The organism is Hafnia alvei (assembly GCF_034424155.1).
GTDB lineage: Bacteria > Pseudomonadota > Gammaproteobacteria > Enterobacterales > Enterobacteriaceae > Hafnia > Hafnia alvei.
In genome coordinates, this window is sequence record NZ_CP139992.1 from 3,396,558 (window position 1) to 3,454,228 (window position 57,671).

Here is a 57,671-nt window from a genome sequence, read left to right on the forward strand (position 1 = left end):
AAATTCTGAAAATAACCCATTTATGCAGAAAGTCGTTCTATTCATCCTACAAACAAATAAAATGATGTGGCCTTCATGGTGAGGGCTTATTTCTATCTATAATTATCAAAGCTTTCTTCTCTGATATCGCATTCGATGTCATCAGAACTAGCGCTAAATATTTGTTTAAGGGAGACGTATCGTGGGCATTATTTCTTGGGTCATTCTTGGTCTTATTGTCGGCATTTTGGCTAAATGGTTCATGCCAGGCAAAGATGGCGGCGGTTTCTTTATGACCGTTATTTTGGGTATTGCTGGTGCATTAGTCGGTGGCTACATCAGCTCATTCTTTGGAATGGGAAGCGTCACCGGTTTTAATTTCGTGAGCCTGATTATTTCAATTCTGGGTGCTATGCTGTTGCTGTTCATCTATCGCAAATTGAAAAACTAAGGAAAGGTTATGTCACTCGAGAAAGCAGCGCCTGAAGTGCAACTTGCCGTCGATCTGATCTATCTACTGGAAAGCAACGATCTCGGTCCTGAAGTCGTGTTAGCCGCCTTAGAAATAGTCAAAAACGACTATGAAACTAAACTATCGCGCAAAAAACACCAGACAACTTCGCCACTCAGCAACGTATAGCCTCTCGAGTCATATCTTAAGGAGCCAAATGGCTCCTTTTTTATTTAAGAATAATTCGCATTGAAATTTCTTATTATAATTAATATATGTCTTGGTTTGTTTTTATAAAAATCCTATTTATTTATACCACTAACACTTATTGGTTATATTATATTTATCATGCTAACCATAGTTAGAAATATCTTATTAAAAATATTTTTTGATATTGGAAATAGAACTTCCCAACTACAGTTATTAACGGGAAAAAAACATTCCAGATAGTTAATTAACGACGGAAGATTTATTTCCTTAATACGTTAAATTGATTTCCCTCAAGATCATTTTATGATCGATGGAATATTATTATCCATCTTGATATATTCATTAATCCTATAAAGTTTATTATAAATAACGTATTATTTATTTTGGTAAAGGAATTACCTCCAGATAGCTATTCTGGTTACTCAATGCAACATAAGCCTCTTAATTTATGATTTCTACTTTGCAAAAACCATGGTCAGTTAAAAAGCAGGTTCACCTAGCGATTCTCACGCTAGCACTTCCACTGATCGTTCTCTATGTCTGGTTCTATCAGCACGTGAAGCAAGAGACGTATCATAATATCGATGAGACACTAGCATTCATCACACACAATACGGCTATGCAGTCAGTTGACCGACAAATTAAAGATATCAAAAATAGTGCCATCGCACTTGCGATCCAAGCATCGCCAAGTGAATCTCGTATGTTCATTGATTCAGATGAGAGCAATCTAAAGAAAATTGTGGCGTATGCCATTAATGCTAATCGCCATTTCACCAATATTCTGGTGTGGATCGATGGCGCGGGTTTTAACAGTATTCCAAAGATAGAATCTCCCTCATACGATCCGAAAGAGCGCCCTTGGTTTCCACGCGATACCCTAAAGAATAACTGGGTACGTTTCTCAATGCCCTATAGCGATGAGTTTACTCATCATAATGTTTTAACTATATCGAAAAACCTGAATGACGATCAGGGTGTTCGCTATGGCGCGTTATCTATGGATTTAGATCTGGCGGCAATGAGTCTACCGTTAAAAGAGATAGCCTTACCATTAAATGGGAAATTAGCCGTAGTCCATCATTCTGGTCAGATTGTCATGCACGCCAATCCTCAAGAAATTACCTTGCCGATTGCTCATCCAGAATGGTTGAAACAAATGACGGATGCCGAAGGCTATTTTTATGATGAAAACTCAGGCATTCATGTTTATTACCATTCGTTTACCAACCCTGATTGGCATCTTATTCTCACCGTCGAGGAGAATAAAATCGAGGCTTTAATTGCTGAGTCAACGCAACCGATGTTGATCTTGGCCATTGTCACGGTAATGCTCTATATCACAGTGGCGGTACTTTGGAACACGAGCCTGCAACGCATGCTAAGCGAGCTACTGGCAACAATACGCAGTGGCAGCATGGATGAAAAAACATCCGATCTCGCCAGCGTCTATTCTGAAATTAAAAAGCAGCACCGAGCTAGAGCAGAAGCGAATAAAGCCGCGATTGAAGATAGCCTGACGGGATTATTCAATCGTCGCTATTTTGATGAGCGCTTGCCCAGCCTAATTGAAAACAGAGTCCCTTTCTTTTTGGCCATGATTGATATTGATAACTTTAAACAAATCAACGATCGTTTTGGCCATCCCGTGGGCGATGAAGTGTTAAAATATATCGGCAAAGTCGGTCAGGAAATTGCAGGGCCTCAAGGATTGTTGTGCCGCTATGGCGGTGAAGAATTAGTGATGCTGATTTTGAACAGCGACACCAGCAGCGTGGTACATCTGCTCGATAAATGGCGTATCGCCGTTGACCAGAAACAGTGGCACGAGGCAGGCTTGCATGTCACCTTCAGCGGTGGACTCACCCAATGGCAGGGTGAAACCGCAGAGGAAATATTAAAAATCGCTGACGACTATTTATATACCGCGAAGCATAACGGGAAGAACAATATCGTCACTAAGGCTTAATTTTGAAGCTGCGAATTCAGTTAACAGCTTCAGTTAACGACGTCAGTTAACAATAGGAAGCTTATAGCGTTAATTAAGCAGGATATTTAATGCTTAAACAAACGCCGTAAGCTTCCGTTAAAACTGGCAGAAGCGAAAATCACATCAAAGCCACAGCGTGATTATGCCAATGACTCATCACCGGCTTTACCGTCCAGATCTTTTTTGATCACCTGAACTTCCTTGCCTTCTTGGTTATGCAGATACACTTCTAACTGGTTAAACGCGATATTAATGTCGTTTTCACGGCAAAGCTGATCGATTCGACGGTTCAGCTCATCAACCGTATAGCTGCGGTCGCGAAGTTCACGTACGTATAAACGCAGCTCATGATCTAATGTGCTCGCTCCAAACGCTAAGAAGAATACCTGCGGTTCGGGATCGGTCATCACGCGTGGGTTTTCTTTAGCCGCTTGCAGGAGAATCTGCTTCACTTTGTCCAGATCCGAACCATAGGCGACCCCCACTTTTATGAGTAAGCGGGTTGTAGTATCGGATAATGACCAGTTGATCAACCGTTCTGTCACAAACGCCTTATTCGGGATAATCACCTCTTTACGATCAAAATCCGTGATCGTGGTGGCGCGAATACGAATTCGACTTACCGTGCCTGAGAACGTCCCGATAGTAATAGTATCGCCAATGCGAATTGGACGCTCAAAGAGGATAATGAGACCAGAGATGAAGTTTCCGAAAATCTCCTGCAAACCAAAACCTAGACCAACCGATAACCCTGCGGCAAGGAACTGTAGCTTGTCCCATGATACCCCCAGCGAACCGAAGAAGATTATCGTCCCCACCACGATAATCAAATAGGTAAGAACCGTGGTGATGGCATAGGAAGAGCCTTGGCGCATTTGAATACGCGAGAGCACCAGCACTTCGAGCAGACCCGGTAAGTTGCGCGTTAAAATATAGGCAATAACCACTGACACTAAAGCAAAGAGCACGCTGCCTAGCGTTACGGCCTGTAAGGTCTGATTTGCACCTGAACCGCTGCTGTAATGCCACAGGGTGATGCTGTCAAGGTAGGAGATCACCGTGACTAAATCGGACCAAATCCAATACAAAACACAGCCAAAGATGAGGAATAGCACCATCGTCGTCAGGCGTAATGACTGGCTATTAATCTGATCAATCGCCAATGGCGGTTCTTCAATCGGCTCTGAACCCTCCGCACCTTCACGTGCGGTATTTTGCTGGCGGCGAGCCAAAGCACGTCGATAGGCTAAGCGCCGTGCGGCAACGCTTAGTCCACGGATAGCCGTCGCATAAATAATGGTCCACAGGATCATTAAATAGAGGCTATCAAGCCAGCGCAGTCCTAGGCTTAGCGTGGTATAGAGGTAGCCAAACGCGGTAAGAACCATCAGCACCAACGGTGTCATAGCTAATAGCGTCACCATGATGAGTCGTACGGTGTGAGAGTTTTTCTCGCGCCATGCATCACGGCAAATTGGGAAAACAAAAGCGGTAATCAGCGCTAAGGTGATAAGCACCGCAACCTGACCAATCACATCCTCACTCAGACGCAACGGTGCTTTTTCACCCAATACACACCAGAAAATCAGCGGGATTAACGTGACCCCAACTCGTCGGGTCACGCGGCGATAGTGCGCGCACAGCAGCGGAGAGAGATTAAAATGTTTCTCCGATACACCTTCCGGCGCTAACAGGCGATATGTGGTGCTGATAACCATCCAGAACATGGCAAACTGCAACGACAGCGACCACATAAAGTTATTAATGCTGATATCCGAGCGATAGCACCAAAAGCCCAGTGCCAATATCAATAGCGTGCCGGGCAATCCTTTCACCATCAGCAGCCCAATGGCTTTTGGTGTATGCAGCTGTGTGTCACGTTTTAATTGGCCGACTTCGTTACCAAGCTTTTCCAGAAGCTCATTAATTCTACAATAGCGCCAACGGAACAGGCCGAAGAGGATCAGCAAAGGAATGAAAACGAACATGGAGCTCAGCGCACCTTCAGCCAACGCTCCCGGCGTAAGGTCAAAGTGCAGAGATTGGGCCTGAACTTTTAACGCATTTGGAAGATCCATAAACCAATTGAGGTTCATTGGCTTATTACTGCTCACCCAGAAAATTTGTTGGGTCAACGTATGTTGCAGGTATTCATTTACGCTCAGCAACTGTTGCTGATTAATCTGCAGGCTAATTGCTAAGGTTAACTGGCTGCCGAGCTGCTTATTGAGCTGATCCAACAGCTCACGGCGAGCATCAACAATATCTTCGAGCGCGCTAACCACATCGTCAGACGGTTTATCCTTATTTTGGCTAAGCAACTGCGTGACGTAATCCGTTCCTTGGAACAGCGCATCACGCTTTTCATTGATGTCGAACTGTTCCAAACGTAAATCAGCAATCTGCGTAGCAACATCGTTAGTCAATTTTTCCGTCGGCAGATTTTGTTGTTGCTGATAGAGAATGCGCGACAGCAGCAAACTGCCCTTCAGCACCGTTATCTGCTCTTTCAAATTGCGCTCTGCCTGTAGAGAGCGATCTAGCCAGTTTTTGATGCGGATATTTTCCTGAACCAGCGTGTTCACGCCTTCGGTCGCTTCAATTAACCGCTTACTCAATTGGCGGTTAATATCGAGCTCACGCCCAATAACAGGATCCTGCTGAATATCTTGCGTGGCATCATCGGGGTTTTGCGCTTCCTGCGCCGTCTTTTCAGACTGCGTTAACCGCTTGCCGTTTTCAACTTCACGAACCAGCTGAACCATGTGCTCTAACTGATTGATTCTGGCATTAGCGTAGTCACGCTGCTTTTGCAGGGAATCTTGTAATGCGGTGTTAGCCGACAAGCTTTGGCGCTGGTAGTCGAGAGACATATTCAGCATCGCCATTTGCGTATTCAACATGTTTTGCTGTGTTGGACGCATATTGCTGGGATCGGATAACGCGTTTCGAATTTGCTGAATCTGCTGTGACGTCGCCATCATGCTGCTTTGCGCACGCTCTGGCTGGGTCTGAAGAGAAATAAGCTGACTATTAAAATTCGCTAAATCTTCCTGCGCGCTTTGTAGGTCATCCAGCGTGCTGCCCATTTTATTTTCTAGCTGGCGCAAAGAAAGCGTCGACAGCGACGAACGCGTGATGGCTTCGCTATCGGCCTGTTGAATAGACTCTAATCCGCTGAGTGCCTGATTTAGCTTGAGTGGAGCTTGTTGAATCTGCTGTTTAAGCTGCTGGCTTTCCTGCTTGATGCGGTCGATACCGTCGAGGTATTCGAGCGTTTTCATCAAATCCTGCTGCGAAAGCTTTTCTCCCGGCGACAGCGATTTCTGCTTACCTAAAGAATCTAACTGATTCTGTACTTCAGCCCGCGTCGATATATCGCCGCTCAGCGCTAAAGCATAATCAGGAACCAATAAAATAAGCACACTAATAATTAATGAAATTAAATAAAACTGTGCGCGCCGAGTTAATTGAACAGAGCGTAACGTAATGCAGCCAGCCATCATGGGAAGAGATCGTTTAACGGGAAGAGTAGATTAGCGTAGCACGAAGATATTAAGACAATGAATAGGCAAAAGCCGAAAATGAAATCTATTTTTTATCCAATAAATAAGGACGATATTTGTGTGGGAATTAATCCCTATCGTCCCAATTACGGTTCAATACTAAATTAGAACGTAAGCACCTTATCTGCGGCTAGCGTCCACTGAGCTAGCTCAACTAACGTTCCAATCTCAACCCCGTCAATCAACGGTAATGTGCTGATTCCACGGCCATCGGCGCAGGTTTTACACAGTTTAAAAGGCACCTGCTGAGCGGTCAGAATTTCAATCATTTGCTGAAGGTTATAGCCCTCATGAGGCTTCTGCCCAGCCAAACCCGATGTGACAGCATCAGACATCATAAAGATTTTCAGTTCAATCTCGCCCTGCTGCTCTTTCATCGCAATAGCCAAGCGCAGTGCGTTAAACAATGATTCTTGGCCATAACCAGCACCATTGGCGATCAAAACAATTTTCTGCATTAGGATTTCCCTCTGTTAAGCGGCGTCATCGCCACCGCGCATGCCGGCGCTTCAAACGGCATGCTAACAGCGCCATGCAGGAGATGTTCGCTGTACTTGATCATGTCGATAAAGCTGTCGACCATAAATGAAGCTTCTTCTTTCAAATCAAAGCTTTCTGGTAAAAATAACCAGCTTTCCATTATACCCGTTATATACGAGCGCATCATTACCGCTGTGCGCCGAGTATTAAGTTCAGCAGGCAACTGTTGACACTCAATACAGTTACGTAGCACATTTTCGATGCGCTCAAAATTTTCGAGGTACAAAATCTTGCGAATATCAACTAAAGAACGCATCTCGCCGACAAATTCGCATTTATGAAATATAATTTCCATCAACGCTTTACGGCGTGGGTCGTCCACGGTTGCGACCAAGATATAAATTAGGATTTCGCGTAAAATCCTAAGTGGATTATCTGGATACTTTGCTTGATACTCTATCTCTAAGTCACTGACTTTTGATTCGGTCAGGTTCCAGACTTCATTAAAAAGGTCTACTTTATTTTTAAAGTGCCAATAAATCGCGCCACGCGTTACACCAGCTGCGTTGGCAATATCCGTTAGAGAGGTAGCGGACACACCGCGTGCGGAAAACTCACATACTGCCGCTTCAAGTATTTGCAGTCGGGTTGCTTGAGCTTGCTCTTTGGTTTTTCGTGCCATGGCGTTATATTTTTAATGTGCTTTGATTTACATACATTCATGAATGTATGTACCATAACATGCAGTTTTAATTAGCGCAGCAATGGGTTTTCACAAATGAATCAATACCCATTTAACAATCGAACTCTTGAGGTTATCTATGAATAAAAACAGAGGGTTAACGCCTCTGGCGGCCGTGCTAATGTTTTCTGGTAGTTTACTTCTTACAGGATGTAACGACGGAAACGAGCAAAAAGGTCAGCAAAGCGCACCTGAGGTGGGTGTTGTCACGCTGAAAGCTGAGCCGTTGAACGTCACCACTGAGCTTCCTGGTCGTACATCTGCATATCGCATCGCAGAAGTTCGCCCACAGGTTGGCGGCATCATCCTTAAGCGTAACTTCGTGGAAGGCAGCGACATTCAGGCCGGTTCTTCACTGTATCAAATCGATCCAGCAACTTATCAGGCCGCTTATGACAGCGCGCGTGGCGATTTGGCCAAAGCTGAAGCCGCTGCAAACATCGCTCACCTGACAGTCAATCGCTATAAGACATTAGTCGGTACTAAGTACATCAGTCAGCAAGAATACGATACCGCCGTTGCCGATGCGCGTCAGGCCGATGCAGCCGTTACCGCGGCAAAAGCCGCAGTAGAAACTGCACGTATCAATCTGGCGTATACCAAAGTCACTTCACCAATCAGCGGTCGTATTGGTAAATCTAGCGTGACCGAGGGTGCTTTGGTGACTTCAAATCAGGCTAATGCGCTGGCAACCGTTCAGCAACTGGACCCGATTTATGTCGACGTGACTCAGTCAAGCAACGACTTCCTGCGTTTAAAAGAAGAGCTGGCTAACGGCACTTTAGAACAGGAAGGCGGTAAGGCTAAGGCTGAGCTTGTGTTGGAAAATGGTCAGGTCTACGCACAGAAAGGCTCTCTAGAGTTTTCTGACGTCACCGTTGATGAAAGCACTGGCTCAATCACTATTCGCGCCGTGTTCCCAAATCCTAAAGGCGATTTGTTGCCTGGCATGTTTGTGCGCGCTCGTCTGGATGAAGGGATCAAAAACAATGCGTTGCTCGTACCGCAGCAAGGCGTCACCCGTAATCCTCGTGGTGAAGCAACCGTCATGTTAGTCGGTGCCGACAACAAAGTTGAAAACCGTACCGTAACCGCAGCGCAAGCCATCGGTGACAAATGGTTGGTGACTGATGGTCTGAAATCCGGTGACAAAGTGATTGTGACTGGCTTGCAGAAAGTTCGTCCAGGTGTGCAAGTGAAAGTAGAAGAAGCTTCTGCAGGGAACGCTTCAACAAAAGATGCAGCGGCTAGCGAACCGAAGAAGTCTTAAGTGATGCTCGTTGCTGATACATTGATAAAAAGGAGCCAGTAATTCATGGCTAAGTTTTTTATAGATCGACCTATATTCGCCTGGGTTATCGCCATCATTATCATGCTGGCCGGTACGCTAGCGATTATGAAACTACCGGTGGCGCAATATCCAACGATTGCCCCACCGGCGGTGTCGATCTCCGCAGTCTACCCTGGTGCTGATGCGCAGACGGTGCAGGACACGGTGACACAGATTATCGAACAGAACATGAACGGTATCGATAATCTGATGTACATGTCCTCAACCAGCGACTCATCGGGTAGCGTGTCGATCACGCTTACCTTCCAGTCTGGTACTGACCCGGATATCGCACAGGTTCAGGTGTAGAACAAATTGCAGCTAGCAACGCCGTTGCTGCCGCAAGAAGTTCAGCAGCAAGGGATCAGCGTTGAGAAATCCAGTAGTAGCTTCCTGATGGTTGCTGGCTTTATTTCTGAAGACGGAAGTATGTCTCAGGATGATATCGCCGACTACGTGGCTTCCAACATTAAAGATCCGATCAGCCGTTCCGAAGGGATTGGTGACGTACAGCTGTTTGGTGCCCAGTACGCGATGCGTATCTGGTTAGACCCAAATAAGCTGAACAACTACCAGATGACCCCTCTGGACGTGATCAACCAGATCAAAATCCAGAACAACCAGATTGCAGCCGGCCAATTAGGTGGTGCTCCTCCGGTTCCTGGCCAGCAGTTGAACGCCTCAATCATTGCGCAAACACGCTTACAGACACCGGAAGAATTCGGCAAGATCCTGATGAAGGTTCAAACCGATGGTTCTCGCGTACTGCTGCGTGATGTTGCCAAGATTGAGCTAGGCGGCGAAAACTATAACGTTATTGCACGCTTTAACGGCAAACCTGCCGCAGGTCTGGGGATTAAACTGGCAACCGGCGCTAACGCATTGGATGCCGCTGAAGGGGTTAAAAAAGAGCTGGCTAAATTGCAGCCCTTCTTCCCTGCCAGCATGAAGGTTGTTTATCCATATGACACCACGCCGTTCGTTAAGATTTCCATCAACGAAGTTGTGAAAACGTTGCTGGAAGCTATCGTGCTGGTGTTCTTGGTTATGTATCTGTTCCTGCAGAACATTCGCGCAACCCTGATCCCAACCATCGCGGTTCCGGTGGTACTGTTAGGGACCTTTGCTGTTCTATCGGCCTTTGGCTATTCGATAAACACCCTAACCATGTTTGGTATGGTGCTTGCGATAGGCCTCTTGGTGGATGACGCCATCGTTGTGGTGGAAAACGTTGAGCGTGTTATGGCCGAAGAGGGCCTACCACCAAAAGAAGCAACGCGTAAATCCATGGAGCAGATTCAGGGCGCCTTGGTGGGGATTGCGATGGTACTGTCCGCAGTATTTATCCCAATGGCATTCTTCGGTGGCTCAACCGGTGCGATTTACCGTCAGTTCTCCATCACTATCGTTTCCGCGATGGTGCTGTCAGTACTGGTGGCGATGATCCTAACACCGGCTCTGTGTGCCACCATGCTCAAACCGATCGAAAAAGGCGGCCACGGTAAAACCACCGGCTTCTTTGGTTGGTTTAACAACATGTTCGATAAGAGCACCGAGCACTATACGAATTCCGTTGCGGGCATTCTGCGTGGTACCGGTCGTTATCTGCTGATTTACCTGATTATCGTTGTCGGTATGGGTCTGTTGTTTGTCCGTATGCCAACGTCATTCTTACCGGATGAAGATCAGGGTATTGCTCTGACCATGGTTCAGTTACCGGCTGGTGCAACGCAAGAACGTACCAACAAGGTTCTAGCAGAAGTCACTGATTACTTCTTGGATAAAGAAAAAGCTAACGTTCAATCCGTCTTTACCGTCAGCGGCTTCGGCTTCAGCGGTCAAGGCCAGAACAACGGCTTGGCCTTCGTCAGCTTGAAACCTTGGGATGAACGTACCGGCGCCGATAATAAGGTTCCGGCCATTATCGCCCGTGCAACTGGCGCATTCAGTAAGATTAAAGATGGCTTGGTGTTCCCATTCAACCTGCCAGCGATTATCGAACTGGGTACGGCAACCGGCTTTGACTTTGAACTTATCGATCAGGCTGGCCTTGGCCATGAAAAACTGACCGAAGCGCGTAATCAGCTGTTAGGCATGGCCGCACAGCATCCAGACACCGTGGTTCGTGTACGTCCAAACGGTTTGGAAGATACGCCGCAGTTCAAGATCATTGTCGATCAGGAAAAAGCACAGGCGTTAGGCGTTTCGATTTCAGACATCAACCAAACGCTGTCTACCGCGCTGGGTGGTACTTATGTGAACGACTTCATCGACCGCGGTCGTGTGAAGAAAGTTTACGTACAGGCTGATGCGCCATATCGTATGCTGCCGAACGATATCAATAACTACTATGTCCGTGGTGATGCAGGACAAATGGTACCGTTCTCAGCGTTCTCATCATCAAAATGGGAATATGGTTCTCCGCGTCTGGAACGTTATAACGGCCTGCCATCCATGGAAATCCTTGGGGAAGCGGCACCGGGTAAAAGTACCGGTGAAGCCATGGCGCTGATGGAAGAGTTGGTGACCAAGTTGCCTACCGGTATCGGTTATGACTGGACAGGAATGTCCTATCAGGAACGTCTATCAGGTAACCAGGCTCCGGCGCTGTATGCCATCTCGCTCATCGTGGTCTTCCTGTGTCTGGCAGCATTGTATGAAAGCTGGTCAATTCCGTTCTCCGTTATGCTCGTGGTTCCATTGGGCGTTATCGGTGCACTGTTGGCAGCAACAATGCGTGGTATGAACAACGACGTTTACTTCCAGGTAGGCTTGTTGACGACCATCGGACTTTCAGCCAAAAACGCCATACTTATCGTCGAGTTTGCTAAAGACTTGATGGATAAAGAAGGTAAAGGGCTGATTGAAGCGACGTTAGAAGCGGTACGCATGCGTCTACGCCCAATTCTGATGACGTCTCTGGCATTTATGCTGGGTGTTCTGCCATTGGCTATCAGCTCCGGTGCTGGCTCTGGCGCACAGAATGCGGTAGGTACAGGCGTAATGGGCGGTATGGTTACAGCAACTATTCTGGCCATCTTCTTCGTACCGATGTTCTTTGTGGTCGTTCGTCGTCGCTTTAATAAAGGCGGTGAAGACATCGAACATAGCCACCCTGTTGACCACCAGGTGAAATAGTTCATTTTCCTCCTAAAAAGGCCGCATATGCGGCCTTTTTTATTGCCCTTCTTGCTCGCTTTTCATCAGTTTAAAAATCCTGATCAACAATCCGCTTGCATCGGCAAAAAATGCGTCGCATAATAATTGTTATGTTATAACATTAATGAAGAGCAAGAAAATGAAAACCAATATCCATCCAAACTATCGCACCGTGGTTTTCCACGACACAACGGCAGACGCCTATTACAAAATCGGTTCAACGATCCAATCCGACCGCTCTATCGAGTTGGATGGGGCAAGTTATCCGTATGTCACGCTAGATGTCTCTTCCGCTTCGCATCCGTATTACACAGGGAAGCAGAAAGAGTTTTCTAAAGAAGGCAGCGCAGCCAAATTCCAGCAACGTTTCGGTCACTTTATGACGAAGAAAAAAACCGCAGAGGCCAACTAATGCAAGTCTTAAGCTCATTACGATCCGCCAAAAAGCGCCACCCAGATTGTAAAATCGTAAAACGCCATGGCCGCATATTCGTTATTTGTAAGTCAAACCCACGCTTCAAAGCCGTGCAAGGAGGAAAGAAAAAACGCTAAATATGACCCTTTTTACTCACCACAGCCCCACATTGTGGGGCTGCTGCTACCTCTTCATCTCGTTATCCTGTTTACTCTGCGTTATGCCCAATCTTACATCCAACATATTGAAAAAAAACAAATCAGCTTTTTAGTACTTCGTTAGCACACCGAGACACATAAACACAGCGTAATAAAAGGTAAAATTCCCTTGGTTAGATGCCTATTTGTGCAATAATCATAAAGAGATAATTATCTTCAAGTCATTACCCTATGCTTAATTAGTTAAACACCTTTAGAACCGCAAGGATGATTTGCTTTAGAGTTTTCTGAAAAGTGTTTAAAAAACACGCGAAGCGTCTTAATTAAATACTTATTAACACAAATTATCGCCAATCTAGATGTGCTTTTGCTATGATGCTGCGGCCTTTAGTAATGCTGATGGTTGTACACTGCTTTTGATGTTTATTGTTGTGCTTCACGACGACATAGACTAATTCGTTGAGACAACGTTGAGCAAGATGGAGGCATGATATGGATGAGTACACGTCTTATCAGCACGATATAACTGAACTGAAATACCTGTGTAATATGCTGTATAATCAGGGAATGGAAGTTCTGAGTGATAGCTATCATGGCTGGGTTAATGACCCAACTGCTGTAGCTAATCTGCAACTCAATGAATTAAACGAACATATCGCAACGTTCGGTTTAACGTTCAAGATTAAGTATCCAAAGAGTTCAGAATTAACTGAAATATTAGATGAGTATCTTGACGAAACTTACAGTCTGTTTAGTAATTACAGCATAAACGAACCAGAACTAAAAAAATGGCTTAAAGTAAAAGGCCGTATTTTGCGTTATTTAGCGGGTGAAAAACCAGCATCCGCGTTGAACTTTTAACCTTAGATCAGGAGTTCCTATGACTAAAATTGATTACCTTATGCGCTTACGAAAGTGTACAACGTTAGAAACTTTAGAGCGCGTAATTGAAAAAAACAAATATGAGCTATCCGACGATGAGCTAGAAACTTTCTACTCAGCCGCTGACCATCGTTTGGCCGAACTCACCATGAACAAACTGTATGATAAGATCCCTGCTGAAGTTTGGAAGTATGTTCGCTAAATAGTTAACCTAAATTATCACCTAAGAAATTACCTTTATTTATTGCTTAACGATTAATAAACACTTTTATCAATTGGATTAATCATCAGTGGTTTTCCATTTGTATTTTTGCATCTTACATTAGATGCTACTGTTTCAGCAGCCAGAAAGAAAAACAGTAAAGGCCAATAACGCTTATATACGCTGGCCTTTGCTTGCTCTATTCACCCGATAAGTTCGTACTACGACGCAATCTATCTAGGTCAATAGCTTTTTCTTTAATCACATTGAGCTTGGTTTCAGCCGCAACCAGACCCCATACGGTCCCCTGCTCTTGTTGGTAAAACGCATTTATCGCTAGAAAGTAATCATCTTTATATTTAACCCACCCTCTTTGCGCAATTTTTAGTTTTTCCTGAGCAGCCACTGATTGATCTTTGAGTAATAACTTATATTGATTATTTAACTCGGCATCCCACGCTTTCATGGCAGTCTGGTAACAGCTAGAAATAGCTTGTGTCGCAGAAGCCACATTTTTACAGCGTGCCAGGGAATCATCGATATCCTTTCCCAAAGGCGCTTTTGCATGTGCTGATACGCTGCATAAAAATAGCACTATTGTCAGTAACCCTTTTTTCATCATGACAACCTCATCAATACATCCAATAGAAAGAATATATACACCTTCTGTCACATTTGCATATTACAGCTGTGATAAAACGATCATAGATAGGGCAATACAACGAATTTGAGAATAGCTGACTAAAGATGAAAAAAACGAATGATTTTACGTTAAGAAAATATGGGGGGCTTAAATGGGTGGAGGCCCTGCCAGCTACATCCCGGCACACACGTCGCCTGCTGCGGCTGCTTCCTTCCGGATCTGACCGAGTTCACAAGTTAGCGTTGCGGGAGAACCAACAGGGCCTCCATTGATGAGCAACTGAATGATTACTGCATAACGTCATGCATCACTTCAGTGCGGGGGCATTATCAGTGATGACTCGGCGAAAAGCAAGGCTAAGGCTGCCGAACGTCGTTTTATTAAACAATCATTTTATCCATCAGCCCCTTATGGCAAACTGCGTTCATACCATGAGCCACTCATTTTGAATTTCAATGCCTTATGCCAAACGATACCCCATCGGTACCTGAAGATAACTTTCGCCAACGTGTTTTGATGTCAATTCACGCTATCCCCTATGGAAAAGTGGCAACATATGGGCAAATAGCTCGCCTTGCGGGGTCTTCACGCGCGGCACGACAGGTCGGTGGTATTTTACGCAAGCTCCCTAAGGGCTCATCAATTCCCTGGTATCGCGTCGTCAATCGTAGCGGCAACATCTCTCTGATTGGCCCTGACTACACGCGCCAACGTACTGCTCTGCAAGATGAAGGCATCACCTTCAACGCGAGCGGCGTTATCGATTTGGCTCTTTACGGATGGGATCCATCGCAGCCATAAAAAAACCTGCCACAGTCGGCAGGTTTTTCATATCGCCTAAACGAATATTAGAAAGGTGATGTTCCTTCAACCTTCTTTTTTTCACTCAGCACGGTGGCAGCACCATCAGCAGAAACAGGCACCAAGACCAGATCTTTCTGCGTACCCGCGTTGTTATTTACCACTTCATTCAACGTATCGGTGATGAACACTAAGCGACCGTCGACTTTGATTGCCGCGCTCAGGTTAATGCGCTGGTTTGGCTGAATATCCTGAGGATTGAACGGCAGAACAAAGTTATAAGGTGGCTGTTTGCCATCGGTGCGGAACACTTTCTGTGACAGCACGCGAGCAGGCGCATCCGCCAGAGAAACATCGGCTAAGGTGACCGTAACTTCCGCATTTGGTGGCAAAGCGATACGCTGACGAATATTCACGCTACCGCGCACCGCTGGGCCGCTAATCTGCGACGCATCTGCAGTCACTTGATTACCTGGAGCAGGCGTTGGGACATCAGCAGCATTTGAAGAGCAGCCAGCAACCGTTGCGGTCATCAGTACACCACCTACAATTTTCCAGAGTTTCATAAGTTCGGTCTCCTTCCTTTTATTTTTGTTGTCGAATGCCTATCTACAAAAGCATATTAAGCAACCGACACGAGCCTCTTAAAATAGTTTCTTAAACTAAGATACTTGATAAGCATGGCACAAAGCGCTGAGTTTTCCAGTTTTATCTACTTTACATTAACATTTTCAGATAATTGAACCCTAGAAACGATGGCGAACCCTTAAATAGTTTTGTGATAAGTTCTGCCATAATTGATAATGCAGTTGGGAGTTTCGCTCCTGTTTTCAACACTGGTTAATTAGGATCTCACTCATGAGTCAGGCATTAAAAAATTTACTCGATCTGTTAGATCTGGAAAAAATTGAAGAAGGGATCTATCGCGGGCAGAGTGAAGATCTTGGCTTACGTCAAGTTTTTGGCGGTCAGGTGGTTGGTCAAGCGCTCTATGCCGCGAAACAAACGGTGCCTTTAGAGCGCAATATTCACTCCTTTCACAGCTATTTCCTCCGCCCCGGCGATAGCAGCCAGCCGATAATCTATGACGTTGAAAATCTGCGTGACGGTAATAGTTTCAGCGCGCGCAGGGTGAAGGCGGTGCAACACGGTAAACCTATTTTCTACATGACGGCATCTTTCCAAACTGCCGAACAGGGTTTCGAACATCAGAACGTGATGCCCGATGTACCAGCGCCTGAATCATTAAAATCTGAATCTGAAATTGCCAGTAGCATGGCACACCTCATCCCAGAATCCGTGCGTGAAAAATTTACCTGCGAAAAACCGTTAGAAATGCGTCCGGTGAGCTTCCATAACCCTTTGATGGGCAAAGTAGAAGAACCTATCCGTAACGTTTGGTTCAAAGCCAATGGCGAAATGCCTGACGACCCACGCATTCATCAGTACTTACTGGGATATGCGTCCGATTTCAATTTCTTGCCAACCGCCTTACAGCCACACGGTAAAGGGTTCTTAGAGCCTGGCATGCAGGTCGCAACGATTGACCATTCGATGTGGTTCCATCGCCCGTTCCGCTTGGATGAGTGGTTGCTTTATGCGGTTGAGAGCACCTCTGCGTCTGGCGCTCGCGGTTTTGTACGAGGACAATTTTACAACCGAGCCGGTGAACTGATTGCCTCTACGGTTCAGGAAGGCGTGATCCGCCAGCGTTCGTAAAATCCAAATATCATCCATATAACAAAAGGGCGGATTTCTCCGCCCTTTTCACATCTGCAATTGCACGATTGAAGAAGAAAACTACTGGTTGTAAGCGTTCTCACCGTGGCTATTGACGTCCAGACCTTCGCGCTCTTGTTCTTCCGGCACACGCAGACCTACACAAACATCGGCAATCTTAAAGGCAATTAACGCAGCCACGCCAGACCAAACGATACAGACCACAACGCTGAGTGCCTGCACGCCGAACTGATGGCCCATGGTCACCCCTTCGGCATAGCCGGTTCCTCCCAAAGACGTTGCGGTTAGGATCCCCGTGGCTAAACATCCCACGATACCGCACACACCATGCACGCCGAATACGTCACAGGTATCATCCACCTTCAGCCAGCGTTTCAGCATCACCACGCCCCACAACCCAGCGACACCCGCAATCAAGCCGAGCAATAGCGCGCCACCCACACCAACGGTGCCCGCGGCAGGCGTCACCGCAACCAGCCCAGCGATGCAGCCTGAACACGCACCCAGCAGAGACGGCTTTCCGCGCGTCATCCACTCCGCTAATACCCAAGACAGAATCGCCCCCGCCGTCGCCACAACCGTATTCACAAAGGCCAGCGCGGCAATTTCATTCGCTGCACTTGCCGAGCCTGCGTTAAAGCCAAACCAGCCGATATACAGAATCGCAGTCCCCATAAAGACCATCGGTAGGTTATGAGGCTTAAAGGCTTCTTTGCCAAATCCTGCACGCTTACCTAGCAGATACGCACCGACCAAACCGGCAATCGCCGCATTAATATGCACGACCGTTCCACCTGCAAAGTCCAGCGCGCCGTCTGCCGCTAAATATCCACCGCCCCACACCATATGAGCCATCGGAATATAAGAGATCGTAAACCACAGTACGGCAAAAATTAGCACCGCCGAAAAACGAATACGTTCTGCAAACGAGCCCACAATCAGACCCACGGTAATACAGGCGAATGAGCCCTGAAACGCAACGTGGATCATCTTGTAGAATGAGCCGGTTAAATCGGTTAGCCCAATGCCTTTCAGCATCACTTCATCTAGATTACCGAAAATGGCGTTACCAGCACCAAACGCCAAAGAGTAGCCATAGACAACCCACAGCACACAGATAGCGGCAAACGTCACCATTACCTGCGTCATCAGCGACAGCACGTTTTTAGAACGTAATAATCCACCGTAAAATAGGCCAATGCCAGGGATGGTCATAAACAGAACGAGCGCAGTACAAATCATCATAAAGGCGTTATCAGCCTTGTCTGCTACGGCTGGCGTTGCGGCCATAGCGGCACTGGGTAGTAATAAAGCACTCCCCAGAGCTAAAGTGGATAAGCGTGTTTTCATCATTAATCCATCCCTATCTGTGTGAGTTATTAATTACAGAGCCGCTTCGTCGGTTTCACCGGTACGAATGCGAATAACGCGCTGTAGTTCGGCAACAAAGATTTTTCCGTCGCCAATTTTTCCGGTGTAGGCTGATTTGCTGATGACATCAATCACCTCATCGAGCTGATCGTCAGCAATCGCCACATCAATTTTCACTTTCGGCAAGAAATTCACGTTGTACTCTGCCCCACGATATAACTCGGCGTGGCCTTTTTGGCGGCCAAATCCCTTTACCTCGGTAACGGTCAATCCCTGGATCCCAACAGAGGAAAGGGCTTCACGTACGTCTTCCAGTTTGAACGGCTTAATCACCACGGTTACAAGCTTCATACGGCCTCTCCTCACATGACTCCGAATAATTTCGTCTACGCATTGATATGAGCAAAGGCTATGCCAACTTTATATAAGGCTAGTTGATGGAAGAAAATGCTGGTTTTAGGGAGGGAGAGACTCGGTTACAGCAGATAAAACGTGAGGTATTTCTCAAAAGCGCACCAATAGCGTGCAACCGGGGAAGTTACGGTGCATTTTTTTTACACAATTCGAAGCGATGATGCACTGCAAATGCACAGCGAGGATTACCGTGATGAACGCTGCAGAAAACAAAAAGCCGGTGCTATGCATTCATGACATAGCAACCGGCTTTGTAGCGATGGACAATATTTAGATCGTCGGTGATTCTTGATGCAATCCAGCCGCCAGCGCCTCTCCCACTAGTTGCAACTGGTGCATTTGGTAGTAACGCCCCTGCTTAGCCAGTAGTTCGTGGTGCGAACCTTGTTCTACCGCCTGTCCTCGGTGCAGAACAAGAATAGAGTCAGCATCTACAATGGTCGACAAGCGATGAGCAATAACAATTAAGGTTGTTTGTTGGCGAATCACATTGAGCGCTTTCTGAATCGCCTGCTCGGTACCGGAGTCTATATTGGCCGTAGCCTCATCCAGAATGAGGATTTGAGGTGCCTGAACCAGCACTCGCGCCATTGCTAACAGCTGTTTTTGCCCCACGGACAGATTATTCCCCTGTTCACCCAACTGAGTTTGTATTCCCTGCGGCCAGCTTCTAACCAGCGGTGCAAGCTGGACATCCTCCAGCGCTTTCCACACCTGTGCCTCGCTGATATCACGGCCAAGCGTCACGTTATGCATAACCGACTCTGCCATCACGACGGGATCCTGCTGAACCATAGCCACGCCTTCGCGCAGAACCTGATGGCTCAGCGTAGGGATCGGACGCCCATCAATACAGATCTCGCCTTGATTTACCGGATAATACCCCATCAGCAAGTTAGCCAATGTCGATTTACCGCTGCCGGTATGCCCGACTAAAGCCACAAATCCGCGAGATGCAATGTGCAGATTGATATCCTGCAAAACTGGGCGGCCTTCCCGATAGGCAAAAGTCACGTTGTTAACATCGACGCGCCCGCTCTGCAAAGGCTGAATGTCACCGCCGTAGTTCTGTTGAGCATCATCCATCAGCTCGAAAATGCGCTCCCCAGCAACTACGGCCTGCTGCATCATGGACTGTTGGCTGGTGAGCTCTATCAAAGGCTCATTCAGACGACCTAAATAGTTAATGAAAGCATAAAGCACGCCCACGCCAATCGAACCTTCGGCGCTGAAGCCAAACATCATTAATAATCCACAAAGGATCATGGCGGAGAAAAGACTCAGCAACGGGCGCAGTAGAAAGCCTTCCAATCGCAATGTTTGCATACGCGCCTGATAATGAGAGCGGCTCACCTCCCCCATTTTTTCACCAAAGCGCGCCTGCTGACGGAACTGTTGGATAACCCCCATGCCATTGATCACTTCGTTAAAACCATCATTGATATCGGCAAGATAGCTACGAACGCGACGTACTACCGGCGTACTGTAGTGCTGGTAAACGGCCATCACCACAAATACGGCGGGGAAAATACAGATAGAGATAAGCGCCATCCGCCAATCAAGGGTAAACATGGCCACCAGCATCGCACCAATCAGCGCCGCACTTTTCAGCACCGTCGCTACCACCGTGACATAAAGATCTTTGATCACTTCGGTGTCGTTGGTCACTCGCGAGATAAGCTGTCCGACAGGCTGATTGTCAAAAGCTGATAAAGGCTGACGTAGCGCAGCATCCATAACGTCGGTACGTAGCTGTTGCACTACCCCAACCGCCGCACGGTTGAACAGTAATGCCTGCGCATACTGCAAACCCGCTGCGGTAAACTCAAGCAGCAGATATAACAGCGCTAAGCCTGTCACCAACCCAAGTCTGAGATCGCCTTTGGCAACCACGTTATCGATGAAGTAGCTGATGATAATCGGGCCACAAACTTCCGCAGCCGCAGCCACCCATAGCATCACCACGGCAATTGCTAACGGTTTTTTATAAGGGCCACCATAGGCAAGCAGGCGTTTCAGGGTCGGCCAGAGTTGTTTGATATTACGCATTATCTGGCTCCTGAATCTGCGAGTCTGGCTCATCGAGCTGAGCTTCAATTTGCTGGAAACGATGCATATCTCGATACCAACCACGCTGTTGACTCAGCTCACTGTGCAAGCCACGCTGAGCGACAGCGCCTTGCTGCAGAACGAGGATCTCGCTGGCTTCTGTCAGCGCAGAAAGGCGATGCGCGCTGATAATCACCGTTCGATTCTCTCCCCATTCACGCAGATTATGCAGAATTTGGTATTCAGTACGGCCATCAACCGCCGACAGCGCATCGTCGAGGATCAAAATCTCCGCGTCCAGTAGCAATGCCCGAGCGATAGAGATGCGCTGCTTTTGCCCCCCAGACAGCATCACGCCGCGCTCTCCCACTTCGGTTTGATAGCCTTCAGGCAAGCGCAGAATATCCTCATGCACGCTGGCCAGCTTAGCCACGCGTTCAATGTCTTCCTGTGTTGCATCAGGTTTACCTAATGCAATATTCATGGCAACAGAATCCGAGAACAGGAAAGGTGTTTGACTCACAACGGCGAGGCGAGCGCGCCATTCATCCAGACGAAGTTCACGTAAAGAGATGCCGTGGAAACACACTTCCCCTTGGTCGGGATCAAAATGTCGCTGAATCAATGAGAGCAAAGCGCTTTTACCCGCCCCCGTTGGCCCACACAGGCCTAGCATCTGGCCCGGCGCGAGATTGAATTGAATGTTATGCAGTACAGGATTAGCCCCTTCGCTATAGGCGAAACGCTCAACATCAACGCTGAGCACACCTCGCCCCTGAGGCAAAGAGCGTTCGCCGTCTTGAACCGTTGACGGCTCAGACAGCATGCTGCGAATACGACTATAAGCCGCACTACCACGCTCCACGATGTTAAACATCCACGCTAATGCCAGCATCGGCCAAATCATTAAGCCCAGATACATCACAAAGCTGGTCAATTGTCCTAACGTTAGGTGACCATGAATCACCATCACCCCACCGCCGCCGATCGCCAATAAGTTGGCACAGCCAATCGCGATAAAAATGGTTGGGTTAAAGCGCGCATCGACTTTAGCCACGTGCATATTACGGGCACCTGCTTCGGCTGCGACATCGGCAAAGCGCTTCGACTGATGATTTTCTAGACCAAAGGATTTGATCATGCGAATGCTGGTCAAGCTCTCTTGAGCCTGATCGTTGAGCATGGAGAAAGCCGCCTGTGCAGACTTAAACCGCGAGTGTAGCTGCGCGCCTTGATGCTTAATCACCATGGCCATAATCGGCATCGGAATAAGAGACAGTAGCGTCAGCTCCCAGCTAATTTGGGTGCTCATCACAAACAGCACCGCCAAGCCCATCACCAGTGAATCCACCAGCGTTAATACACCTTCACCCGCGGCAAAGACAACGCGATCGACGTCGTTGGTCGCTCTGGCAATCAAATCGCCGGTGCGGTGGCGCTGATAAAATGAAGGCGCTTGGTTACTGAGCTGACGATAATATTTTTCACGCAGTTCAACGGCCAGCAAATAGGACGCGCCGAATAGCAGCACTCGCCACACATAGCGCAGCAGATACACCACCACCGCGACGAGCAGTAAAATACCAATCCAAAATGCCAGCGTTGAAGCTGGCATATGCTGTTTTGACACGCCGTCAATCACGATGCCAACAATGCGCGGCGGCACCAGTTGCAGAATAGCGATAACGACTAATAAAAGTACGGCTCCCAGATATCGCCGCCATTCACGACGAAAATACCAGCCTAGTTGGGCAAATAATCTCACGTATTTTTATTCCATAGCCTATAGTGGGCTTTGATTTTAAATGCTGTATATATAAACAGCACTAGGATAACACCGATAGGAAACTTAGGTAACCGCGTGATGGGTAAATTTTGCGTGCTTTATTCACCCACGGGCAAGAACGTGGTGCTTTTGATTTGTTCCATCGCAAAACTGGAAGTGACGTCACTTAAGCCTTTCACCGCATTCACCAATCGCTTATAAAAAGCATCGTAGCTTTTCATGTCCGCAACCTGTACCTGCATTAAATAATCGTACTCTCCAGCCATACGATAAAACGCAAGGATTTCAGGCATGTGCTCAACCTGCTGCACAAAATGATGATACCACTCACTGCTGTGATGCTGGGTTTTGATCATAACAAACGCGGTCAAACCAAGGCCAAGTTTGTCTTTGTCTAACAGCGCCACGCGCCCGACGATATAGCCCTCATCTTCTAGGCGCTTCAGTCGTTTCCAGCAGGGCGTGGAGGTCAAGTTGACCGCATCGGCCAACACCTGCAACGACTGAGTGCAGTCGCGCTGTAAGAGCTCCAACAGTTTTCGGTCTGTTTTATCTAACATATATCACTTATGGAGAAATATTTTCTCTTATTAGGCCAATATGAAGTCTATATAGCAACTTCTTTTTCTGCAAAATCCGATAGTCTTATCCCATACGTTCAGACTGACTCACATAGGCCACTATCATGAACAACGCTTGGGTAAAGCACGCTATCAGCGAGATCGAAGCCGATTTTCAACGCTCGGCAGACACACACCTTATTCGTCTAAATCTGCCTACTTTTCCCGGCATCTATTTGTATCTGAAAGATGAGAGCACGCATCCAACCGGCAGCCTGAAACATCGTCTAGCCCGCTCACTCTTTTTGTATGGGCTATGTAACGGTTGGATTAAAGAAGACACCACGATTATCGAATCGTCTTCAGGCAGTACCGCCGTCTCCGAGGCCTATTTCGCTCGACTGCTGAATTTGCCGTTTATCGCCGTGATGCCTTCATGCACCGCACGTAAAAAAGTCGAACAGATCGAGTTCTATGGTGGACGCTGTCATTTTGTTGACAGCGCCAGCCAGATTTATGCGGCGTCAGAACAGTTAGCCAAAGAGTTGAACGGCCATTATATGGATCAGTTCACCAACGCTGAACGAGCAACAGACTGGCGCGGCAACAATAATATTGCCGATAGCATATTTCGTCAGATGGAACGCGAGCCGCATCCTATTCCTGCTTATATCGTCATGAGCGCAGGCACCGGCGGCACCTCTGCAACCTTGGGTCGCTATATTCGTTACCAAGGACACCCGACTCATCTGATGGTGGTGGATCCTGAAAACTCGGTGTTTATGGATAGCTATCTGCAAAAAGACCGCACCATCACGGGTACCTGTGGCAGCAAAATCGAAGGTATCGGACGACCACGTGCTGAGCCCTCATTTATCCCTGAGGCTATTGACAGCATGACGCGTGTTCCAGATGCCGCCAGCATCGCCACCATCCATTGGTTGCAGAAGATATTAGGCCGCAAAGTCGGCGCTTCGACAGGAACAAACATGTGGGGAGCATTAACGCTGGCACGTCAAATGCGCGATCGCGGCGAACAAGGCGCTATCGTTACCCTGCTCTGCGATAGCGGTGAACGTTATTTAGATACCTACTATGATGCTGATTGGGTGAAAAAGAATATTGGCGACTTAAGCCAATATACCCAACAGTTGGAAGCGATGTAGCTTACCCATTCTGTCTAAAGCAGAAATAAAAAACCGGGCGATACACGCTATGTGTAGGCCCGGCGGCTGTAAAAGAATCCTCGTTATTCGGGGGAATGGTGAGGTTTTTTTGGTGAACTCAGCCAATTGTTTAACTGCTGTGCCACCGCCTGTTGCTGGCAATGACCAATAATCTCTAAGTGCGGCAGGCTGGCTTTGAGCTGCGGCAACGCATTACCCATGATGTAACCTTTTCCGACCATGCCCAGCATTTCTCTGTCATTCATCGCATCACCAAACGCCATACAATCAGCAAGATCGATATCTAGGTGGTCGCATAAATGACTCAGCGCAGAGCCTTTGTTCGTTCCCGCGGGCAAAACTTCTAAGCAATCGTAGGCCGAAAAACACAGATCAACAGCCTGGCCAAAATGCAGGCGCAGGCGTGTTTGTAAACTCGTTAAGGCATCGTGATCGCCACAGAAACAAATTTTACTTATGCCATAAGCCGGTAAAGAACGCAGCGGCGTAATGTGATAGCCAAAACCATTTTCCACATGTGGGGCTAAGAGCTCTGGATACTCAACCGAGGTCAACCAGCCATCATCTCTAAAAACGTGAACCGAGGCGGGCGTTTCCCAATGCGAATGCAAAACCTCAAGCGCAATTTCTGGCACCAAGTCGCTGGAAAATAAATTATTACCCTCGCGATCGTGTATCCGAGTGCCATTGCCGGTAATCATATAGCCCTGCAGACCTAATCGACGCGCAATAGTACGCACTTCGAGAAAATGCCGCCCCGTTGCAAACGTCAGCGCAATCTGATTTTCAGACAAGCGATGCAGCGCATCCAAGGTTTCAGCCCCAACCTGATGGTTAGGCATCAACAGAGTGCCATCCATATCAAAGGCCGCTAAACGAACCATACCGAAACCTCTTTTGGTGACGAATAATTTTGTGACGAATACAGTGAGATAAACAGTATGGCGTGGCATTTACGGAACTAATAGTGAACAATTAAAGAAAATTGTTCAGGATTTAGCAATGCGCCTGCTACAGAGGCTTAGCCAATACCAACGTTTAAACCAGTTTGCTGGTGACGATCCAATTCAAACAACCGTTGCTGAACTGGCAGGGGTTTTCTGCTGTAGTGAACGCCATGTGCGTACGTTGTTAGCCCAACTTCAGGCGCTGAAATGGTTGGAATGGCATGCCACAGCAGGACGTGGGAAACGCGCGCGCTTGCACTGCGTCATTCCAGAACAGCAGCTGCGTGCTAACCTAATGCAACAACTGCTCAACGCAGGCGATCATCAAAACGCGTTAAAGCTGGCTGAACGAGATCCCATTCATCTCAATGAACTGCTTATGCCACATCTGGGTGGGCAATGGGATTCGGACCTTCCTACGCTGCGTATTCCGTACTATCGAACGCTTGAACCTATCGCGCCGTTAGCACTAACCGGACGTGCCGAACAGCACCTTGCGCATACCATCCATGCAGGGCTCACTCGCTTTGAAACCGGTAATCCACACCCACAGCCCGATTTAGCGCATCATTGGCAAATCAGCGCCGATGGTCTTAAGTGGCAGTTTTTACTGCGCAGCGATTTACGCTGGCACAATGGGCAGCCAATCACTGCCGAACAGTTGGTCCAGCAGCTAAAACAGCTGTGCCATCATCCTCGCTGCGGTAGTTTTCTGAGCAGCATCGCGGATATTTCTCTGCCTCATGCGCTGTGCATTCGTTTTACCTTAAAGTGTGCTGACTATTGGCTTGCTCACCGTCTGGCTGATTTACTCTGTCTTTTACCTCATCCTGATTATCCTGAAATCGGCGCAGGGCCTTTCCGTCAGATCAGCTCCTCAGACATGCTCATTAGGCTTGAGCAGCACAGCAGCTATCATCTGCACCGCCCTTACCTGCATGCGATTGAATATTGGATCACATCCAATCCAGAGCAAGCATCAGCAGCGCCCAGCAGCCAGCATCCGGTAAAAATAACTATCGGACAGTACGAAGAGTTAGACAGCGTTCGTCCGGTACAACGCAGCACCAGCGTTGGTTTTTGCTATATCGCTCTCAACCAGAAGCGCGGAAAACTCACAGTAGCTCAGAGGCGTTACCTCACGACGCTGATTCGAGAAGAAAATACGCTCAATCATCTCCCAATTGAAAATGGTTTGATTGCGCGCAGCAGCGCAATGTTGTCTGGCTGGCCGCTGCCAGACCCTACCCCTGAGCCGATTTTGTTGCCCCCAAAACTCACGCTGCTTTATCACCCACCGGCAGAGCTCACCGCGCTTTCCGACCGGCTACAGGAACGCCTCGCCCAGGCTGGATGTGAGTTAGAAGTGCGTTTCTATGACGGTAAACGTTGGGAGTCTAACGAGCAGTTTGCCGAAGTCGATATTATTTTAGGCGACAGATTAATCGGTGAATCACCGGAAGTGGCCTTGGAGAATTGGCTGCGTATTGATGTGCTCTGGCAGGCAATTTTGAACGATAAAGAGCAGCAGCAATGCCGCATGGTGCTTGATAGCGTGCAACAGTTAGCGGACGAAACGAACCGCCATCATGCCCTGCGCGATTATTACACCCACCTTATGCAGCAGGGCATCATCATGCCGCTGTTTAATTACCAGTATCAAATCAGTGCACCTCCTCGTGTAGAAGGCGTAACGCTTACCGCCTATGGGTGGTTCGACTTCTGTCGGGCATGGGTTCCCGCCCCCACGGATGAATAGTCAGGCTGTTCATCTCCTCCCATAGCCGTTACCATAGACCGCGTTATGGCAGACAATTTTATTGTCTGCCTCTCTTTTTTTAGATTGATATAGAGGTAAGGCAATGAAACGCGCGGTGGTAGTATTCAGTGGTGGTCAAGACTCCACAACTTGTCTAATTCAAGCTTTGGAACGTTATGACGAAGTGCATTGCATCACTTTTGATTATGGCCAACGCCATCGTGCTGAAATTGACGTCGCACGCGATCTCGCCATTAAACTCGGCGCATCAGCGCATAAAGTACTCGACGTTGGTTTGCTTAACGAACTAGCAATAAGCAGTCTTACCCGCGACAACATTCCGGTTCCAACCGAAAGCGAAGACGGTATCCCAAATACCTTTGTGCCTGGCCGCAATATTCTATTCCTGACCTTAGCGGCTATTTATGCTTACCAAGTACAGGCTGAGGCCGTGATTACCGGTGTATGCGAAACTGATTTTTCCGGCTACCCAGACTGCCGTGACGAATTTGTGAAAGCGTTAAACAAAGCGATTGTCTTAGGCATGGCGCGCGACGTTCGTTTCGAAACCCCGTTGATGTGGCTGAATAAAGCAGAAACTTGGGCGTTAGCCGATCATTACCAAAAACTTGATCTGGTTCGTCAGGAAACGCTCACCTGCTACAACGGTATTCAAGGTGACGGCTGCGGCGAATGCGCTGCCTGCCATTTGCGTTCGCACGGGCTCAATGATTATTTAGCAAACCGCGCGGCGGTTTCTGCAAGCCTGAAAGAAAAAACCGGTCTGTAAGATCAATGTTGGTCACTTAAGCCTGATTTTAGGGGAAGTACACCGATGGGGTCGTAGCAGCTTTAGCTACCGGAGCGCCCCGCGGTGTGCTAGCCCCGTGTATCTCGATCTCTCAAACGGTCATCACGTTTCAATGAGCCGCTATATTCTCGCATTGGCGGCTCATTTTATGATTTTCACTTATCTCCGCTCAATTCCAGCAGACGATCGCGTAATGCGCCTTCCAAAGGCAATGCTTTTTGCGTTCTCAGATCGGTGCAAACAAACGTTAAAGCAGCATCAATGATAATTTCATTATCCGAAGTGCGAGTGATGATTTGATTTAACACGCCGCTACGGCCATTAAGCTGATGCAGTTTACTTTCCACCACCAGCTCATCATTTAGCACCGCGCCGCGACGATAGTTGATGTTGAGATTCACCACCATAAACGCGATGGCCTCCTTCATCATCCAATCAAAAGCACCATGGTCTTCAAGCCACTGCCAGCGCGCCTCCTCAAGGAACTCAAGGTAACGGGCGTTATTGACATGCTGATAGACATCTAAATGGTATCCTCGAACCTTAATAATGGTTGCATTGCTCATCGTTCATGTGGCCTTTTCCAGTATTTGACTGAAGCGACTGCAAACATGCAGTCGCCTGCTCAGCTATTTTTAATTCTTAGCGCACTATTGAAAGTAGCAGAGCGCTAAAAAACCAAACTGGTTAGACCACTGAATTTTGTGCTCGATCACAATTTTAAACGATCGCGGTTGCGTGCGATTAATGCTGCGCCAATTCCCTTCACCTCTTCCAACTGCTCTATCTGGGTAAAGGCCCCGTTTTTCTCACGATATTCCACGATCGCCTGTGCTTTCTTCAGGCCAACACCGTTGAGCACCGTTGCTATTTCTTCCGCACTGGCCGTATTGATATTGATACTGGTTCCCACAATGCCCGGTGAGGCATCTTTAGTTACCGGTTGAAGATCAGTGGCTTTTTGAGTTTGTTCAACGCTTGGGGCTGTTGGTCTAGCCGTCGTCGCTGCTTGAGCCTGTAACGGTAATAGTAAGGCCCCTGTAAGCAAGGCCCATACACCAATTAATTGCGCCATCATTTTTTGCTTTTTCATGCTGAAATTCTCCTGTTGTGTGTCAGCGAACACAGAGTGCAGCAGGATAAAAAACATGACAAACACCATTCTCTAGATATGGAAAAGGCCGCATAAGCGGCCTTTTGTGATTGCATCAGGATGCAAATTTATTGCGATGCTTACTGCATTTCGCTCGCTGCGCTGCCTAATTTAATTTTGGCATTTGAACGCAGATTATCCATCAGTGAATCGAAGGTAATGCCGGTTGCACCAGTCAACATCTGAGAAGAGAAGGCTTTAAGCTCTTCATTACTCAAATGACCCGACTTAACCGCGTCCAATTGGATCAGCACGATGTTGTCTTGACGATCCTGAGCCAAGCCATAAACCGGCTTGTTGTCTTTTGGCTGCGCCATGGCAAACACGGTATCTGCTAACTGACGATCCTCAGAGGCACGCGTTAAGGTCTGTTCTGCACCAAAGCTAATCCCCGCTGCTTTCAGCGCTTCATCACCTTTGCCAGACTGCAAGGCGCTCAGTAACTTGTCGCCTTCATTACGTGCCTGCTGGATGGCTTTCTGACGCTTCACCATATTGGTGATTTGATCTTTAACCTGATCCATCGGCTTAACGCCTTCCGGCTTATGACCAGAAATACGGATCACGAAAGCACGGTCGCCTTCAGCGCTGATCACATCAGAGTTGCTTCCTGGTGCGCCATTCTCACCGATCAGAGAACCATCGAAGATTGCCTGAGTAACCGGTTTGAAGTTCAGCGCAGCAGGAACGCTGTCGCGCGTAAACCAGCCAGTTTCAGTCGCCTTCACGCCAGCGGCTTCTTCTGCACCGGCCAGTGATTCATTATCGCTGGTTGCAGAGTCGCTCACTTTTTGCTGTAACGCGTAGTAAGCATCCAGTGCTTTCTGCTGTTTAACCTGAGTGGCAATATCCGCACGGACTTCGGCCAGCGGTTTTACCTGCTCTGGTTTCACGTCATTCAGGCGAATAACGAGATAGCCAACGCTTGATTTTACTGCGCCTGATAGCTGACCTTTGGTGGTTAACTTAGCACCCAGAATTTCATCTGGCGTAGTGCCCGGTTCTAACCATCCCAACTCACCGCCGTTTTTACGCGAGATGATGTCAGTGGATTTCTCAGCAGCGACTTTGGCGAAATCGGCACCGCCGTTCAGTTCATCCAATACCGCTTTAGCATCGGCTTCAGTTTTTACCTGAATAACGCTGTAATCTTTGCGCTCCGGCTGGGTGTAGCTGGATTTATGCTGATCGTAATAAGCTGCGATATCCTCATCAGAAACGGTAATTTTGTCCTGAATCGCCGCGGCATCCATTTCGATATAGCTAACCTTCACTTCTTCCGGCGCAATAAAACTATTTCTATTTTGCTCGTAGTAGGATTTCAGCTCTTCATCAGTAACCTGCTGAGCTTTTTCCAACGCTTTGATATCAATCGTTGCCAAACGCACATCGCGCTGCTGCATGGTTAACGCAGCCATAGCTTCCACTTCTACCGGCAGCGTGAAGCCCGTTGCGGTGTAAGCCTGAATCAGCTGTTGGCTGGTGAGCTGCTGGCGAACCAACTGCGCATAGTTATCTGGACTTAATCCCATATTGGCAATGATGTTCAGATATTTAGCATTATCGAACTGGTTGTTAGTCTGGAAGTAAGGCATGGCCCAGATAGCTTCTTTCACCTGCTCATCGCTAATTCCCAGACCCAATTTCTTGGCGTACTGATCAAGCAGAGTGTCATCAATTAGGCGGTTAAGAGCCTGCTTACGCAGCTCTTTCATATAGCCTTCGTTACCTGCCAACACTGAAAATTGGTCGCCCAATTGCTGCTGTAAGCGACTACGTTCGCTTTGAACCGCTTGCTCAAGCTGACCACGGCTAATTTCCTGACCATCGACTTTCGCCGCATAGTCACCGGAACCGCCGGTCAAATAACCCCCTACCCCGGTCAAAACAAATGACACGATGATTAGGCCCAGGATGATTTTGAGCACGACGTGATTAGCGGCCGCGCGTAAATTGTCCATCATAGTGTGGCAACACTCCGCTGTGATTGTGGGTAATACAGTAATTTTTGTCGGCTCAGTCTATCTGATTCGTAGCCAACACTGCACACGTAATACGATAAAATTGGGCTATAAGATCAAAAACCTATCCCATTAACCGAATCGACCTACTGGGAAAGGCTCTGTTTCCATGAAACTTTAGCCATAAAAAAAGCGCATCGGTTACGATGCGCCTTGTATTTTACCCTAGCAACTCAGCCACGTCAGTCTAATGTTTCATTGTTTCCACTCACGTGGGTTCATAACATACAAACAAATTCAGACGGTTGAGTCGGACGCGTTATTAATTAACAGCGTCTTTCAGTGCCTTGCCAGCACGGAAGCCAGGTACTTTGGCAGCAGGAATGCTGATTTCTTTACCTGTCTGAGGGTTACGGCCAGTACGTGCTGAACGTTCGCGCACGTCAAAAGTACCAAAACCGACCAGAGCAACAGAATCACCGCTCTGCAAAGACTCAGTAACAGACGCAATAATCGCATCTAATGCACGGCCAGCTGCTGCTTTAGAAATATCTGCGCCTTCGGCAATCTTATCGACCAGTTGTGACTTATTCACTCTTTCATCCCCTTTAGAAATCTTATGCCGTACTGGAATATTGTCCTTAGGGTACGGCTGCGCTGCTGTTATATCAATCCTGTCAGTTCATGGCAAGACACATGAGATGCGGCTTTTCCTAATTTGACAGGGCTCTAAGTTAGCTGCACAAAAAAATGCTGGCAAGTCCGAAATCGACTGCCAGCATAGGTTTTATCAGCGGTTTATGCGATATATCACTATTTCGCGGTAACCACTTCCATTCCGAATGGTGAATTTTGCAGCGCCAAGGCTAAAACTTCATCAATTCGTTTCACCGGATGGATATCCAGATCGGCCAATACGTTGTCTGGAATCTCTTCCAAATCGCGTTTGTTTTCGTCTGGGATCAGCACGGTTTTAATTCCACCGCGGTGAGCCGCCAGCAGTTTTTCTTTCAAACCACCGATAGGCAACACTAAACCACGCAGCGTAATTTCACCGGTCATAGCCACATCGGCACGCACAGGATTACCGGTTAAGCATGAAACCAACGCGGTACACATCGCAATACCCGCGCTTGGGCCATCTTTCGGCGTTGCACCTTCAGGCACATGGACGTGAATATCGCGTTTTTCGTAGAAATCAGGGTTGATACCCAATTTCTCAGCGCGAGCACGAACCACGGTTAACGCAGCCTGAATGGACTCCTGCATGACTTCACCTAAAGAACCGGTATAAGTCAGCTTGCCTTTACCTGGTACGCATGCGGTTTCAATCGTCAGCAGATCGCCGCCCACTTCAGTCCATGCCAAGCCAGTAACCTGACCCACGCGGTTTTCACTGTCCGCACGGCCATAGTCGTAGCGCTGCACACCTAAGAAGTCTTTCAGGTTGTCGCCGTTGATCTCAATATGCTTAACGGATTTATCCATCAGCAGGTTTTTTACCGCCTTACGGCACAGTTTTGAGATTTCACGTTCCAGACTACGCACGCCCGCTTCGCGAGTGTAATAGCGAATAATGCCGCTGATTGCGCTGTCATCAACCGTCAACTCACCTTTTTTCAGTGCGTTGCGTTCCAACTGTTTTGGCAGCAGATGCTGTTTCGCAATGTTGAGTTTTTCATCTTCGGTATAACCCGACAGACGAATCACTTCCATACGATCCAACAACGGCGCAGGAATGTTCATCGAGTTCGATGTTGCCACAAACATAACGTCAGACAGATCGTAATCAACTTCCAGATAATGGTCGTTGAACGCGATATTCTGTTCTGGATCCAGAACTTCCAGCAGCGCTGAAGCCGGATCGCCACGCATGTCCGAAGACATTTTGTCGATCTCATCGAGCAGGAACAGTGGGTTTTTCACCCCAACCTTTGCCATCTTCTGGATCAGTTTGCCCGGCATAGAACCGATATAGGTACGACGATGGCCACGAATTTCGGCTTCATCACGCACGCCACCCAGCGCCATACGCACATACTGGCGCCCCGTAGCACGAGCAATAGACTGACCCAAAGAGGTCTTACCGACCCCTGGAGGCCCTACCAGACAGAGGATAGGCCCTTTAATTTTGCTAACGCGACTCTGAACCGCTAAATATTCCAGAATACGGTCTTTGACGCGCTCAAGGCCGTAATGATCGGTATCTAGAATTTCCTGCGCTTTATTCAGATCTTTTTTGACCTTGCTGCGCGCATTCCACGGAACCTGAATCATCCAATCGATATAGCCACGCACTACGGTTGCTTCAGCAGACATCGGCGACATCATCTTCAGCTTTTGCAGCTCAGCTTCCGTTTTCTCGCGCGCATCTTTCGGCATTTTTGCCGCTTCGATTTTGCGTTTCAGCGCTTCGAATTCGTCTGGCGTATCGTCCATTTCGCCCAGTTCTTTCTGAATCGCTTTCATTTGCTCATTCAGATAGTACTCGCGCTGGCTCTTTTCCATCTGCTTTTTAACGCGGTTACGAATGCGTTTTTCAACCTGCAGCAGATCGATTTCAGACTCCATCATCGCCATCAGATATTCCAGACGTTCAGTCACGTCTGACATTTCCAACACGGCCTGCTTGTCGTTTAACTTCAACGGCATGTGTGCAGCAATGGTATCTGCCAGCTTAGCCGCATCGTCAATACTGTTGAGCGAGGTCAGCACTTCTGGTGGGATCTTTTTGTTCAGTTTGATGTAGCCTTCAAACTGATTAATGGCGGTACGAACCAATACTTCTTGTTCGCGCTCGTCCATTTCTGGAATGTCTAAATATTCAGCCTGTGCAGCAAAATGCTCACCACTGTCAGATAACGTAGTGATTTTCGCACGCTGAAGCCCCTCGACCAGCACTTTGACGGTGCCATCGGGTAATTTCAGCATCTGTAAAATAGAGGCAACGGTACCTACAGAGAAAAGGTCATTTACCCCTGGTTCATCCGTTGAGGCTTCCTTTTGCGCGACCAGCAGGATCTTCTTGTCGTGATCCATTGCGGCTTCTAGGCACCGGATTGACTTTTCCCGGCCTACGAACAATGGAATCACCATGTGCGGATAAACCACCACATCGCGCAGAGGCAATACGGGGATTTCTATGCGTTCGGAACGCTCAGGATTCATAGAGCTCTCTCTTAGTTTAGCTTCCGCCAGGTTATGGGAATCTTACAACCCGTTTTACGTTGTTGCTTCACCCAGTTTGTATCTGAGTATATGGGGATGTTTACCAGGGATTCAACGCAAACAACAACAGAAAAAAAAATGGGAGATAAAATCCCCCATTTTATTGATAACCCATCAGTTTACTGGCTAATTATTCGCCAGAAGCTTGTGCTTCTGGTTTACCATAAATCAGCATTGGCTCCGCCTGACCTTCAATGACATTTTCGTCGACAACCACTTTTTCGACGTTTTCCATTGATGGCAAGTCGTACATCGTTTCCAGCAGCGCGCCTTCAACGATAGAACGCAGACCACGAGCACCTGTTTTACGCGCCATCGCTTTTTTCGCGATAGCCGTCAGGGCTTCGTCACGGAACTCCAGATCGACACCTTCCAGATTAAATAATGCCTGATATTGTTTGGTCAGGGCATTTTTTGGCTCTTTCAGGATCTGAATCAGCGCGTCTTCGCTCAGTTCACGCAGAGTAGCGACAACCGGCAAACGACCAATGAACTCAGGGATTAGACCAAATTTGATCAAATCTTCTGGTTCTGCCTGAGCCAGCAACTCGCCTTCGGTTGCTTTTTCAGACAACGCTTTAACCGTTGCACCAAAACCAATACCGGTGCCGGTATTCACACGCTGGCCAATGACTTTATCCAAGCCCGCAAACGCACCGCCACAGATAAACAGGATCTTAGAGGTATCAACCTGTAGGAATTCCTGCTGTGGATGCTTACGGCCGCCCTGAGGTGGAACCGCAGCGATGGTACCTTCAATCAGCTTCAGCAATGCCTGCTGTACGCCTTCACCTGAAACATCACGGGTGATAGACGGGTTGTCAGACTTACGAGAAATCTTATCGATTTCGTCGATGTACACGATACCGCGCTGTGCTTTCTGAACGTCGTAATCACACTTCTGCAACAGCTTCTGAATGATATTTTCAACGTCTTCGCCCACATAACCCGCTTCGGTTAGGGTCGTTGCATCAGCCATGGTAAATGGCACATCAAGGAAACGTGCTAGCGTTTCAGCCAGCAAAGTTTTACCACTACCGGTTGGACCGATCAGCAAAATATTACTTTTGCCCAGTTCTACACCGTTGCTGCTGTCGCCGTTACGCAGGCGTTTGTAGTGGTTATACACCGCTACCGCCAAGACTTTTTTCGCCTGTTCTTGACCAATGACGTAATCATCTAAATGGTTACGAATTTCATGCGGCGTTGGCAGAGAGCTGCGCTCGCGATGCGGAGCAACTTCTTTAATCTCTTCGCGAATGATGTCATTACACAGATCGACACACTCGTCGCAGATATACACTGACGGCCCGGCGATCAGCTTACGAACTTCATGCTGGCTTTTGCCGCAAAAAGAACAGTACAGCAGCTTGCCTGAACCGTCTTTGCGCTTATCTGTCATCAGTAAACCTCTTTCATTAAGTATCTGTCCCGTCGAATCAGCCTATTACGGCTAAGACCGCTCAACGGCAGTGCGACCAATCTGCGCAAAACGGCCTATCAGCGTAGTCTATGCAACCCATTAGCGCGATGCGAGCATCGCTCCGCGCTTTATATTCACTATAGTATATCGGCAACCCGCCGTAACATGATAGTCACGCTATCGGCGGTTGGACGAGATAATAGCGTATGCGTTTGGTTCCACAGACGTCCTGAATCTAGGCCTTAGTCTGACACAATCAGCCGCGGTGAGTCATTACCGAATCAACCAAGCCGTATTCTACAGCTTCGTCCGCTGACAAGAAGCGGTCACGTTCGGTATCACGCTCGATCTCTTCGAGCGATTTACCTGAATGTTTTGCCATCAGCTCATTCATACGAGCTTTAACCTTCAGGATTTCTTTGGCGTGGATTTCGATATCCGTCGCCTGCCCTTGGAAACCACCCAACGGCTGGTGAATCATCACGCGTGAATTTGGCAGGCAGAAACGCTTACCTTTCGCCCCTGCCGTCAGCAGAAACGCGCCCATGGAACACGCTTGTCCCATACAGATGGTGCTCACATCCGGTTTGATAAACTGCATGGTGTCATAAATTGACATACCCGCAGTAATGACGCCGCCCGGTGAGTTGATATAAAGATGGATATCTTTCTCTGGGTTTTCTGCTTCGAGGAACAGCATCTGAGCCACGATCAGATTTGCCATGTGATCTTCAACCTGACCAGTCAGGAAGATAATTCGTTCTTTCAACAGACGGGAAAAAATATCGTATGAACGTTCGCCACGCGAAGTCTGTTCAACAACCATTGGCACTAAGGCCATGTGCGGTGCTAAATCACGCTCGCCACTGTATGACATTAACCGTCTCCTATAGAAATCACTTTGGCATTATTTGCTTTGATTCTACTGTAGATAAACTATGTTGACCATCGTTGACCATGCCCAACTGTCTGTGTCTGTTGTTATAGGTTAGACACTTAGCCAATATTTGGGGACAGTAATCAAAGAAATAAACCTTTTCCCATAAAAAAACCTTCGCCCAAGAGCGAAGGTTTTTATTACTTCGGAACGAATAAGCCGTTCAGAGCAACATTACGCAGCCTGAGTCTGGTTCATCAGTTCGCTGAAGTTGGTCGCTTTTTCAGACACTTTAGCGCTAGCCAGCAGTGCTTCAACAGCTTGTTCTTCCAGAGCAACATTACGCATGTTGTTCATCAGCTCTTTGTTTTTGCTGTAGAACTCAACCACTTCTTTTGGATCTTCGTAAGCAGAAGCCATTTCTTCGATCAGCGCTTTAACGCGATCTTCATCAGCTTTCAGCTCTTTCTTGGTGATAACTTCACCCAGCAACAGACCTACAACAACACGACGTTTAGCCTGTTCTTCGAACAGTTCGCGTGGCAGTTCCAGAGCTTGTTTCTCGTTGCCACCGAAACGCTGTGCAGCCTGACGACGCAGAACGTCAACTTCACCGTCAATCAGTGCAGCTGGAACGTCGATGTCGTTTGCTTTAACCAGACCGTCGATAACCTGAGACTTGATACGGTTACGTACCGCGCCTTTCAGTTCGCGTTCCATGTTTTTACGCACTTCGGCTTTCAGACCATCCAGAGAACCATCAGCAACGCCGAAACGTTTGATGAATTCTTCGGTGAATTCTGGCAATTCACGTTCTTCAACTTTCTTCAGAACGATATCGAATTTAGCCGCTTTACCTTTCAGGTTTTCAGCGTGGTAATCTTCTGGGAAGGTCACTTCGATAGCGAATTCTTCACCCGCTTTGTGGCCCAGAATGCCTTCTTCGAAACCTGGGATCATACGACCCTGGCCCATTGCCAGAACGAAATCAGAGGCTTTGCCGCCTTCGAAAACTTCGCCGTCGATAGAGCCGGTGAAATCTACGGTGACGCGGTCTTCAGCTTCAACTGCACGTTCGGTTGCAGTCCAAGTCGCCTGCTGCTTACGCAGGGTGTCCAGCATCGCGTCAACGTCAGCATCAGTGACTTCAACAACTGGTTTTTCAACTTCGATGCTTTCCAGATCTTTCAGTTCGATCTCTGGGTAAACTTCGAATTCAACTGCGAAAGAGAAGTCTTCGCCCAGTTTGTATTCGCCTGGTACATAGTTAGGCGCGCCAGCTGGGTTCAGTTTTTCTTTGATGATCGCATCAACGAAGTTACGCTGCATCAGATCGCCCAGAACGTCCTGGCGAACAGAAGCGCCATAACGCTGAGAGATAATGTGCATTGGCACTTTACCTTTACGGAAGCCGTCGATACGTGCTTTTTTAGCCACGTTGACCAGCTCACTGTTTACTGCTTTTTCAATGCTGTCGGCTGCAACAGTAATATTTACGCGGCGGCCAAGGCCTTCGGTGGTTTCAACAGAAACTTGCATCTTATACCTCAAAAAATCACAGTGCTCGGTCAACTCCAGAAGTCATTTTCAACGAAGAAAACCAGACTCCACAGAACCGGGACGGCCGCTTTCAGCAGAACCGTGTTCCCTGTTTATCCCTTCTTACTTGAAGCCGCTACGGTGCTAGCTGCGGTTATTCACCCTAATCGCTTACCGGTGTAAGCTCATCGGGATTCACTCGCTGGCCGCCTAGCAACAACATCAAGTACTTTGGGCGTAGAAGCGTCCCGAATACATTCAGGAAAAAATAGACGCGACATTATAGCGATGCATGAGCAATGAGTCGAGAACCGCACGCCAACTGTCCGCGGCGTGATTCACAGTTTCGAGCGATACCTCAGCAACTCGGGTACAAAATTAGAGCGTTGTAGCACCAAGTCCACGGGCCAAAGTCACGAAATCGCGTGCGCACCTAAGTCATAAAGTTGCTACGCAAAAAGAAACGGCCACTCGGGCCGTTTCTCGTCAAACACGCTATTAATACAGCAAAAACGGCTAAGAGTTCCACCTTCGTGGTAATTTACTTGCCTTTTCGCCGCCTATTTAAGCAAGTTAGCTTAGGCTAGGGTGCCAGCCCCGCGACAGGGCGGTGATGCAGGAACCGTATCTTGCAACGCCTCCCACTCTTTATGGGTGTAGGTATGTAGGGCTAACGCATGTACGCCGTCGGCCAGTTCCTCTGACAAAACGCCATATATAGAACGATGACGCGTCAAGAAGCGCTCACCTTGGAAACGATCGCTAACCATGACAACTTTAAAGTGACTTTCAGAACCTGCCGGTACGTTATGGCGATAGCTTTCATCAACCACCTCAAGATAGAAAGGTTCAAACGCGGCGCGTAACTTTGCTTCTATCTGTTCTCTCATCATAAGATATCCCCTCATACTGCATCGGCAGAAAGAGCGCTGCTCTTAATGGAATGTATTTCCCTCTCGGAACCGCTCAGCTATCACCTTTATTTTCAGTGACAGCCCACATCAGGCGCGGACAAGCGCCCAATCGAAAAACACATCTTAACGTTAAGCGTAGCTGTTTTTTGCAACTAACGCCGCTGCGAAACATTTTTATCGTGTTTTGCGTAGCGTAACTTATAAAAAATTTCTGTCTATCATTCAAATGGGTGGCTTGGAAAGTCAGTTTAATGTTTAAGCAGATAGGCAAAACGCCACCACGATAGTGATTTAACTATCCTTAAGATAAAAATATTTATTGGGGGCTTCAACATCCTAATGGCAATGCTATGATGGCGGATATTTTGTCCGTAAAGTCCGTTGATTCATCATAGTCATACTCAGTCTTAACTCGGTCATAGATGAAGGATGAGCACGGCATCTTCCCACGTAAAAATGGTTATTAACTCGATGAATATGATCACAAAACTGTTTTTCCCGCTTTTGGCCGTTTTCGCTTTGGCCGGATGCGCAACCAGCTCGAATACGATAGACGTTAACCCTAAGATGACGTTGCCGCAGCAGGATCCAACCTTGCAAGGCATTACGATCAGCATTAACGGTGCCGACGTTCGCCAGGATAAAGCGCTGGCAAAAGTGAATCGCGATGGCGAGTTAGTTACGCTGACGCCTTCACGCGATCTGCGTTTCTTGCTGCAGGAAGTGCTGGAAAACCAAATGACCCAGCGCGGTTATATGGTGGGTCCAAGCGGTGCCGTTGATTTGCAGATCGTAGTCAACCAGCTGTATGCCGATGTAAAAGAAGGCAACCTGCGCTACAACATCACCACCAATGCTGATATTTCCATTATCGCACAGGCGAAAAATGGCAATAAGCAGGTGAAAAACTATCGCTCTGTTTACAACGAGCAAGGTGCATTTACCGCGTCAAACAGCAAAATCACTAATGCCGTCAACAATACTATGTCGGATATCGTGTCTAACATGGCGCAAGACACTAGCATCAGCGACTTCATCAAAGCCAACGCACGTTAATCTCTATGCTCAGAGTCATTCGGACCGTTGGATAAAAGCGCAATCGAATGATAATGGGCATACACCGTTTTCACCCCGCACTGCCCGACCTTGGGCAGTGCATGGGAATCAATTGAATGTCTAATTCAAACTTAGCTATTTTCACCCAACGTAACACGGTCATTTTATTACTGTTGGGTTTTGCCTCAGGCCTTCCTCTCGCATTAACCTCCGGTACACTTCAGGCTTGGATGACCGTTGCCAACGTCGATCTCAAAACGATTGGCTTCTTTTCACTGGTTGGCCAGGCCTACGTGTTTAAATTCCTTTGGTCACCGATGATGGATCGCTATACGCCTTCTTTCCTTGGTCGCCGCCGTGGCTGGCTTTTAGTCACGCAAATCCTGCTGCTAATCACTATCTTTGCCATGGGATTACTCAATCCTATCCAGCATCTGTGGTGGCTCGCTGGTTTGGCCGTCATTGTCGCATTCTGCTCAGCCTCCCAAGATATTGTCTTCGACGCCTATAAAACCGATTTGCTTAGCGCCGAAGAACGCGGAACCGGCGCAGCTGTTTCCGTTTTGGGTTATCGACTTGCCATGCTGGTTTCCGGTGGGTTAGCGCTGTGGTTAGCCGATCGCTATTTTGGCTGGCAGGGTACCTATTGGCTGATGGCTGGCTTAATGCTGATCGGTATATTGGCTACATTATTTGCACCAGAACCTCAGGTATCAGCGCCTGCGCCACGCACGCTTGAACAGGCCGTGATTGAACCGCTTAAGGATTTCTTTGGCCGAAACAATGCATGGTTAATTTTATTACTCATTGTGATGTACAAGATGGGTGATGCTTTCGCCGGTAGTTTGAGCACAACGTTTCTGATCCGCGGTGTCGGATTCGACGCGGGTGAAGTTGGTATCGTCAACAAGACACTAGGGTTGTTTGCCACCATCGTCGGCGCTTTGTTTGGCGGCGTACTGATGCAGCGCTTGTCCCTTTTCCGCGCATTAATGCTGTTTGGTATCTTGCAAGGGGTATCCAATTTTGGCTACTGGCTGCTGGCGGTAACCGATAAAAACCTGCTTACCATGGGCAGCGCTATTTTTCTCGAGAACCTCTGCGGGGGAATGGGCACCGCGGCGTTTGTCGCCTTGTTAATGACGCTGTGTAACAAGTCATTCTCAGCAACCCAATTCGCCCTGCTCTCGGCACTTTCAGCGGTAGGTCGTGTCTATGTAGGGCCGGTTGCGGGTTGGTTTGTTGAATTACATGGCTGGCCGTTGTTCTATCTTTTCTCAATCGTCGCCGCCGTTCCTGGACTCTTGCTGCTGGTCGCCTGCCGCAAAACCTTGGAGTACACGCAAACCACCGGTGAATTCTCGCGCCGAACCCGTTTTGCTCGGGCCTATAAGCTGGCCTCTCAATCACTGTTGGTCGGATGCATTCTGATCGCATTGTGGCTACTGGGGCTAGCCGCAGAAAGCCTCTCTGGTTTCAGTGCTGACGTCATCATGGCTTGGCTGTTAAATATTGGCTTATTGCTGAGTTTATTTGGCATTTTACTTGGCGCAGGTTTAGATTATCGCAGCCAACGCGATCTACAGCAGGTCATTTAATTCCGTTGCTAAATTAATTTAAGCCTTAAAATAATAAAAAAAACGCTGTCTATATTTTAGACAGCGTTTTTTTATTCTTCACATTTACCGCTTAATTATTCCCTAAATAATTTTTTACTGATATTCCGCTGTATTTTCGCCCTCAAATAACTGCTTATTTTTCACGCTAAATTAAATTTAGCGTCGGAAAAACGAAGAACAAAAAATTAACAAATAGAGATCTCTTTCACGTTTCGTGCCTTCTAAGGGAAGAAATAAGCCTAAATGTAACGAGTTACATGTCCCTACGATCTGTGTCACATATTCCTATTTTAAGCTGGTAATACATGGGCTAACCGCAGATTAGGGGCTAGGCTAAAAGTGACAAAACGTGATTTTCAGAGGCAGAGAAATATCTTTTGTTACATTTACTTTGTTACAACAAAGTGAAAATAAGCCTCTGATTTGATAGCTACATTTCGCCTAAAAGACACCATGAAATGCGACATTTTGAACAAACCAACTGGACTTTTTAAACAATAGAGTGACAGACCTTTAAGAATGTTTACAGATCTGCAACCTTCCCGTAAAATGCCCCTACATTTGGGACGACAGAGAGCCTTCGATTGAGGTCGTTAGATGAGACTCAGTAAATTAAATAAAAGCTTTGGGATATTATCTTTAATCGCAGCCTCAGCCTTGCTGAGCGGTTGTGATATGGCGCTTCTGGATCCTAAAGGACAAATAGGTCTAGAGCAGAGATCCCTGATACTGACTGCCCTTGGGCTGATGTTAATCGTGGTGATTCCAGTAATCGTAATGACAATTGTATTTACGCGTAAATTCCGCGCGTCAAATACCGATGCCAAATACACTCCCAACTGGTCTCACTCTAATAAAATTGAAGCTGTCGTTTGGACAGTGCCAATTATCATTATCGCTATCCTCGCAACATTAACGTGGAAAACGACTCACGAACTGGATCCGTATAAACCACTGGTCTCCGACGTTAAACCGATCCGTGTCGATGTAATTTCACTCGACTGGAAATGGTTGTTCGTTTATCCAGATCTGGGGATTGCAACCGTTAATGAACTGGCTTTCCCAGCTAATACTCCGGTTAATTTCCGCATCACGTCAAACTCGGTAATGAACTCATTCTTCATTCCGCGTTTAGGTGGGCAGATTTACGCGATGGCAGGCATGCAGACCCAACTGCATTTGATTGCCAACGAACCGGGTAAATATAACGGGATTTCCAGCAGCTACAGCGGTCCAGGATTCTCTGGAATGAAATTCACCGCTATCGCAACGCCCGATAATGCCACCTTTGATCAGTGGGTTGCCAACGTTAAGAAAGCACCTAATCAGCTGACCACCATGGCAGAGTTCGACGCATTAGCGAAGCCAAGTGAATATCATCCGGTTGAGTACTTCTCTAGCGCTAATCCTGAATTGTTTGTCGATGTGATTAACAAATTCATGGGTAGCAAGAAGATGGACATGAAGAAAGACGAGCATATGGATATGGACATGGGTGAGCACGCTCACGCAGGAGCCGAGGAATAACAGATGTTTGGAAAACTAACACTCGACGCCGTCCCGTACCATGAACCGATTGTTATGGTTACGGTTGCCGGCATTATCTTAGGCGGTCTGGCCCTTCTGGCTTTGATTACCTATTTTGGAAAATGGAAATACCTATGGACGGAGTGGCTAACCTCGGTTGACCATAAACGTCTGGGTATCATGTATATCATCGTGGCGTTTGTCATGCTGCTGCGCGGCTTTGCCGATGCCATCATGATGCGTAGCCAGCAGGCGCTTGCGTCCGCCGGTGAAGCCGGATTCCTCCCACCGCACCACTACGATCAGATCTTCACCGCTCACGGCGTAATCATGATCTTCTTCGTGGCGATGCCGTTCGTGGTAGGTCTGATGAACGTCGTTGTACCGCTGCAAATCGGTGCTCGCGACGTTGCATTCCCATTCCTGAACAACCTCAGCTTCTGGTTCACCGTTGCCGGTGTGGTTCTGATCAACCTGTCGCTGGGTGTGGGTGAATTTGCTCAAACCGGTTGGTTGGCCTATCCACCGCTATCAGGTAAGGAGTACAGCCCTGGCGTAGGGGTCGATTACTGGATATGGAGTCTACAGATATCCGGCTTAGGTACCTTGCTGACGGGTGTTAACTTCTTTGCCACTATCATCAAAATGCGTGCCCCTGGCATGTCGCTGATGAAAATGCCGGTCTTCACATGGACCGCATTGTGCACCAACGTTCTGATCATTGCTGCCTTCCCGATTTTAACCGTTACCGTTGCTTTACTGACGGCTGACCGCTACCTCGGCACCCATTTCTTCACCAACGATATGGGCGGCAACATGATGATGTACATCAACCTGATTTGGGCCTGGGGCCATCCGGAAGTGTACATCTTGGTTCTGCCAGTCTTCGGTGTGTTCTCCGAAGTGGTGGCAACCTTCTGTAAGAAACGTCTGTTTGGCTACACCTCGCTGGTATGGGCGACCGTGTGTATCACCATCCTGTCGTTCATCGTTTGGCTGCATCACTTCTTCACCATGGGGTCAGGCGCAAACGTCAATGCGTTCTTCGGTATAGCCACGATGATTATCTCGATTCCGACCGGGGTAAAAATCTTCAACTGGCTGTTCACCATGTACCAAGGCCGCATCGTGTTTAACTCTGCGATGCTGTGGACTATCGGCTTTATTATCACCTTTACCGTAGGTGGTATGACCGGGGTTCTGCTAGCGGTTCCAGGTGCAAACTTTGTTCTGCATAACAGCCTGTTCCTGATTGCACACTTCCATAACGTGATCATCGGTGGTGTGGTATTCGGTTGCTTCGCCGGTATGACTTACTGGTTCCCGAAAGCATTTGGCTTCACGCTGAACGAAACTTGGGGCAAACGCGCATTCTGGTTCTGGATCATCGGCTTCTTCGTTGCCTTCATGCCGCTGTACGGCTTGGGCTTCATGGGCATGACTCGTCGTCTGAGCCAGCAAATTGACCCTGCATTCCATCCTCTGCTGATGGTTGCTGCGGGCGGCGCTGCGCTGATTGCATGTGGTATTGCCTGCCAGCTGATTCAGATTTTCGTGTCTGTTCGCGACCGCGATCAGAACCGCGACCTGACTGGCGATCCATGGGGCGGCCGTACGCTGGAGTGGTCAACTTCTTCTCCACCGCCGTTCTATAACTTCGCTATCGAACCACAGGTTCATTCGCGTGATGCATTCTGGGAGCTGAAAGAAGAAGGTATCGCTTATAAGAAACCAGAGAAATATGCACCCATTCATATGCCACGTAACACGGGCGCAGGCGTCATCATTGCAGGCTTTAGCCTCGTCTTTGGTTTTGCCATGATTTGGGACATCTGGTGGCTGGCGATTGTCTGCTTCCTGGGCATGATTGCCACGTGGATCGTGCACAGCTTCAACGATGATGTTGATTACTACGTTCAAGTTCCTGAAATTGAACGTATTGAGAACCAACACTTTGAACAAATTAGCAAAGCAGGCGTGAAATATGACAACTGATACTTTACATCATACTCACGGTCAGGAGGCCCATGCGGAGCATGGGCACCACGACGCCGGTGACACGAAAGTGTTCGGCTTCTGGGTCTACCTGATGAGCGACTGTATTCTGTTTGCGAGCTTGTTCGCAACCTATGCAGTCTTGGTCAACGGCACCGCTGACGGCCCATCCGGCAAAGATATTTTTGAACTGCCGTTTGTGTTGGTTGAAACCTTCCTGCTGTTATTTAGCAGCATCACCTATGGCTTCGCCATGCTGGCGATGAACAAAGGTAAAGTAGGCACCGTAAATACATGGTTAGGTTTGACCTTCCTGTTCGGCGCTGGCTTCATCGCGATGGAAATCTACGAATTCCATCACCTGATTGCCGAAGGTTTTGGCCCTGACAAAAGTGCATTCCTGTCTGCCTTCTTTACCTTGGTTGGCACGCACGGTATCCACGTTACCAGCGGCCTGATCTGGATTATCGTGATGATGATTCAGGTAGGCAAAAAAGGCCTGACCGCGCGTAACCGTACTCGCCTGATGTGTCTGAGCCTGTTCTGGCACTTCTTGGACGTGGTGTGGATCTGCGTATTCACCGTAGTTTATCTGATGGGGGCAATGTAATGAGTCACTCACCTACAACGGGTCACCATTCTACAGACAACAACGGTGCTAGCCACGGCAGCGCAAAGTCTTACATGATTGGCTTTATTCTGTCGGTCATCCTCACGGTTATCCCGTTCTGGATGGTGATGGAAGGTACCGCGTCGCACCAAACGATTTTGATTACCGTGGTTGCGATGGCTGTGATTCAGATTTTTGTTCATCTGGTGTACTTCCTGCACATGAACACCTCGTCTGAAGAGCGTTGGAACCTGATAGCTCTGGCATTTACCGCCTTGATTATCGCCATTGTTGTCGTTGGCTCACTTTGGATTATGTACAACCTCAACATCAATATGATGGTCCACTAAAGAGCTGCCTGTGATGATGAAGCAATACCTGCAAGTAACAAAACCGGGCATTATCTTCGGTAACCTGATTTCGGTTATCGGTGGATTCTTCCTGGCCTCGAAGGGGAGCTTAGATGTTCCCCTGTTCATCGCGACCATGGTTGGCGTGTCGCTGGTTGTCGCCTCGGGCTGTGTATTTAATAACTACATTGACCGAGACATTGATAAAATTATGGAGCGAACCAAAAACCGCGTTTTGGTGAAAGGGTTAATCGCACCTAAAGTGACATTGACCTACGCTACGCTGTTGGGCCTTGCCGGTGTTGCATTGTTATATGTTGCGGCTAATCCATTAGCCGCGCTGTTAGCAGTGATTGGCTTCATCGTCTACGTTGGCGTGTACAGCCTGTATATGAAGCGTCATTCCGTATACGGCACGCTGATTGGCAGCCTGTCTGGCGCAGCTCCTCCTGTTATTGGCTACTGCGCCGTCAGCAACGAATTCGACGCTGGCGCGCTAATCCTACTGGCTATTTTCAGCCTGTGGCAGATGCCGCACTCCTATGCGATTGCCATCTTCCGCTTCAAGGATTACCAAGCCGCCAATATTCCCGTATTGCCGGTGGTTAAAGGGATTTCGGTAGCGAAAAACCACATTACGCTATATATCGTGGCGTTTATGGTTGCTACGCTGATGCTGTCTCTTGGCGGGTATGCGGGCTATAAATATCTGGTTGTTGCAGCGGCGGTAAGCGTGTGGTGGTTAGGTATGGCGCTCTCTGGCTATAAAAAAGCGGTGGACGATCGCGTATGGGCACGCAAACTGTTTGTGTTCTCCATCGTGACCATCACTTGCCTGAGCGTCATGATGTCGGTTGACTTCCAGTCTCCGGCAACAGAAAGCCTGCTTACAATGCTGCGTTGATCATTGAGCCTTAATGATTAATCGTGAAAAGCCGGATATCTCATCCGGCTTTCTTTTTTCCCCTCCCCCACTTCGTCCTGAGTCTGTTCAAAACGGGTCAGGTCAAGTAATCTAGCTCGGCTGTAATAACAATAGATACTATTCCTCGGGAATGCTTACCACCAATTGCCATCAGAGCAATGTTCATTAGAAAGCACCAATAACAAGAATAATTTCAACGCAGTGATAACGCTGGGTTGTTCCCGCACTAAAAGAAACTGAGGTTGTAATGAATGATTTTCAGATGACACCAGAGGAACGGAAAGCCACCTGGGGTCTAGGAACCGTATTCTCATTGCGTATGCTTGGGATGTTTATGGTTTTGCCGGTGCTCACCACCTATGGCATGTCTTTAGCGGGCGCTTCCGAAACGTTAATCGGGATCGCGATTGGGATTTATGGCTTAACACAGGCCGTCTTCCAAATCCCATTCGGCCTATTCTCTGACAGAATTGGTCGTAAACCGCTCATCGTCGGCGGGCTACTCATATTTGCTCTCGGCAGCGCTATTGCGGCCATGACAGACTCAATATGGGGCGTGATCCTTGGCCGTGCATTACAAGGCTCGGGGGCGATTGCCGCCGCTGTTATGGCGCTACTATCCGATTTAACCCGCGAGCAAAATCGCACTAAGGCGATGGCATTTATCGGCGTCAGTTTTGGTGTCACTTTTGCCATTGCAATGGTCGCAGGCCCAATTATTACCCATGCCGTTGGCCTCTCTGGCCTTTTCTGGATGATCGCGCTGTTAGCATTAGGTGGCGTTATCATCACACTGTTTTGCATCCCAACGCCGCGCCATCACGTGCTGAACCGTGAATCCAGCATGGTGAAGGGAAGCTTTAGCAAAGTGCTGGCAAACGGCCGGTTGCTTAAGCTTAACTTCGGCATTATGTGCGTGCATATCTTACTGATGTCGAGCTTTGTGGCACTGCCACCGCTGATGGAAGAAGCCGGTCTAGCACGAGATAATCAGTGGAAAGTCTATTTAGTTACCATGCTGATCGCGTTTGTCTGCGTTATCCCTTTCATCATCTATGCAGAAAAACAACGCCGTATGAAGCAGGTGTTTCAGGTATGCGTTATTTTAATGCTCGCCGCTGAGGTGATCCTTTGGTACGCCGATTTACATCTGTGGGGCATCATCTTTGGCGTCCAAGTCTTCTTTATAGCCTTCAACGTGATGGAGGCGTTATTGCCTTCGCTGATCAGCAAAGAGTCACCCGCGGGCTATAAAGGCACAGCGATGGGAATTTATTCCACCAGCCAATTTCTCGGCGTGGCCATCGGCGGAAGCTTAGGTGGATTCTTGTATTCGCATAACGGCGCTGCAACCGTGTTTACCGGGTGCGCAGTGTTAGCCGTGATCTGGCTTGCGGTCAGCATGACGATGAAAGAGCCGCCCTACGTCAGTAGCCTGCGCATTGTTATTCCCGATGCGATCCCTGCAACGCCGGAATTAGAGCAGGCGCTTAAGCAACTGCACGGCGTGGCTGATGTGGTACTGATTCCTGAAGAGAAAACGGCGTATGTGAAGATTGATTCTAAGCTCACAAACCGTGGAGACATTGAGTTGTTTGTGGCGGGGCAGACAGTCTAGCTCTGGTATTGTTCCCTTCCATGACCCCCACCCAGCCTCCCCCTTCGCAGGGGGAGGAGCAGATCGAATATCTGATTCAAAACCCAGCGTTAATCGCGGAAGTTATTAAACTGGAACGGTTGTCCCAAATCTGCACCACGAATAAGCGCCATCACGCCCTGCAAATCATCGCGTGATTTACCCGTTACACGCACTTGTTCACCCTGAACCTGCGCCTGCACTTTCAGCTTGCTGTCTTTAATCAGCTTGATGACTTTTTTCGCCATCGCGCTATCAATGCCTTTTTTCAGCGTGGCTTCAATGCTGTACGTCTTGCCGCTATGTTCAATCTGCTCAGGGATCTCTAATGCAGCACCATCGATGCCACGTTTCGCCAGTTTTTCGCGCATAATATCCACGAGCTGGTTGACTTGAAAATCAGAGACGCTGGAGATTTTGATACTTTCATTTTTCTCATTCAGCTCAAAGCTGGCTTCAACGTTGCGAAAATCCCAACGAGTTCCTAGCTCACGTGAAGCGTTCTCTACGGCGTTACGAACTTCTTGAATATCAATTTCAGAAACGATATCGAATGAAGGCATGTTAAATCTCCTCTCGGTTGAATGCCGAGCATAATAGCGGCTTCCTCCGGCGATGCAAGACCAGCCACAGTCCTTACACCATAACCGATGCTTCTCACTGCGATCTGCGTCATAAAAGTTTATACTGCTTAGATTGAATATTTCTGCTTTGCGCGCAAATCGCCTGATGTATCGGGAAGGAGGCCAAATGAAAATAACAGTTCTTGGTTGCGGGGCGCTAGGGCAGCTATGGTTATCGGCATTAGAACAAGCTGGGCACGATGTTCAAGGCTGGTTACGCGTACCTCAGCCCTATTGTCCGGTTAACATCATCCAACTTAACGGACAGTCATACAATAAAAACCTAGCGGCGAACGACCCTCTACATTTAGCGGAAAGCCAAATCTTATTAGTGACGCTAAAAGCTTGGCAGGTTTATAACGGTTTGGTTCCATTACTGGCGAAAATTCCCCCTCACTGCCGAATTATCCTGCTACATAATGGGATGGGCAGCCAGGATGAGTTTCCAAACCTGATTGAACAGCCCCTATTTCAAGGGGTCACCACCCACGCGGCGCGCCGTGATGGCAATACGATTATCCACGTTGCCGCGGGCACGACACATATCGGTCCAACGAATTCAGCGGCTATTGGGCAAAGCAACATTGCAGAAGTCTTGCATCAGGCACTTCCTGATGTGGCCTGGCATGACAATATCATGCCCGCTATCTGGAAAAAATTAGCCGTTAACTGCGTCATTAATCCATTGTCAGTTATCTATAACTGCCGCAACGGCGATTTGCAAAAATACATGCCGCACGTAGAAGCCATTGTAAAAGAAATCTCCGAGGTAATGGAGGCTGAAGGGTATCGAACGTCTCCCGAAAGCTTGCTGCATTACGTGACCAACGTGATGTGCATGACCGCCGATAATTACTCTTCAATGTACCAAGACGTGCAGGCTCAGCGACATACTGAAATTGATTACATCACTGGCTATCTGCTCAGGGCAGCGCGCAAGCATGGACTTAGCGTCACTGAGAATGCCCATATTTTTGAAACCATTAAACGAAAGGAACAAACCTATGAGCGCATCGGCTCTGGTGTGTCTGGCTCCTGGTAGCGAAGAAACCGAAGCAGTAACGACCATTGACTTGCTTGTTCGCGCGGGCATTAAAGTCACTACGGCAAGTGCTGCCAGCGATGGCGAATTAGTCATAACCTGCTCACGCGGCGTAAAACTGTTAGCGGATAAACCGCTGGTTCAGGTTGCCGATGAGTCTTATGACGTCATTGTTTTGCCCGGTGGAATGCAAGGCGCTGAGTGTTTTCGAGACAGTGAACTGGTCGTTGAGAAGGTGCGCCAAATGCATCTTGAGGGAAAACTGGTCGCCGCAATCTGCGCCGCTCCCGCATTAGTATTAGCTCACCACAAGCTATTCCCAATAGGAAATATCACCTGTTTCCCAACGCTAAAAGATCAGATCCCCGAGAATCAGTGGATCGACAAACGCGCTTATTTCGATGAGCGCGTTAACCTGCTGACCAGCCAAGGGCCAGGAACCAGTATCGACTTTGCGCTAAAAATTATCGACGTACTTTTAGGCAAAGAAAAAGCCGCCGAAGTGGCAGCCCAGTTAATTCCCGCATCGGGGATCTATGACTATCAGGAGTGGTAGCACGCAATCCCCACCCCAACCCTCCCCTTCTCAGGGGAGGGAGCCGAACCTAGCTCTACTTTAAGTGCTCGGTCTGCCCCTCCCCCTGCGAAGGGGGAGGCTGGGAGGGGGTTCAATTACGGGCGATACACCTTAACGTTGTTATATCCCTGCTCTTTCAGATACAGCGCCTGCAAGCGGCTCATCACGCCACGATCGCAGTACAACACATAGTTGCGGTTCTGATCGAGATCGCCAAACTGGGTCGCCAGTTTGTAGAATGGCAGGCTTTTCACTTCTAGCCCTTCAATCTTCAGCGGTTTGTCTTCTTGTTCGTCGTTAGAACGGATATCCAGAACCACTTCATCGCCGCTTAATGCATCAACGGTTTCAACTTCAATAACCTGCTCGCTGGTTTGCTCGGCAATTTCACGGATATCCATGTTTTGCGCTTCGGCCACCACACGTTCAAGAATGTCGAAATCGAAGTTTTCTTCTTCGGCTTCAATCTTGGACTTCACGGCTTTTACGGTTGGGCTTTTTGAAATCACACCGCAGAATTCAGGCATGGTTTTGGCAAAATCTTCAGTCCCAATTTCACGAGCCATATCAATGATATGTTCTTTATCGTGTGAAATCAGCGGGCGCAGGATCAGCGTGTCAGTCACGCCGTCAATCAAACGCAGGTTGGTTAGCGTTTGGCTTGAAACTTGTCCCAGTGCTTCACCGGTGACCAAAGCCTGAACGCCATAACGCTCTGCAACTTTCGACGCCGCACGCATCATCATACGCTTGAGGATAACGCCCATCTGGCCATCATCGACTTTTTCCAAAATCTCACCCACCACCGGGGCAAAATCGATGGCAACAAAGCGCACACGATGGGAGCTGCCAAAACGATTCCACAGATAATGAGCGACTTGTTTGACGCCAATTTCATGCGCGGAACCGCCCAGATTGAAGAAGCAGTAATGTACGCGACAACCACGGCGCATCAGCATATAGCTGGAAACACCCGAATCGAAGCCGCCGGAAATCAGCGACAGCACATCTTCCTGCGTACCGATTGGGTAGCCACCTAAGCCTTCATAGCGGCCTTTAATCAGCAGCAGGCGGTCGTCTTCAATTTCCAGATGAACGGTCACCTGAGGATGGGACAGTTTGACCTTCGCACTTTCAATATGCTGATTCAGACCGCCACCGACGTAGCGTTCAACTTCGATCGACGTAAAATCATGCTTACCACGACGTTTAACACGCACGCAGAAGGTTTTGCCTTCCAGCTTGTCACGGTACATTTCGAGCGTTTGCTCAAAGATGTTGTGCATATCGGTGTAAGGGCAGTCATCAACTTCTAAAATGTGATGGATCCCAGGGATTCGCGTTAAAGCGTCACGAACCTGTTCGGTGCGGCTTTCATCTTTAGCGCGAACTTCGATATGATCCCAATGGCGTACGATAGCCACTTCATCAATTTGTTTTTTCAGAACGTTGCGAATGTTCCCGGTCAGGATCTTAATAAAGCGCAAACGCACTGATTGGCTTTTGATAGTAATTTCTGGGAATAATTTAATGATAAACTTCATGATGGCAGTGGCTATTTCGTCGTGATTTACGTTAAAAGGGCTTACACTGCATGCTTAGAAATTGAGGACGCAATGTACAAGGCGCGCAGTATAGCACTAACTTGCTCACTGGCGCACTGAACCTCATCTCACGAGTTTAAAATCCGTAATTTGCCAAGTCCTACAGACTCCGGTAACGTGGCAAAAAATTCTGTCACTCCATCGCAGAACCGCTATTTATTGCAGAACACCATTACAGAACAGCGAAGATAAGACGACTATGGCAAAAAAAGCACCCGCCGCGCCTAGCTTTGAACAAGCTCTGAGCGAACTAGAACAGATTGTGACTCATTTAGAATCTGGCGAACTGCCATTAGAAGACGCGCTCAATGAGTTTGAACGTGGCGTTCAGCTTGCTCGTCTTGGGCAACAGACGCTGCAACAGGCTGAACAGCGCGTACAGATCCTACTCAATGACGATAAGGACGCCCCTTTATCCCCTTTTAACGCGGATCAAGAATAAAACATGGTTGTTTTTGAACAGTTACTCAAAACCTATCATCAACGCGCCGATGCCGCGTTAATACACTATATTGACCCACTGCCCTTTTCTGATGGGCAGCTGGTTGCTGCGATGCGCTATGGCGCGCTGCTCGGCGGAAAACGTCTTCGTCCTTTCTTGGTGTATGCCACCGGCGAAATGTTCGGCCTTTCATTAGATAATCTAGACGCCCCCGCTGCGGCCGTTGAATGCATTCACGCCTATTCGCTGATGCATGACGATTTACCCGCAATGGACGACGATAATCTCCGCCGTGGCCAGCCTACAAGTCATATTAAATTTGGCGAAGCCCACGCGATTTTGGCCGGCGATGCGCTGCAAACGCTGGCGTTCTCCATTTTGGCTGATAGCCCAATGCCTGCGGTTGCCGTGACCGATAGATTGGCGATGCTTAGCGAACTGGCACAGGCCAGCGGCGTGGCAGGCATGTGCGGTGGACAAGCGTTAGATTTAGAAGCCGAAGGCAAACACGTTGATTTGCAGGCGCTTGAGCAAATTCACAGCCACAAAACGGGTGCATTAATTCGCTGTGCGATTCGAATGGGGGCTTTGGCCGCTGGTGATGCCGGACGCGCTGCGCTACCGTTGTTAGATCGCTATGCTCAGGCCATCGGGCTTGCATTCCAAGTCCAAGACGACATTTTAGATGTGATCGGCGATAGCGCTAAAACGGGTAAACCTCAGGGTTCAGATCAAGAATTAGAGAAAAGTACTTACCCTGCATTGCTCGGCCTCGAACAGGCCCAAAATAAAGCGCTCGATCTGTACAAAGATGCAATACATGTTCTTGAAGAGCTTGAGCAACACCACAGCATTGATACGCTGGCGTTAAAATCCTTAGCCAGTTTCATCATTGAGCGCGATAATTAAGCCAATAAAAATAGAAACCGCCCTTCGCGCACGTTAAACGCCGATGAGTTGGAGTCTATACCCGAAATAATCCGAGTTGCAGTCAGGCCAACGCCTTAGACAACGATATGCAGCTTGGCATATGACGGGTATATATTGAAAAATGTAATTCAGACATGAGCCGCTAATGAGTTTTGATATCGCCAAATACCCGACACTCGCACTGGTTGAAGATCCTAACGATCTTCGCCTACTGCCGAAAGAAAGCCTGCCAAAGCTGTGCGACGAACTTCGTCAGTATCTGCTCAATAGCGTTAGCCGCTCTAGCGGACACTTTGCCTCAGGGCTAGGCACCGTAGAACTCACGGTCGCGCTGCACTATATCTACAACACCCCATTTGATTCACTGGTTTGGGATGTCGGCCATCAGGCATATCCGCATAAGATCCTGACCGGGCGCCGCGATCGCATTGCAACCATCCGCCAAAAAGGCGGTTTACATCCATTCCCATGGCGCGATGAAAGCGAGTACGACGTGCTCAGCGTAGGCCACTCTTCAACATCCATCAGTGCTGGATTGGGGATGGCCGTTGCCGCCGAGCGTGAAGGCAAAAATCGTCGCACGGTTTGTGTTATTGGCGATGGAGCTATCACAGCGGGTATGGCTTTTGAAGCCATGAACCACGCAGGTGATATCAAGGCAGACATGCTCGTTATTCTGAATGATAACGAAATGTCGATCTCCGAGAACGTGGGCGCGTTGAATAATCATCTGGCCCAATTGCTCTCCGGCAAACTCTATTCCAGCCTGCGTGAAGGCGGGAAAAAGGTACTCTCCGGCTTGCCACCCATTAAAGAGCTGGTTAAACGTACCGAAGAACACCTTAAAGGCATGGTTGTTCCTGGAACCTTATTCGAAGAGCTCGGTTTCAACTACATTGGCCCCGTTGATGGGCATGATGTGCAAGGCTTGGCCGCCACGCTAAAAAATATGCGTGATTTAAAAGGCCCACAGCTGCTGCATATTATGACCAAAAAAGGCAAAGGCTATGCCCCTGCCGAAAAGGATCCGATCAGCTGGCATGCGGTACCTAAATTCGATCCAGCCAGCGGAACCTTGCCCAAAAATGCCGGTGGCTTACCCACTTATTCCAAAATTTTTGGCGATTGGCTGTGTGAAACAGCGCTTGATGACAGCAAATTGATGGCGGTCACGCCAGCCATGCGCGAAGGTTCTGGCATGGTGCGATTCTCTAAAGAATACCCGCAGCAATATTTTGACGTTGCGATTGCCGAGCAGCACGCCGTGACATTCGCCGCTGGTTTAGCCATCGGTGGCTATAAACCGGTTGTTGCCATTTACTCCACGTTCCTGCAACGTGCCTATGACCAAGTCATTCACGATGTGGCACTGCAAAAACTTCCGGTTATGTTTGCTATCGATCGCAGCGGCATCGTAGGTGCGGACGGCCAAACGCATCAGGGTGCCTTTGATATCTCATTCCTGCGCTGCATCCCTAACATGGTCATCATGACGCCAAGTGATGAAAATGAATGCCGCCAAATGCTGCATACCGGACATCAATATCAGGATGGCCCAACGGCAGTACGCTACCCACGCGGCTCAGGCACCGGCGCTACGCTAGAGCCTTTAGCCTGTCTGCCGATTGGCAAAGGCATTGTTCGTCGTCAGGGCGAGAAGATCGCCATATTAAACTTCGGCACGCTGATGCCAGATGCCTTAGTCGCCGCAGAACAGTTAAATGCCACCGTTGCTGACATGCGCTTTGTTAAGCCACTCGATGAAGCATTGGTGTTGGAACTAGCCGCCACGCACGACGTACTGGTGACGCTAGAAGAAAATGCTATTATGGGCGGTGCTGGCAGCGGCGTGAATGAACTGCTGATGGCGAAACGTAAGCTCGTTCCTGTACTAAACCTTGGTTTACCGGATAAATTTATCCCACAGGGGACTCAGGCTGAAGCCTTGCATGAAATTGAGTTAGATTCAGCAGGCATCGTTAGCCAGATCTCGCGCTGGTTACAAGATTAAACTTCTTTCCAAATAACAAAGCTACCAATAACAAAGCTACCTTTCGGTAGCTTTGATTTTTTATGCTTACCACACAAGCTAAGCCAATATTAAGACTCGCTTGGTGCACGCCAGTCATCGGCACCAGAAGTACCGGAAACGGTATGTTCCCAAGTAATTTTACGGTATGCCAAAGACACTTTGACTAGCTGAGTGAATTCAGCTTTAACGGCATCTTGGCAATGTGGCATATGGCAATCAATATCAACGATAGTGGCATCATCCAGAATGGTTGAGAAGAAGTGCTCTTGTTTCCCTTCAATGGAGGTGCGATACCATTTCAGCTCAACTTTCGGCAACATCTCACCTGAAGCTAATGCGTTATATAACAAAGGCACGGCTTTGTTCAACGCAACGGTGAAACGAAATGGCTTATGAACACGTTGACCAGAAGGCTGACCTGATTGCGGATCGGTTGGTACAGTCACAATATGTTCAAATTCCTGCACCAACATTTGGTCTTCATGGCCCTGAACGTAAATATTACCCACAGAATCAGAAGTGAATGCGCCAGACGTAATATTTCCCTGAGTTTTACCTTGGATGGCGATATAACATGGAGTAGGCATTGCAATATCCTTATAAATAAACCGAGCTAAGTTAAAAGAGATGTTCCTTAAAAGAAAAAGAGAAGTACGTCTTTTTCTATCTCCATGCTATCTGTCTCTCTGAGAAATTTGTTGCCAATCATCAAAACGAATGTAAGCAGATATAAATCGCACCATTCATAAACTAGAAAAAAGCTTCCGTTCTGGAAATTTTAATTGGGAAAGGCCAAATAATCAGATTAATCATCCACAAAATCCGTGCACTAAGTTTTTTCTATACCGGAGATAAAAAACATCCTTCCATCGATAGATGGAATTACATGACCAAAGAATTTTGCCTTTTGAATACAGCATGCGCTCGCCCTTTACAGAGCGAGGCTTCATTGAAATAAGGTATTAAGAGACTGCATTCCGAACCACTTAATTAAAACCATCTATTCGGATGAGTAAAGGTAGCCCGTGCAGAAACAGCGAGGCAAGGTATTATGCCTTCGGAGGGGTACCTTCCTCATTGGCTACCACAACTTCTATCTGGATTAGCGCATCTTTAGGCAAATCAGCCACGCCAATAATTCTTCGAGCAGGAATACCGCCAGGGAAGAATGTTGCGTAAACGCTGTCTACTGCGGAAATATCTGCGATATTTTTAAGGGCGATATTAACTTTAACCACATCCCTCATGCTGTGTTCGATGCTCTCTATAATTGCCTTAATATTTTTAAGGCACTGCTCAGCCTGTTCCTTTACCCCACCAGCCACCAATTTACCGGATTTAGGTTCGATAGGTAACTGGGCTGACAAATGATTGTAATGAGAAAAAGCGACAGTCTGTGTAGATAGAGAACATTTTGGCGCATTATCCGTATTGTGCGGTTCTATAATGAGCCCATGTCTGTCTTCAACGGCCTGCGGCGGTGTACCATCACCGTGTGACACCACGGCTTCTATTTGTACCAAAGCCCCCATTGGCAAGCCTGATGCAATAATCACTGTCCGTGCAGGAACATAAGCGATGGTTCGGGCAATCGCTGAATCAGGGAAAAATGTGGCGTAAACTTCGTTGACGGCTTCAAGATCCGCAAGGTTGGTTAGAAAAACACTTATCTTCACAATGTCATCAAAGGGCACGTCAATACTGTCGACAATGGCCTTAATATTTTTTAAACACTGCTTAGTTTGCTCTTTTATCCCCCCTTCCACGACTCTGCCAGTTATCGGATTAATAGGTAATTGGGCTGAAAGATTATTATAATGAGAAAAAGCGACAGTTTGTGAAGACAGGGAACAGATTGGCGCATTTACCGTGTTATTTATAAGTTTTATAAGATCACCAGATTGTGGTGCATTTGGAATTGTTCCTTCACCGTTTGAGAGTAGCACTTCAATTTGCACTAGCGCTCCCATTGGCAA

At 48.0% G+C, this 57,671-nt stretch carries 51 protein-coding genes, 1 other RNA gene and 1 pseudogene (2 of these 53 cut by a window edge); 28 read left to right on the plus strand and 25 right to left on the minus strand.

The features are described 5' to 3' along the window. The 4 genes from priC to U0008_RS15900 all read left to right on the plus strand — a co-directional run. Nucleotide 1 carries a 1-nt sliver of a primosomal replication protein PriC gene (priC, locus tag U0008_RS15885; protein ID WP_043494980.1) on the plus strand. Its footprint begins 542 nt before the window's first position, so just 1 of its 543 coding nucleotides falls inside the window; its start codon lies off the left edge, out of view; the stop codon is cut by the window's left edge — 1 of its three bases falls inside, at nucleotide 1. 180 nt (nucleotides 2-181) lie between these two features. Continuing rightward, entirely contained in the window at nucleotides 182-430 is a 249-nt protein-coding gene (locus U0008_RS15890; protein ID WP_025799936.1) for a GlsB/YeaQ/YmgE family stress response membrane protein, read from the plus strand. A 9-nt stretch (nucleotides 431-439) separates the two neighbouring features. Further along, nucleotides 440-619 (plus strand): pleiotropic regulatory protein RsmS, encoded by a 180-nt coding sequence (gene rsmS / locus U0008_RS15895; protein ID WP_040045695.1) that lies wholly within the window; start codon nucleotides 440-442, stop codon nucleotides 617-619. A 469-nt stretch (nucleotides 620-1,088) separates the two neighbouring features. Continuing rightward, nucleotides 1,089-2,609 (plus strand): sensor domain-containing diguanylate cyclase, encoded by a 1,521-nt coding sequence (locus tag U0008_RS15900; protein ID WP_043494983.1) that lies wholly within the window; start codon nucleotides 1,089-1,091, stop codon nucleotides 2,607-2,609. Nucleotides 2,610-2,770: 161 nt separating this feature from the next. Here U0008_RS15900 and mscK read toward each other — a convergent pair whose 3' ends face one another. The 3 genes from mscK to acrR all read right to left on the minus strand — a co-directional run bounded on the left by mscK (nucleotide 2,771) and on the right by acrR (nucleotide 7,358). Next, nucleotides 2,771-6,136 carry a mechanosensitive channel MscK gene (gene mscK / locus U0008_RS15905; RefSeq protein WP_043494985.1) on the minus strand — a complete coding sequence of 1,122 codons (3,366 nt, stop codon included), beginning with the start codon at nucleotides 6,134-6,136 and terminating at the stop codon, nucleotides 2,771-2,773. A gap of 164 nt (nucleotides 6,137-6,300) precedes the next feature. Then, on the minus strand, nucleotides 6,301-6,654 hold the full coding sequence (locus U0008_RS15910; protein ID WP_043494987.1) for a DsrE/DsrF/TusD sulfur relay family protein: 354 nt from the start codon (nucleotides 6,652-6,654) through the stop codon (nucleotides 6,301-6,303). Beyond that, nucleotides 6,654-7,358 (minus strand): multidrug efflux transporter transcriptional repressor AcrR, encoded by a 705-nt coding sequence (acrR, locus tag U0008_RS15915; RefSeq protein ID WP_025799945.1) that lies wholly within the window; start codon nucleotides 7,356-7,358, stop codon nucleotides 6,654-6,656. Before acrR ends, U0008_RS15910 begins: the two co-directional genes overlap by 1 nt. A gap of 139 nt (nucleotides 7,359-7,497) precedes the next feature. Between acrR and U0008_RS15920 the strand changes: the two genes are divergently transcribed. From U0008_RS15920 to U0008_RS15945, 6 genes and pseudogenes are all read left to right on the plus strand, one after another. Then, complete coding sequence (locus U0008_RS15920; RefSeq protein ID WP_025799947.1) at nucleotides 7,498-8,688, plus strand: efflux RND transporter periplasmic adaptor subunit; 1,191 nt, start codon at nucleotides 7,498-7,500, stop codon at nucleotides 8,686-8,688. Between the two features lie 45 nt (nucleotides 8,689-8,733). Then, a pseudogene (locus U0008_RS15925) lies at nucleotides 8,734-11,886 on the plus strand (efflux RND transporter permease subunit). A 160-nt stretch (nucleotides 11,887-12,046) separates the two neighbouring features. After that, nucleotides 12,047-12,319 (plus strand): type B 50S ribosomal protein L31, encoded by a 273-nt coding sequence (locus tag U0008_RS15930; RefSeq protein ID WP_043494989.1) that lies wholly within the window; start codon nucleotides 12,047-12,049, stop codon nucleotides 12,317-12,319. Next, the gene (gene ykgO / locus U0008_RS15935) at nucleotides 12,319-12,459 is read left to right on the plus strand and encodes a type B 50S ribosomal protein L36 (RefSeq protein WP_004091741.1); all 141 of its coding nucleotides are present in this window, start codon (nucleotides 12,319-12,321) and stop codon (nucleotides 12,457-12,459) included. Before U0008_RS15930 ends, ykgO begins: the two co-directional genes overlap by 1 nt. A 513-nt stretch (nucleotides 12,460-12,972) precedes the next feature. Then, nucleotides 12,973-13,341 (plus strand): Hha toxicity modulator TomB, encoded by a 369-nt coding sequence (tomB, locus tag U0008_RS15940; protein ID WP_043494991.1) that lies wholly within the window; start codon nucleotides 12,973-12,975, stop codon nucleotides 13,339-13,341. A gap of 19 nt (nucleotides 13,342-13,360) precedes the next feature. Beyond that, complete coding sequence (locus tag U0008_RS15945) at nucleotides 13,361-13,564, plus strand: HHA domain-containing protein (RefSeq protein WP_025799954.1); 204 nt, start codon at nucleotides 13,361-13,363, stop codon at nucleotides 13,562-13,564. 199 nt (nucleotides 13,565-13,763) lie between these two features. On the opposite strand, the gene U0008_RS15950 is transcribed toward U0008_RS15945, so the two are convergent. Further along, a complete protein-coding gene (locus U0008_RS15950; RefSeq protein WP_226929814.1) occupies nucleotides 13,764-14,186 on the minus strand; it encodes a lysozyme inhibitor LprI family protein in 423 nt (140 codons plus the stop codon). A 183-nt stretch (nucleotides 14,187-14,369) separates the two neighbouring features. Further along, nucleotides 14,370-14,466: signal recognition particle sRNA small type (ffs, locus tag U0008_RS15955), an RNA gene on the minus strand. Between the two features lie 203 nt (nucleotides 14,467-14,669). Between ffs and U0008_RS15960 the strand changes: the two genes are divergently transcribed. Further along, nucleotides 14,670-15,008, plus strand: coding sequence for an MGMT family protein (locus U0008_RS15960; RefSeq protein ID WP_043494994.1), 339 nt, complete (start codon nucleotides 14,670-14,672; stop codon nucleotides 15,006-15,008). Nucleotides 15,009-15,055: 47 nt separating this feature from the next. Here U0008_RS15960 and U0008_RS15965 read toward each other — a convergent pair whose 3' ends face one another. Continuing rightward, nucleotides 15,056-15,574 carry a YbaY family lipoprotein gene (locus U0008_RS15965; protein WP_025799960.1) on the minus strand — a complete coding sequence of 173 codons (519 nt, stop codon included), beginning with the start codon at nucleotides 15,572-15,574 and terminating at the stop codon, nucleotides 15,056-15,058. Nucleotides 15,575-15,866: 292 nt separating this feature from the next. Between U0008_RS15965 and tesB the strand changes: the two genes are divergently transcribed. Next, complete coding sequence (gene tesB / locus U0008_RS15970) at nucleotides 15,867-16,727, plus strand: acyl-CoA thioesterase II (protein WP_043494996.1); 861 nt, start codon at nucleotides 15,867-15,869, stop codon at nucleotides 16,725-16,727. 81 nt (nucleotides 16,728-16,808) lie between these two features. On the opposite strand, the gene amtB is transcribed toward tesB, so the two are convergent. The 5 genes from amtB to U0008_RS15995 form a co-directional block, all read right to left on the minus strand. Next, the gene (gene amtB, locus U0008_RS15975) at nucleotides 16,809-18,098 is read right to left on the minus strand and encodes an ammonium transporter AmtB (protein ID WP_043495009.1); all 1,290 of its coding nucleotides are present in this window, start codon (nucleotides 18,096-18,098) and stop codon (nucleotides 16,809-16,811) included. Nucleotides 18,099-18,131: 33 nt separating this feature from the next. Further along, nucleotides 18,132-18,470: a P-II family nitrogen regulator gene (gene glnK, locus U0008_RS15980; protein ID WP_004091732.1), complete on the minus strand. Its 339-nt coding sequence runs from the start codon at nucleotides 18,468-18,470 to the stop codon at nucleotides 18,132-18,134. A 333-nt stretch (nucleotides 18,471-18,803) separates the two neighbouring features. After that, nucleotides 18,804-20,582: a SmdB family multidrug efflux ABC transporter permease/ATP-binding protein gene (locus tag U0008_RS15985; RefSeq protein WP_043494997.1), complete on the minus strand. Its 1,779-nt coding sequence runs from the start codon at nucleotides 20,580-20,582 to the stop codon at nucleotides 18,804-18,806. Continuing rightward, nucleotides 20,575-22,347, minus strand: a complete 1,773-nt coding sequence (locus tag U0008_RS15990; RefSeq protein ID WP_043495000.1) for a SmdA family multidrug ABC transporter permease/ATP-binding protein — start codon at nucleotides 22,345-22,347, stop codon at nucleotides 20,575-20,577. The genes U0008_RS15985 and U0008_RS15990 overlap by 8 nt, the downstream gene beginning before the upstream one ends. Nucleotides 22,348-22,466: 119 nt before the next feature. After that, complete coding sequence (locus U0008_RS15995; protein ID WP_025799970.1) at nucleotides 22,467-22,928, minus strand: Lrp/AsnC family transcriptional regulator; 462 nt, start codon at nucleotides 22,926-22,928, stop codon at nucleotides 22,467-22,469. Between the two features lie 125 nt (nucleotides 22,929-23,053). Between U0008_RS15995 and U0008_RS16000 the strand changes: the two genes are divergently transcribed. After that, a complete protein-coding gene (locus U0008_RS16000; protein WP_043495002.1) occupies nucleotides 23,054-24,094 on the plus strand; it encodes a PLP-dependent cysteine synthase family protein in 1,041 nt (346 codons plus the stop codon). 83 nt (nucleotides 24,095-24,177) lie between these two features. Here U0008_RS16000 and cof read toward each other — a convergent pair whose 3' ends face one another. Then, nucleotides 24,178-24,999, minus strand: a complete 822-nt coding sequence (gene cof, locus U0008_RS16005) for an HMP-PP phosphatase (RefSeq protein WP_025799974.1) — start codon at nucleotides 24,997-24,999, stop codon at nucleotides 24,178-24,180. 118 nt (nucleotides 25,000-25,117) lie between these two features. On the opposite strand from cof, the gene U0008_RS16010 reads away from it, so the two are divergent. Continuing rightward, the gene (locus U0008_RS16010) at nucleotides 25,118-26,821 is read left to right on the plus strand and encodes an SgrR family transcriptional regulator (protein ID WP_043495004.1); all 1,704 of its coding nucleotides are present in this window, start codon (nucleotides 25,118-25,120) and stop codon (nucleotides 26,819-26,821) included. A gap of 103 nt (nucleotides 26,822-26,924) precedes the next feature. Then, nucleotides 26,925-27,611 (plus strand): 7-cyano-7-deazaguanine synthase QueC, encoded by a 687-nt coding sequence (queC, locus tag U0008_RS16015; RefSeq protein WP_025799977.1) that lies wholly within the window; start codon nucleotides 26,925-26,927, stop codon nucleotides 27,609-27,611. A 176-nt stretch (nucleotides 27,612-27,787) separates the two neighbouring features. On the opposite strand, the gene U0008_RS16020 is transcribed toward queC, so the two are convergent. From U0008_RS16020 to bolA, 9 genes are all read right to left on the minus strand, one after another. Further along, on the minus strand, nucleotides 27,788-28,198 hold the full coding sequence (locus U0008_RS16020; RefSeq protein WP_025799978.1) for a YbgC/FadM family acyl-CoA thioesterase: 411 nt from the start codon (nucleotides 28,196-28,198) through the stop codon (nucleotides 27,788-27,790). A 146-nt stretch (nucleotides 28,199-28,344) separates the two neighbouring features. After that, nucleotides 28,345-28,725, minus strand: coding sequence for a ComEA family DNA-binding protein (locus U0008_RS16025; protein WP_043495011.1), 381 nt, complete (start codon nucleotides 28,723-28,725; stop codon nucleotides 28,345-28,347). Nucleotides 28,726-28,865: 140 nt separating this feature from the next. Beyond that, a complete protein-coding gene (gene ppiD / locus U0008_RS16030; RefSeq protein WP_043495006.1) occupies nucleotides 28,866-30,749 on the minus strand; it encodes a peptidylprolyl isomerase in 1,884 nt (627 codons plus the stop codon). Between the two features lie 319 nt (nucleotides 30,750-31,068). Further along, complete coding sequence (gene hupB / locus U0008_RS16035; RefSeq protein WP_008814266.1) at nucleotides 31,069-31,341, minus strand: nucleoid-associated protein HU-beta; 273 nt, start codon at nucleotides 31,339-31,341, stop codon at nucleotides 31,069-31,071. A 218-nt stretch (nucleotides 31,342-31,559) separates the two neighbouring features. Next, nucleotides 31,560-33,914, minus strand: coding sequence for an endopeptidase La (gene lon, locus U0008_RS16040; protein WP_025799985.1), 2,355 nt, complete (start codon nucleotides 33,912-33,914; stop codon nucleotides 31,560-31,562). 190 nt (nucleotides 33,915-34,104) lie between these two features. Beyond that, on the minus strand, nucleotides 34,105-35,376 hold the full coding sequence (gene clpX / locus U0008_RS16045) for an ATP-dependent protease ATP-binding subunit ClpX (protein WP_025799987.1): 1,272 nt from the start codon (nucleotides 35,374-35,376) through the stop codon (nucleotides 34,105-34,107). 277 nt (nucleotides 35,377-35,653) lie between these two features. Further along, the gene (clpP, locus tag U0008_RS16050) at nucleotides 35,654-36,274 is read right to left on the minus strand and encodes an ATP-dependent Clp endopeptidase proteolytic subunit ClpP (protein ID WP_025799989.1); all 621 of its coding nucleotides are present in this window, start codon (nucleotides 36,272-36,274) and stop codon (nucleotides 35,654-35,656) included. 234 nt (nucleotides 36,275-36,508) lie between these two features. Continuing rightward, on the minus strand, nucleotides 36,509-37,813 hold the full coding sequence (gene tig, locus U0008_RS16055; protein ID WP_025799991.1) for a trigger factor: 1,305 nt from the start codon (nucleotides 37,811-37,813) through the stop codon (nucleotides 36,509-36,511). Between the two features lie 578 nt (nucleotides 37,814-38,391). Beyond that, entirely contained in the window at nucleotides 38,392-38,721 is a 330-nt protein-coding gene (gene bolA / locus U0008_RS16060; protein WP_172625154.1) for a transcriptional regulator BolA, read from the minus strand. A 483-nt stretch (nucleotides 38,722-39,204) separates the two neighbouring features. On the opposite strand from bolA, the gene U0008_RS16065 reads away from it, so the two are divergent. The 8 genes from U0008_RS16065 to U0008_RS16100 all read left to right on the plus strand — a co-directional run bounded on the left by U0008_RS16065 (nucleotide 39,205) and on the right by U0008_RS16100 (nucleotide 48,427). Further along, nucleotides 39,205-39,783 carry a lipoprotein gene (locus U0008_RS16065; protein WP_043495013.1) on the plus strand — a complete coding sequence of 193 codons (579 nt, stop codon included), beginning with the start codon at nucleotides 39,205-39,207 and terminating at the stop codon, nucleotides 39,781-39,783. A gap of 116 nt (nucleotides 39,784-39,899) precedes the next feature. Next, nucleotides 39,900-41,381, plus strand: coding sequence for a muropeptide MFS transporter AmpG (gene ampG / locus U0008_RS16070; protein ID WP_025799996.1), 1,482 nt, complete (start codon nucleotides 39,900-39,902; stop codon nucleotides 41,379-41,381). Nucleotides 41,382-41,999: 618 nt separating this feature from the next. Beyond that, entirely contained in the window at nucleotides 42,000-42,929 is a 930-nt protein-coding gene (gene cyoA, locus U0008_RS16075) for a cytochrome o ubiquinol oxidase subunit II (protein WP_025799998.1), read from the plus strand. A 3-nt stretch (nucleotides 42,930-42,932) separates the two neighbouring features. After that, a complete protein-coding gene (gene cyoB, locus U0008_RS16080) occupies nucleotides 42,933-44,924 on the plus strand; it encodes a cytochrome o ubiquinol oxidase subunit I (RefSeq protein ID WP_040044358.1) in 1,992 nt (663 codons plus the stop codon). Continuing rightward, on the plus strand, nucleotides 44,914-45,534 hold the full coding sequence (locus U0008_RS16085; RefSeq protein WP_025800001.1) for a cytochrome o ubiquinol oxidase subunit III: 621 nt from the start codon (nucleotides 44,914-44,916) through the stop codon (nucleotides 45,532-45,534). The genes cyoB and U0008_RS16085 overlap by 11 nt, the downstream gene beginning before the upstream one ends. Then, the gene (locus U0008_RS16090; RefSeq protein ID WP_004091690.1) at nucleotides 45,534-45,884 is read left to right on the plus strand and encodes a cytochrome o ubiquinol oxidase subunit IV; all 351 of its coding nucleotides are present in this window, start codon (nucleotides 45,534-45,536) and stop codon (nucleotides 45,882-45,884) included. The genes U0008_RS16085 and U0008_RS16090 overlap by 1 nt, the downstream gene beginning before the upstream one ends. Before the next feature lie 13 nt (nucleotides 45,885-45,897). Further along, nucleotides 45,898-46,788: a heme o synthase gene (cyoE, locus tag U0008_RS16095; RefSeq protein WP_025800005.1), complete on the plus strand. Its 891-nt coding sequence runs from the start codon at nucleotides 45,898-45,900 to the stop codon at nucleotides 46,786-46,788. 268 nt (nucleotides 46,789-47,056) lie between these two features. Then, nucleotides 47,057-48,427, plus strand: coding sequence for an MFS transporter (locus U0008_RS16100; protein WP_043495019.1), 1,371 nt, complete (start codon nucleotides 47,057-47,059; stop codon nucleotides 48,425-48,427). 89 nt (nucleotides 48,428-48,516) lie between these two features. Here the strand turns inward: U0008_RS16100 and U0008_RS16105 are convergent, their stop codons facing one another. Next, nucleotides 48,517-49,008: a YajQ family cyclic di-GMP-binding protein gene (locus U0008_RS16105; RefSeq protein ID WP_025800008.1), complete on the minus strand. Its 492-nt coding sequence runs from the start codon at nucleotides 49,006-49,008 to the stop codon at nucleotides 48,517-48,519. 187 nt (nucleotides 49,009-49,195) lie between these two features. On the opposite strand from U0008_RS16105, the gene panE reads away from it, so the two are divergent. Continuing rightward, the gene (panE, locus tag U0008_RS16110) at nucleotides 49,196-50,110 is read left to right on the plus strand and encodes a 2-dehydropantoate 2-reductase (protein ID WP_025800010.1); all 915 of its coding nucleotides are present in this window, start codon (nucleotides 49,196-49,198) and stop codon (nucleotides 50,108-50,110) included. Then, nucleotides 50,073-50,666 (plus strand): protein deglycase YajL, encoded by a 594-nt coding sequence (gene yajL, locus U0008_RS16115; protein WP_025800012.1) that lies wholly within the window; start codon nucleotides 50,073-50,075, stop codon nucleotides 50,664-50,666. The genes panE and yajL overlap by 38 nt, the downstream gene beginning before the upstream one ends. A gap of 116 nt (nucleotides 50,667-50,782) precedes the next feature. On the opposite strand, the gene thiI is transcribed toward yajL, so the two are convergent. After that, a complete protein-coding gene (gene thiI / locus U0008_RS16120; protein ID WP_043495025.1) occupies nucleotides 50,783-52,231 on the minus strand; it encodes a tRNA uracil 4-sulfurtransferase ThiI in 1,449 nt (482 codons plus the stop codon). A gap of 259 nt (nucleotides 52,232-52,490) precedes the next feature. Between thiI and xseB the strand changes: the two genes are divergently transcribed. From xseB to dxs, 3 genes are all read left to right on the plus strand, one after another. Beyond that, nucleotides 52,491-52,733 carry an exodeoxyribonuclease VII small subunit gene (xseB, locus tag U0008_RS16125; protein ID WP_025800016.1) on the plus strand — a complete coding sequence of 81 codons (243 nt, stop codon included), beginning with the start codon at nucleotides 52,491-52,493 and terminating at the stop codon, nucleotides 52,731-52,733. A 3-nt stretch (nucleotides 52,734-52,736) separates the two neighbouring features. Beyond that, on the plus strand, nucleotides 52,737-53,642 hold the full coding sequence (gene ispA, locus U0008_RS16130; RefSeq protein WP_043495027.1) for a (2E,6E)-farnesyl diphosphate synthase: 906 nt from the start codon (nucleotides 52,737-52,739) through the stop codon (nucleotides 53,640-53,642). 166 nt (nucleotides 53,643-53,808) lie between these two features. Continuing rightward, on the plus strand, nucleotides 53,809-55,674 hold the full coding sequence (gene dxs, locus U0008_RS16135) for a 1-deoxy-D-xylulose-5-phosphate synthase (RefSeq protein ID WP_025800020.1): 1,866 nt from the start codon (nucleotides 53,809-53,811) through the stop codon (nucleotides 55,672-55,674). 89 nt (nucleotides 55,675-55,763) lie between these two features. Here the strand turns inward: dxs and U0008_RS16140 are convergent, their stop codons facing one another. Together U0008_RS16140 and U0008_RS16145 are read right to left on the minus strand one after the other, a co-directional pair. Next, entirely contained in the window at nucleotides 55,764-56,282 is a 519-nt protein-coding gene (locus U0008_RS16140; protein ID WP_004096682.1) for an Hcp family type VI secretion system effector, read from the minus strand. A gap of 462 nt (nucleotides 56,283-56,744) precedes the next feature. Next, a protein-coding gene (locus tag U0008_RS16145) for a RidA family protein (protein WP_043495029.1) crosses the window boundary here: on the minus strand, nucleotides 56,745-57,671 show its 3' portion. Its footprint extends 345 nt past the window's final position; 927 of the gene's 1,272 nt are visible here — the last part of the coding sequence; its start codon lies beyond the right edge, outside the window — the gene reads right to left on this strand; its stop codon occupies nucleotides 56,745-56,747.

Bases quoted from the DNA above. Each gene is read 5' to 3' on its own strand.
- U0008_RS16020 (WP_025799978.1), bottom strand. From the start codon at position 28,198: ATGAGCAATGCAACCATTATTAAGGTTCGAGGATACCATTTAGATGTC.
- U0008_RS16010 (WP_043495004.1), top strand. From the start codon at position 25,118: ATGCGCCTGCTACAGAGGCTTAGCCAATACCAACGTTTAAACCAGTTT.
- clpX (WP_025799987.1), bottom strand. From the start codon at position 35,376: ATGACAGATAAGCGCAAAGACGGTTCAGGCAAGCTGCTGTACTGTTCT.
- U0008_RS16065 (WP_043495013.1), top strand. From the start codon at position 39,205: ATGATCACAAAACTGTTTTTCCCGCTTTTGGCCGTTTTCGCTTTGGCC.
- U0008_RS16085 (WP_025800001.1), top strand. From the start codon at position 44,914: ATGACAACTGATACTTTACATCATACTCACGGTCAGGAGGCCCATGCG.
- U0008_RS16000 (WP_043495002.1), top strand. From the start codon at position 23,054: ATGAACAACGCTTGGGTAAAGCACGCTATCAGCGAGATCGAAGCCGAT.
- lon (WP_025799985.1), bottom strand. From the start codon at position 33,914: ATGAATCCTGAGCGTTCCGAACGCATAGAAATCCCCGTATTGCCTCTG.
- bolA (WP_172625154.1), bottom strand. From the start codon at position 38,721: ATGAGGGGATATCTTATGATGAGAGAACAGATAGAAGCAAAGTTACGC.
- U0008_RS15995 (WP_025799970.1), bottom strand. From the start codon at position 22,928: ATGTTAGATAAAACAGACCGAAAACTGTTGGAGCTCTTACAGCGCGAC.
- U0008_RS16105 (WP_025800008.1), bottom strand. From the start codon at position 49,008: ATGCCTTCATTCGATATCGTTTCTGAAATTGATATTCAAGAAGTTCGT.
- tomB (WP_043494991.1), top strand. From the start codon at position 12,973: ATGGATGAGTACACGTCTTATCAGCACGATATAACTGAACTGAAATAC.
- acrR (WP_025799945.1), bottom strand. From the start codon at position 7,358: ATGGCACGAAAAACCAAAGAGCAAGCTCAAGCAACCCGACTGCAAATA.
- xseB (WP_025800016.1), top strand. From the start codon at position 52,491: ATGGCAAAAAAAGCACCCGCCGCGCCTAGCTTTGAACAAGCTCTGAGC.
- cyoA (WP_025799998.1), top strand. From the start codon at position 42,000: ATGAGACTCAGTAAATTAAATAAAAGCTTTGGGATATTATCTTTAATC.
- panE (WP_025800010.1), top strand. From the start codon at position 49,196: ATGAAAATAACAGTTCTTGGTTGCGGGGCGCTAGGGCAGCTATGGTTA.
- amtB (WP_043495009.1), bottom strand. From the start codon at position 18,098: ATGAAAACACGCTTATCCACTTTAGCTCTGGGGAGTGCTTTATTACTA.
- clpP (WP_025799989.1), bottom strand. From the start codon at position 36,274: ATGTCATACAGTGGCGAGCGTGATTTAGCACCGCACATGGCCTTAGTG.
- U0008_RS15965 (WP_025799960.1), bottom strand. From the start codon at position 15,574: ATGAAACTCTGGAAAATTGTAGGTGGTGTACTGATGACCGCAACGGTT.
- U0008_RS16100 (WP_043495019.1), top strand. From the start codon at position 47,057: ATGAATGATTTTCAGATGACACCAGAGGAACGGAAAGCCACCTGGGGT.
- ampG (WP_025799996.1), top strand. From the start codon at position 39,900: ATGTCTAATTCAAACTTAGCTATTTTCACCCAACGTAACACGGTCATT.
- U0008_RS16090 (WP_004091690.1), top strand. From the start codon at position 45,534: ATGAGTCACTCACCTACAACGGGTCACCATTCTACAGACAACAACGGT.
- U0008_RS15910 (WP_043494987.1), bottom strand. From the start codon at position 6,654: ATGCAGAAAATTGTTTTGATCGCCAATGGTGCTGGTTATGGCCAAGAA.
- U0008_RS15985 (WP_043494997.1), bottom strand. From the start codon at position 20,582: ATGCGTAATATCAAACAACTCTGGCCGACCCTGAAACGCCTGCTTGCC.
- yajL (WP_025800012.1), top strand. From the start codon at position 50,073: ATGAGCGCATCGGCTCTGGTGTGTCTGGCTCCTGGTAGCGAAGAAACC.
- ispA (WP_043495027.1), top strand. From the start codon at position 52,737: ATGGTTGTTTTTGAACAGTTACTCAAAACCTATCATCAACGCGCCGAT.
- glnK (WP_004091732.1), bottom strand. From the start codon at position 18,470: ATGAAGCTTGTAACCGTGGTGATTAAGCCGTTCAAACTGGAAGACGTA.
- U0008_RS15945 (WP_025799954.1), top strand. From the start codon at position 13,361: ATGACTAAAATTGATTACCTTATGCGCTTACGAAAGTGTACAACGTTA.
- thiI (WP_043495025.1), bottom strand. From the start codon at position 52,231: ATGAAGTTTATCATTAAATTATTCCCAGAAATTACTATCAAAAGCCAA.
- cof (WP_025799974.1), bottom strand. From the start codon at position 24,999: ATGGTTCGTTTAGCGGCCTTTGATATGGATGGCACTCTGTTGATGCCT.
- U0008_RS15950 (WP_226929814.1), bottom strand. From the start codon at position 14,186: ATGATGAAAAAAGGGTTACTGACAATAGTGCTATTTTTATGCAGCGTA.
- dxs (WP_025800020.1), top strand. From the start codon at position 53,809: ATGAGTTTTGATATCGCCAAATACCCGACACTCGCACTGGTTGAAGAT.
- U0008_RS16025 (WP_043495011.1), bottom strand. From the start codon at position 28,725: ATGAAAAAGCAAAAAATGATGGCGCAATTAATTGGTGTATGGGCCTTG.
- U0008_RS16140 (WP_004096682.1), bottom strand. From the start codon at position 56,282: ATGCCTACTCCATGTTATATCGCCATCCAAGGTAAAACTCAGGGAAAT.
- U0008_RS15930 (WP_043494989.1), top strand. From the start codon at position 12,047: ATGAAAACCAATATCCATCCAAACTATCGCACCGTGGTTTTCCACGAC.
- U0008_RS15900 (WP_043494983.1), top strand. From the start codon at position 1,089: ATGATTTCTACTTTGCAAAAACCATGGTCAGTTAAAAAGCAGGTTCAC.
- ppiD (WP_043495006.1), bottom strand. From the start codon at position 30,749: ATGATGGACAATTTACGCGCGGCCGCTAATCACGTCGTGCTCAAAATC.
- rsmS (WP_040045695.1), top strand. From the start codon at position 440: ATGTCACTCGAGAAAGCAGCGCCTGAAGTGCAACTTGCCGTCGATCTG.
- tig (WP_025799991.1), bottom strand. From the start codon at position 37,813: ATGCAAGTTTCTGTTGAAACCACCGAAGGCCTTGGCCGCCGCGTAAAT.
- U0008_RS15960 (WP_043494994.1), top strand. From the start codon at position 14,670: ATGCCAAACGATACCCCATCGGTACCTGAAGATAACTTTCGCCAACGT.
- cyoE (WP_025800005.1), top strand. From the start codon at position 45,898: ATGATGAAGCAATACCTGCAAGTAACAAAACCGGGCATTATCTTCGGT.
- tesB (WP_043494996.1), top strand. From the start codon at position 15,867: ATGAGTCAGGCATTAAAAAATTTACTCGATCTGTTAGATCTGGAAAAA.
- U0008_RS15920 (WP_025799947.1), top strand. From the start codon at position 7,498: ATGAATAAAAACAGAGGGTTAACGCCTCTGGCGGCCGTGCTAATGTTT.
- mscK (WP_043494985.1), bottom strand. From the start codon at position 6,136: ATGATGGCTGGCTGCATTACGTTACGCTCTGTTCAATTAACTCGGCGC.
- ykgO (WP_004091741.1), top strand. From the start codon at position 12,319: ATGCAAGTCTTAAGCTCATTACGATCCGCCAAAAAGCGCCACCCAGAT.
- cyoB (WP_040044358.1), top strand. From the start codon at position 42,933: ATGTTTGGAAAACTAACACTCGACGCCGTCCCGTACCATGAACCGATT.
- queC (WP_025799977.1), top strand. From the start codon at position 26,925: ATGAAACGCGCGGTGGTAGTATTCAGTGGTGGTCAAGACTCCACAACT.